General features: G+C 27.8%; 47 protein-coding genes and 1 pseudogene (1 of these 48 running past the window's edge). 15 read left to right on the top strand and 33 right to left on the bottom strand.

Going from position 1 to position 57671, the window contains the following annotated elements:
• Both QZ288_RS01020 and QZ288_RS01015 read left to right on the top strand, forming a co-directional pair.
• Nucleotides 1-1146: the 3' end of a helicase C-terminal domain-containing protein gene (locus tag QZ288_RS01020; protein ID WP_295154022.1), read on the top strand. Its footprint begins 1395 nt before the window's first position; the window shows 1146 of its 2541 coding nt (coding positions 1396-2541); its start codon lies off the left edge, out of view; the stop codon is at nt 1144-1146.
• 249 nt (nt 1147-1395) lie between these two features.
• Nucleotides 1396-1758, top strand: a complete 363-nt coding sequence (locus tag QZ288_RS01015) for a methionine-R-sulfoxide reductase (RefSeq protein WP_295154020.1) — start codon at nt 1396-1398, stop codon at nt 1756-1758.
• A 410-nt stretch (nt 1759-2168) separates the two neighbouring features.
• On the opposite strand, the gene QZ288_RS01010 is transcribed toward QZ288_RS01015, so the two are convergent.
• On the bottom strand, nt 2169-3569 hold the full coding sequence (locus tag QZ288_RS01010) for a sodium:alanine symporter family protein (RefSeq protein ID WP_295154018.1): 1401 nt from the start codon (nt 3567-3569) through the stop codon (nt 2169-2171).
• Between the two features lie 482 nt (nt 3570-4051).
• Here QZ288_RS01010 and clpB point away from each other — a divergent pair, with 482 nt between their 5' ends.
• Nucleotides 4052-6631 carry an ATP-dependent chaperone ClpB gene (gene clpB, locus QZ288_RS01005; RefSeq protein WP_295154016.1) on the top strand — a complete coding sequence of 860 codons (2580 nt, stop codon included), beginning with the start codon at nt 4052-4054 and terminating at the stop codon, nt 6629-6631.
• A 91-nt stretch (nt 6632-6722) separates the two neighbouring features.
• Here clpB and QZ288_RS01000 read toward each other — a convergent pair whose 3' ends face one another.
• From QZ288_RS01000 to QZ288_RS00975, 6 genes are all read right to left on the bottom strand, one after another.
• Nucleotides 6723-7679: an ROK family protein gene (locus QZ288_RS01000; RefSeq protein ID WP_295154014.1), complete on the bottom strand. Its 957-nt coding sequence runs from the start codon at nt 7677-7679 to the stop codon at nt 6723-6725.
• A gap of 99 nt (nt 7680-7778) precedes the next feature.
• On the bottom strand, nt 7779-8801 hold the full coding sequence (locus QZ288_RS00995; protein WP_295154012.1) for a sugar kinase: 1023 nt from the start codon (nt 8799-8801) through the stop codon (nt 7779-7781).
• A gap of 245 nt (nt 8802-9046) precedes the next feature.
• Nucleotides 9047-9775 (bottom strand): serine O-acetyltransferase EpsC, encoded by a 729-nt coding sequence (gene epsC, locus QZ288_RS00990; protein WP_295154010.1) that lies wholly within the window; start codon nt 9773-9775, stop codon nt 9047-9049.
• Nucleotides 9776-9899: 124 nt separating this feature from the next.
• Nucleotides 9900-10538, bottom strand: coding sequence for a hypothetical protein (locus tag QZ288_RS00985; RefSeq protein WP_295154008.1), 639 nt, complete (start codon nt 10536-10538; stop codon nt 9900-9902).
• Nucleotides 10539-10587: 49 nt separating this feature from the next.
• Nucleotides 10588-11502: a cysteine synthase family protein gene (locus QZ288_RS00980; RefSeq protein WP_295154006.1), complete on the bottom strand. Its 915-nt coding sequence runs from the start codon at nt 11500-11502 to the stop codon at nt 10588-10590.
• Between the two features lie 142 nt (nt 11503-11644).
• The gene (locus QZ288_RS00975) at nt 11645-13084 is read right to left on the bottom strand and encodes an aminoacyl-histidine dipeptidase (protein ID WP_295154004.1); all 1440 of its coding nucleotides are present in this window, start codon (nt 13082-13084) and stop codon (nt 11645-11647) included.
• A gap of 229 nt (nt 13085-13313) precedes the next feature.
• On the opposite strand from QZ288_RS00975, the gene QZ288_RS00970 reads away from it, so the two are divergent.
• The 3 genes from QZ288_RS00970 to QZ288_RS00960 are packed head-to-tail and all read left to right on the top strand — an operon-like array spanning nt 13314 to nt 17175.
• Nucleotides 13314-14387: a ribonucleotide-diphosphate reductase subunit beta gene (locus QZ288_RS00970; protein ID WP_295154002.1), complete on the top strand. Its 1074-nt coding sequence runs from the start codon at nt 13314-13316 to the stop codon at nt 14385-14387.
• A 19-nt stretch (nt 14388-14406) separates the two neighbouring features.
• A complete protein-coding gene (locus tag QZ288_RS00965; RefSeq protein ID WP_295154000.1) occupies nt 14407-14853 on the top strand; it encodes a hypothetical protein in 447 nt (148 codons plus the stop codon).
• Nucleotides 14854-14856: 3 nt separating this feature from the next.
• Nucleotides 14857-17175, top strand: coding sequence for a ribonucleoside-diphosphate reductase subunit alpha (locus tag QZ288_RS00960; protein WP_295153998.1), 2319 nt, complete (start codon nt 14857-14859; stop codon nt 17173-17175).
• A 100-nt stretch (nt 17176-17275) separates the two neighbouring features.
• Here QZ288_RS00960 and QZ288_RS00955 read toward each other — a convergent pair whose 3' ends face one another.
• From QZ288_RS00955 to QZ288_RS00945, 3 genes are all read right to left on the bottom strand, one after another.
• On the bottom strand, nt 17276-18064 hold the full coding sequence (locus QZ288_RS00955) for an ATP-binding cassette domain-containing protein (protein ID WP_295153996.1): 789 nt from the start codon (nt 18062-18064) through the stop codon (nt 17276-17278).
• Between the two features lie 15 nt (nt 18065-18079).
• On the bottom strand, nt 18080-18988 hold the full coding sequence (locus QZ288_RS00950) for an ABC transporter permease (protein WP_295153994.1): 909 nt from the start codon (nt 18986-18988) through the stop codon (nt 18080-18082).
• Between the two features lie 105 nt (nt 18989-19093).
• Nucleotides 19094-20053 carry an ABC transporter substrate-binding protein gene (locus QZ288_RS00945; protein WP_295153992.1) on the bottom strand — a complete coding sequence of 320 codons (960 nt, stop codon included), beginning with the start codon at nt 20051-20053 and terminating at the stop codon, nt 19094-19096.
• Nucleotides 20054-20462: 409 nt separating this feature from the next.
• On the opposite strand from QZ288_RS00945, the gene QZ288_RS00940 reads away from it, so the two are divergent.
• The 3 genes from QZ288_RS00940 to QZ288_RS00930 are packed head-to-tail and all read left to right on the top strand — an operon-like array spanning nt 20463 to nt 23530.
• Nucleotides 20463-20945, top strand: coding sequence for a hypothetical protein (locus tag QZ288_RS00940; protein ID WP_295153990.1), 483 nt, complete (start codon nt 20463-20465; stop codon nt 20943-20945).
• A gap of 31 nt (nt 20946-20976) precedes the next feature.
• Entirely contained in the window at nt 20977-21534 is a 558-nt protein-coding gene (locus QZ288_RS00935; protein ID WP_295153988.1) for a hypothetical protein, read from the top strand.
• 22 nt (nt 21535-21556) lie between these two features.
• Nucleotides 21557-23530, top strand: coding sequence for a TonB-dependent receptor (locus tag QZ288_RS00930; protein ID WP_295153987.1), 1974 nt, complete (start codon nt 21557-21559; stop codon nt 23528-23530).
• Between the two features lie 180 nt (nt 23531-23710).
• Here QZ288_RS00930 and QZ288_RS00925 read toward each other — a convergent pair whose 3' ends face one another.
• From QZ288_RS00925 to QZ288_RS00895, 7 genes and pseudogenes are all read right to left on the bottom strand, one after another.
• Nucleotides 23711-24469 carry an ABC transporter ATP-binding protein gene (locus QZ288_RS00925; RefSeq protein WP_295153985.1) on the bottom strand — a complete coding sequence of 253 codons (759 nt, stop codon included), beginning with the start codon at nt 24467-24469 and terminating at the stop codon, nt 23711-23713.
• A 23-nt stretch (nt 24470-24492) separates the two neighbouring features.
• Entirely contained in the window at nt 24493-25500 is a 1008-nt protein-coding gene (locus QZ288_RS00920) for an iron ABC transporter permease (RefSeq protein ID WP_295153983.1), read from the bottom strand.
• Between the two features lie 7 nt (nt 25501-25507).
• Nucleotides 25508-26443: an ABC transporter substrate-binding protein gene (locus QZ288_RS00915; protein ID WP_295153981.1), complete on the bottom strand. Its 936-nt coding sequence runs from the start codon at nt 26441-26443 to the stop codon at nt 25508-25510.
• A gap of 72 nt (nt 26444-26515) precedes the next feature.
• Nucleotides 26516-27148, bottom strand: a complete 633-nt coding sequence (locus QZ288_RS00910; protein WP_295153979.1) for a MotA/TolQ/ExbB proton channel family protein — start codon at nt 27146-27148, stop codon at nt 26516-26518.
• Nucleotides 27149-27312: 164 nt separating this feature from the next.
• A complete protein-coding gene (locus QZ288_RS00905; protein WP_295153977.1) occupies nt 27313-28995 on the bottom strand; it encodes an ankyrin repeat domain-containing protein in 1683 nt (560 codons plus the stop codon).
• A gap of 318 nt (nt 28996-29313) precedes the next feature.
• Nucleotides 29314-29801 (bottom strand): annotated as a pseudogene (locus QZ288_RS00900) (TRAP transporter large permease subunit).
• Nucleotides 29802-29808: 7 nt separating this feature from the next.
• A complete protein-coding gene (locus QZ288_RS00895; protein WP_295153975.1) occupies nt 29809-30267 on the bottom strand; it encodes a TRAP transporter small permease in 459 nt (152 codons plus the stop codon).
• A 163-nt stretch (nt 30268-30430) separates the two neighbouring features.
• On the opposite strand from QZ288_RS00895, the gene QZ288_RS00890 reads away from it, so the two are divergent.
• On the top strand, nt 30431-30970 hold the full coding sequence (locus QZ288_RS00890; protein ID WP_363322976.1) for an FGGY-family carbohydrate kinase: 540 nt from the start codon (nt 30431-30433) through the stop codon (nt 30968-30970).
• Between the two features lie 6 nt (nt 30971-30976).
• Here QZ288_RS00890 and QZ288_RS00885 read toward each other — a convergent pair whose 3' ends face one another.
• The 10 genes from QZ288_RS00885 to thrS form a co-directional block, all read right to left on the bottom strand.
• Complete coding sequence (locus QZ288_RS00885; RefSeq protein ID WP_295153973.1) at nt 30977-31420, bottom strand: MarR family transcriptional regulator; 444 nt, start codon at nt 31418-31420, stop codon at nt 30977-30979.
• A gap of 68 nt (nt 31421-31488) precedes the next feature.
• Nucleotides 31489-33093 carry a peptide ABC transporter substrate-binding protein gene (locus QZ288_RS00880; RefSeq protein WP_295153971.1) on the bottom strand — a complete coding sequence of 535 codons (1605 nt, stop codon included), beginning with the start codon at nt 33091-33093 and terminating at the stop codon, nt 31489-31491.
• Between the two features lie 86 nt (nt 33094-33179).
• On the bottom strand, nt 33180-34403 hold the full coding sequence (locus tag QZ288_RS00875) for a M20 family metallopeptidase (RefSeq protein ID WP_295153969.1): 1224 nt from the start codon (nt 34401-34403) through the stop codon (nt 33180-33182).
• Between the two features lie 411 nt (nt 34404-34814).
• Nucleotides 34815-36194: an ankyrin repeat domain-containing protein gene (locus tag QZ288_RS00870; RefSeq protein ID WP_295153967.1), complete on the bottom strand. Its 1380-nt coding sequence runs from the start codon at nt 36192-36194 to the stop codon at nt 34815-34817.
• A 22-nt stretch (nt 36195-36216) separates the two neighbouring features.
• On the bottom strand, nt 36217-39123 hold the full coding sequence (locus QZ288_RS00865) for an LPS-assembly protein LptD (protein WP_295153965.1): 2907 nt from the start codon (nt 39121-39123) through the stop codon (nt 36217-36219).
• A 29-nt stretch (nt 39124-39152) separates the two neighbouring features.
• Nucleotides 39153-40349 (bottom strand): tyrosine--tRNA ligase, encoded by a 1197-nt coding sequence (gene tyrS / locus QZ288_RS00860; protein ID WP_295153963.1) that lies wholly within the window; start codon nt 40347-40349, stop codon nt 39153-39155.
• Between the two features lie 616 nt (nt 40350-40965).
• A complete protein-coding gene (rplT, locus tag QZ288_RS00855; protein WP_295153961.1) occupies nt 40966-41319 on the bottom strand; it encodes a 50S ribosomal protein L20 in 354 nt (117 codons plus the stop codon).
• Between the two features lie 14 nt (nt 41320-41333).
• A complete protein-coding gene (gene rpmI / locus QZ288_RS00850; protein ID WP_295153960.1) occupies nt 41334-41537 on the bottom strand; it encodes a 50S ribosomal protein L35 in 204 nt (67 codons plus the stop codon).
• Nucleotides 41538-41664: 127 nt separating this feature from the next.
• Nucleotides 41665-42243 (bottom strand): translation initiation factor IF-3, encoded by a 579-nt coding sequence (infC, locus tag QZ288_RS00845; protein WP_295153958.1) that lies wholly within the window; start codon nt 42241-42243, stop codon nt 41665-41667.
• 12 nt (nt 42244-42255) lie between these two features.
• Nucleotides 42256-44187 (bottom strand): threonine--tRNA ligase, encoded by a 1932-nt coding sequence (gene thrS / locus QZ288_RS00840; RefSeq protein WP_295153956.1) that lies wholly within the window; start codon nt 44185-44187, stop codon nt 42256-42258.
• A gap of 422 nt (nt 44188-44609) precedes the next feature.
• Here thrS and QZ288_RS00835 point away from each other — a divergent pair, with 422 nt between their 5' ends.
• The 4 genes from QZ288_RS00835 (at nt 44610) to QZ288_RS00820 (ending at nt 49466) form a co-directional block, all read left to right on the top strand.
• Entirely contained in the window at nt 44610-46454 is a 1845-nt protein-coding gene (locus QZ288_RS00835) for a methyl-accepting chemotaxis protein (protein ID WP_295153954.1), read from the top strand.
• Between the two features lie 239 nt (nt 46455-46693).
• Nucleotides 46694-47656 carry a class II fructose-bisphosphate aldolase gene (locus tag QZ288_RS00830; protein ID WP_295153952.1) on the top strand — a complete coding sequence of 321 codons (963 nt, stop codon included), beginning with the start codon at nt 46694-46696 and terminating at the stop codon, nt 47654-47656.
• 188 nt (nt 47657-47844) lie between these two features.
• The gene (locus QZ288_RS00825; protein WP_295153950.1) at nt 47845-48741 is read left to right on the top strand and encodes an S-adenosyl-l-methionine hydroxide adenosyltransferase family protein; all 897 of its coding nucleotides are present in this window, start codon (nt 47845-47847) and stop codon (nt 48739-48741) included.
• Between the two features lie 116 nt (nt 48742-48857).
• Nucleotides 48858-49466, top strand: coding sequence for an HNH endonuclease family protein (locus QZ288_RS00820; protein WP_295153948.1), 609 nt, complete (start codon nt 48858-48860; stop codon nt 49464-49466).
• Nucleotides 49467-49470: 4 nt separating this feature from the next.
• Here the strand turns inward: QZ288_RS00820 and QZ288_RS00815 are convergent, their stop codons facing one another.
• From QZ288_RS00815 to nadD, 6 genes are all read right to left on the bottom strand, one after another.
• Entirely contained in the window at nt 49471-50529 is a 1059-nt protein-coding gene (locus tag QZ288_RS00815; RefSeq protein ID WP_295153946.1) for a class I SAM-dependent methyltransferase, read from the bottom strand.
• Between the two features lie 308 nt (nt 50530-50837).
• Nucleotides 50838-51848 (bottom strand): endolytic transglycosylase MltG, encoded by a 1011-nt coding sequence (mltG, locus tag QZ288_RS00810; protein ID WP_295153944.1) that lies wholly within the window; start codon nt 51846-51848, stop codon nt 50838-50840.
• 46 nt (nt 51849-51894) lie between these two features.
• Nucleotides 51895-53145 carry a histidine--tRNA ligase gene (hisS, locus tag QZ288_RS00805; protein WP_295153942.1) on the bottom strand — a complete coding sequence of 417 codons (1251 nt, stop codon included), beginning with the start codon at nt 53143-53145 and terminating at the stop codon, nt 51895-51897.
• Nucleotides 53146-53172: 27 nt separating this feature from the next.
• Nucleotides 53173-55188, bottom strand: a complete 2016-nt coding sequence (locus tag QZ288_RS00800) for a hypothetical protein (protein WP_295153940.1) — start codon at nt 55186-55188, stop codon at nt 53173-53175.
• A gap of 164 nt (nt 55189-55352) precedes the next feature.
• The gene (locus QZ288_RS00795; protein WP_295153938.1) at nt 55353-56249 is read right to left on the bottom strand and encodes an ABC transporter substrate-binding protein; all 897 of its coding nucleotides are present in this window, start codon (nt 56247-56249) and stop codon (nt 55353-55355) included.
• Between the two features lie 10 nt (nt 56250-56259).
• The gene (nadD, locus tag QZ288_RS00790) at nt 56260-56844 is read right to left on the bottom strand and encodes a nicotinate (nicotinamide) nucleotide adenylyltransferase (protein WP_295153936.1); all 585 of its coding nucleotides are present in this window, start codon (nt 56842-56844) and stop codon (nt 56260-56262) included.
• Nucleotides 56845-57103: 259 nt separating this feature from the next.
• Here nadD and QZ288_RS00785 point away from each other — a divergent pair.
• A partial coding sequence (locus QZ288_RS00785) for an Rpn family recombination-promoting nuclease/putative transposase (protein WP_295153934.1) occupies nt 57104-57671 on the top strand: 568 nt, incomplete at its 3' end.

Below are 57671 nucleotides of genomic sequence, written 5' to 3'. Positions count from 1 at the left end.
TATAAATTCAGAATAAGTCCTGAACTTGTAATGACTAAGCATTGGCAAAATGAAGGACTGAAGCCTCTTAGAGAGATTGTTATTTCTATTACTTCGCTTGTAAATATATGCGATAAATTATATAAAAAGTTTTTTGATATAGCAATAGAAAAAGATTTTGATTATGAAGAAACAGCACAAATGTCAAATGCCTATTTAGAAAGACTTAAAAGACAATTAGTATCATTAAACTCAGTAATAGATTATAAAAAAGATGAATATATAAGATGGATTGAAGCAAGACTTACAAAAAAAGGAAATCTCATTCTTAATTGGCATTTAACTCCTGTAACAGTTGCAAAAAATTTAAATGATTTTTTATATTCAAGATTCGATACTGTGGCAATGTATTCTGCTACTTTAACAGTTTCAAAGAGCTTTAATTTCTTTTCAAATAGATTGGGTTTTGATTATATAGATAAAAATAAAAAAATAGAAATATATTTAGAATCTCCATTCAATTATGAAGATAATGCAAGGCTTTATATTGCTTCTGATATGCCTGATGCTTCTGCAGATACATTTAATGATTTCACATCAAAAGTATTATTAGATGTATGCGGTATAACAGGAGGAAGGGCTTTTATACTTTTCACTTCTTTTTCATCTCTTATGAGTGTGTATGAGAAGACATCAGAAAAATTGAAAAGTAAAAATATTAATGCTTTGGCTCAGACTGCTTCGATACATAGACATACTTTACTTGATATGTTCAAAGCATCTTCAAATAATGTGCTTTACGGAGTTGATTCATTTTGGGAAGGCGTTGATGTTGCCGGGAAAAATTTAGAAGTTGTTATAATACCTAAACTGCCTTTTGCCGTACCGACTGATCCTATAAGCGAGGGAAGATACAGATATATTGAAGAAAACGGAGGCAATGCATTTTTGGATTATGCTCTGCCTTTTGCTGTTATAAAATTCAAGCAGGGTTTCGGACGCCTTATAAGAAGCAAAGATGACAGAGGCGTTGTATTTGTACTTGATAAAAGATTATTTACTAAAAATTACGGCAGTCAATTTATTCACTCACTTCCTAAAGCAAAAGTATTAAGAGGAAGTATGAGAGAAATTTTAAATGATATGAATAACTTTTTTGATTATTAAAAATATATTTTGTTTTATAGCTTTTATGATTTATTAATTATTTTTTTCACATAAAAACTAAAACTATTAATAAAAAATAAAGTATGATTTCATAATCAATATAATGCGTTTATCTTTTTTATAAATATTGATTGACTTATAATTTAATCTATAATATCATTTTTATATAATAGCATATATGCTATGCTTTTTATTAATATAAAAAAATATATATAAAGAGATATATAAAATATAAAGAGGTGTATAAAAATGGAAAAAAAAGAATTAACTGAAGAAGAGAGAAATATAATAATATTTAAAGGAACAGAATACCCTTTTACAGGAAAATATAATGACTTTTTTGAGGAAGGAGTATACTGCTGTAAACAATGCGGTGCTGAACTATACCGCTCTGAAGATAAATTCAAATCACATTGCGGCTGGCCAAGTTTTGATGATGAAATAAAAGGAGCGGTAAGAAGAACATTAGATGAAGACGGCTACAGAATAGAAATAACATGCAATAATTGCGGAGGACATTTAGGACATGTATTTGAAGGAGAACATCTTACAGAAAAAAATACAAGACACTGCGTTAATTCCATTTCTCTCATATTTAAGCCTAAAGAATAATATAGTTTATCACTAGCAAAAAAGTAAAATACTATGCGTTTTAATTAAAATTTACTGCATATTTTTTGATTTACTTTTTATATTTGATTATATTAAATACCGTACATACAAATATTTTTATTTACTTAAATATTTTTTTGATATACTAATATAATATATAATAGAAATATTATGCTTTGTAATTATTGAATTAAATAAATTTTTTTAAAGCTATAAACAAGCAGCTTACAACTGACGAAGGAAGTTATAAGTTAATTTAAAACGAGTTTATAGCTAGTAATAATAAAGAAATAAAAAACTTGTGAGTGCCTGACATTCGTAGAAAGGAGACTTTTTAGTTGTCTGCTACAGCCTCAATAAAAAAGGACTTATATTTTTTATAAGCCCTTTCATTTTTATAATCATTAATATTATTTTTTGTTTAAAGTATTATACTCTTTAAATAATACTGAAACCACACTTCCCAAAGCCAAAAGCCCCAAAAGGTTAGGAATAACCATAAGAGCGTTAAAAGTATCTGCCAATGCCCATACCAAATCAACCTTTAATGCCGAACCCAAAAGTATAAACCCTACAACAAATACGGCATAAATTTTAGCTGCTTTAACTCCGAATAAATATTTAATATTCTGCTCTCCAAAAAAATACCAGCCTATTATAGTAGTGAAAGCAAAGAAAAATAAGCATACAGCAACAAATATAACGCCTAAATAACCAAAACCTAATCTGAATGCTTCCTGAGGCAAACCTACGCCTTTTAAAATCTCTGGTATATTAACTGATGAATTAAGAGTATATATTTGAGTTTGAAGAATATCTGAAGTCAGTATAACTAAAGCAGTTAAAGTTACAACTATAAAAGTATCAAAGAATACTCCTATCATAGCAACTACACCCTGTTCGCAAGGATGCTTAACTTTAGCCAAAGCATGAGCATGAGGAGTAGAACCCATACCCGCCTCATTTGAAAATAAACCTCTAGCCACACCAAAGCGTACAGCCCTCTGAACGCTTATTCCTAAACCTCCGCCTATAACTGCCTGAGGATTAAAAGCGGATTTAAATATTAATAGTATAGAATTAGGTAATTTTTCAATATTCATTAAAATTATTATCAATGAGCCTATTATATAAAATAAAGCCATTATAGGAACTACTTTTTCAGCAAATGAAACTATTCTTTTAAGCCCTCCTATAAATATGAATGCCGATATTAAAGCACATATTATTCCAATATATATAGGCTTGATATTAGGAAATGCATTCACAAAAGCACTGCTTATAGAGTTAGACTGAACCATATTTCCCATAAAGCCTAAAGCTAATATAATAAATACTGAAAATAAAACTGATAATATTTTTCCAAACAATCCCCTATAAGCTGCTTGAATATAATAAGCAGGTCCTCCTATAATATGCCCGTCTTCTGTTGTAGTTTTATATTTCTGCCCTAAAGAGGCTTCTGCAAATATAGTAGCCATTCCCAAAAAAGCAGATACCCACATCCAAAATATAGCACCAGGTCCTCCTGATATTAAAGCTGCAGCTGTACCAGCTAAATTACCTGTTCCAACCTGAGCAGCAATAGCAGTTGCTAAAGACTGAAAAGAACTTATACCCTCTTTATCTGCTGATTTTCCAGACAGAGAAAGACTGCCGAATGTTCTGTTCCAGCCGTCTTTAAACTTGAAAATCTGGACAAATTTAAACCTTATAGTAAAATAGATTCCGCTTCCGCATAATAAAATTATTAATAAATAATCCCATAAAAAACCGTTCACCTTTGCCACTATAGCCGATACAGTATCCATATAATAAACTCCTATCATTTTTGTATTTAATAAATATCTGTACAAAATATTATTTTCTTTAATTAATAAAAAATTCTTAAATTACTAAAAAATTATAATTAATAGTATAAAATTTTAGTATAAAATTTTTTTAATATAGATAAATAATTTAAATAATTTTGGAAAATATTATATCATAAATAGTATTTTTTACATATATCTATAACATATTAATTTAATAAATTAATAATAATTTATATAATAGCTATATCTATAAGTATTATTTTTATACAATAATAAAATTTTTATATATAAAATTTATACAATCATTAATAATAATATTATAAAAAAAATACACTATTAAAAAAAAATATATAAAAAACAATACATTTATATATATTTTTCTGGCATATTTCTTGCATATATATAATCAGTTATTTAATTAAATTTAAATAATTAATAAAAAAGGAGTTAGGCGGTTTTAAGCCGTCAATTAATTATAAATGGATTATAACAAATATACAATAAAAGCACAAGATGCAGTAAATGAAGCTGCTAATATAGCTAATGGCGAAGACCATAATGAAATAAAAAGCGAGCATTTACTTTTAGCATTATTAAAACAGGAAGACGGACTTATTCAGCCTTTAGTTGAAAGAATAGGCGTTCCTATAAATACATTGATAGACAAAACTCAAAAATTAGTAGATGAAAATGTAAAAGTAACAGGAGAAAATGTTCAGCTGCATTTATCATCTAATGCAGGTAAAGTTTTGGCAAAAGCCGAAAAAGAAGCAAATGCTTTAAAAGATCAATATGTTTCTACAGAGCATATATTTTTATCACTTTCAGAAGCGGATAATAAAGCAGGCGATATGCTTAGAAAAAACGGCATAAGCAAAAAAGAAATTTTAACAGCATTAAAGGTATTAAGAAACGGGCAGAAAGTAAATAGTCAAAATCCCGAAGCTAAAATGCAGTCTCTTGATAAATACTGCAGAGATTTAACAAAATTAGCAGAAGATGAAAAGATAGATCCTGTTATAGGAAGAGATGAAGAGATAAGAAGAGTTATGCAGGTATTATCAAGAAGAACAAAAAATAATCCTGTACTTATAGGAGAGCCCGGAGTAGGTAAAACTGCCATTGTTGAAGGACTTGCCAGAAGAATAGTCTCTCAAGATGTACCTGAAGGACTTAAAGATAAAAGACTATTAGCTTTGGATTTAGGAGCATTAGTTGCAGGTGCTAAATTCAGAGGAGAGTTTGAAGAGAGATTAAAAGCCGTAATTACAGAGATAGAAAAATCAGAGGGCAGTATAATATTATTTATAGATGAGCTTCATACTCTTGTAGGAGCTGGTGCTACTGAAGGTGCAATGGACGCCTCTAATTTATTAAAGCCTGCATTAGCAAGAGGAGAATTAAGGGCAATAGGTGCTACTACTTTAGATGAATACAGAAAATATATTGAAAAAGATAAAGCACTTGAAAGAAGATTTCAGCAGGTTTATTGTAAAGAGCCTACAGTTGAAGATACTATATCAATACTAAGAGGATTAAAAGATAAATATGAAGTTCATCATGGCGTTAGAATAAAAGATGATGCATTAGTTGCTGCTGCAGTTTTATCCAACAGATATATAACAAATAGATTCTTGCCTGACAAAGCTATTGACTTGGTAGATGAAGCTGCAAGCCAATTAAAAATCGAAATAGACAGTCAGCCTGCAGAACTTGATAAAATAGAAAGAAAAATTTTACAGCTTAATATAGAAAAGCAGGCACTTTCAAAAGAAAATGACGCTGCTTCTAAAGAGAGATTAGAAAAGCTTGAAAAAGAATTATCTGAACTTTCTGAAGAACGAAACACTATGAAGCTTCAATGGGATAATGAAAAAGGAAGGATTGAAGATACAAGAAAATTAAAAGAAGAACTTGAGGCTTTAAATATAAAAGAAACTCAATATACAAGAGAAGGTAATTTAGCAAAAGCTGCTGAAATAAAATACGGTAAAATTCCTGAACTTCAGAAAAAACTTGAAGAATCTTTAAAGTCAATGGAAGAAGCAAAAACTTCAGATAAAAAAAGACTTTTGAGAGAAGAAATTTCTGAAGATGATATAGCTAGAGTAATATCTGTATGGACTGGAATACCTGTAAGCAAAATGCTTGCAAGTGAAAAGCAGAAATACTTACAGCTTGAAGAGGTTTTGCATAAAAGAGTTGTAGGACAAGATGAGGCTATAACTTCAGTTGCAGATGCTATAAGAAGAAACCGTGCAGGTCTTTCTGATGAGAATAAACCTTTAGGCAGTTTCTTATTTATAGGACCTACAGGAGTGGGAAAAACCGAACTTGCTAAAACTCTTGCTGATTTTTTATTCAGCGATGAGCATGCATTAACAAGAATAGATATGAGTGAGTATATGGAGAAATTCTCTGTTACAAGACTTATAGGAGCTCCTCCAGGATATGTCGGCTATGATGAGGGCGGACAATTAACTGAGGCTGTAAGAAGAAAACCTTATTCTGTTATACTTTTTGATGAAATAGAAAAAGCTCATCCTGATGTATTTAATGTTCTGCTTCAGGTATTAGATGACGGAAGACTTACTGACGGACAGGGAAGAATAGTTGATTTCAAAAATGCTATTATAATAATGACTAGCAATTTAGGTTCTGATTTGATTCTTGAAGCTGATAATACTAATGATATAAAAGAAAAAATTCAGGAGCTTTTGAAAATGTCATTTAGACCGGAGTTTTTAAATAGAATAGATGAAATAATAACATTTACAAGACTCGATAAAAAATATATTACTGAGATAGTGAGAAATCAAATAGTAAGAGTAGCAAACAGACTTAAAGACAGAAGAATAACTTTAGATGTAAGCGATGAGGCTTTAGAATATATTTCTGATATAGGCTATGATCCTCAGTTTGGGGCAAGACCATTAAAAAGAGCTATACAGACATATATAGAAAATCCTTTAGCTAAGGAAATGCTTGCAGGAAAATATTTAGAAGGAGATACTATAAAAATTATTAAATCAGGAGATAGTTTAGTTTTTGAAAAATAATATTTTTATATTAGATAATTAATCTTATAAAAAACAAAAGGCTTACTGATATATTTTATTAGTAAGCCTTAATTTATTTTAAATAAAATATTTAATTATTTCTAAAAAATAAAGCAGCACAGCCTAAAACTCCTGCATCATTACCCAAAGAAGCAGGTTTTATTTCAACATTATTAACCATCATTCCAAGCCCGTAATTTCTCACACCTCTTTTAATATGTTCTATCATCATATCAAAATCTTTACAAAGCCCGCCTCCTATAAGCACCAAATCCAAATCAAGCATATTCAAAGCCTGTGCTATAGACATACCCAAATAATATGAACATTCTGCAATAGTTTCTTTAGCAAGCAAATCTCCTTTTTTAGCAGCATCAAATAGAGCCTTAGCCTTGCCTTTATCTAATTCTTCATAAGTCAAAGATGTAGGAATAACATTTTTATGAATTTTCTGTTTAGCCATAGCAATAAAGCCTGTAGCTGATGCATATCTTTCTATACAGCCACTTGAACCGCAATTACATTTATCCCCATCAGGCATTACAAACACATGTCCTATTTCTCCTGCTCCGCCTAAAGAACCAGTAAATAATTGTCCGTTAAGTACGAATCCGCCTCCGACACCTGTTCCAAGAGTTACAAGCATTACAGACCGATAATCTTTTTCCTTACCGCTTCCGTATTTTGCTTCTCCTAATGCTGCAGCACTAGCATCATTGGCAGTTTTTGTAGGTAAATTAAACATATCCCCTATATCAGAAAATTTTAATCCTTTAATTCCTGGAATATTCTCAGCTCCCCCAATATGAAGTGTTTCTCTATTCATAACACCCGGACAATCTATACCCAAACCTACAGCCTTATAATCATTAGGAATATTACTCTTTAATTTTTCTATAAACTCAGCAATAACTTTTTTATGTTCTTCTGTTGTATGTTTAGGGTTTACATCAAAATTATCTTTGTATAGTATATTTCCATTTTCTTCTACAATAGCCCCTTTCATAGATGTACCGCCTATGTCTATAGATATAATTACATCTTTCATTTTTAATACTCCCAATATATTTATTATACTATTTTATTAGAATAATATAAATTGTCAAGAATAAATTATAAAATGAATATTTAATTAAAATTATATAAGCTATCTCTGTATACGCCCAGAAGCATCTCCATTATAAACAGTCATAACCTCATCAACAGAGACTATATTAAAATCACCTTCTATAGAATGCTTCAAACAGCTTGCAGCAGCAGCAAACTCTAATGCCTCTCTGTCATCTTTTCCATTTAAAAATGAGTATATAAGCCCTGCAGAAAAACTGTCTCCTCCCCCTACCCTATCAACTATTTTTATTAAATACTCTTTTGAGAAAAAATATTCGCTTCCATTATAAAGCATACAAGACCATAGATTTTCACTTGCAGAAATTGAACCTCTTAAAGCAATTCCAACCTTTTTAACTTTAAATCTATCTGCTATTTCCTTAGCTACATATTTATAACCTTCATTAGATAATTTACCTTCTATGATATTACTGTCTTTTGCTTTAATACCGAATACTTTTTCAGCATCTTCCTCATTGGCTATACATATATCAATATAAGGCATTAATTTACTCATAGTCTTATTTGCCTCTTCTGAAGTCCATAATTTTTTTCTATAATTTAAATCCAAGCTAATAGTAATATTTTTTTCTTTAGCCTTTTTGCAGGCTTCTATACAAATATCAGCAACATTCTTTCCAAGTGCGGGAGTAATGCCTGTAAGATGAAACCATTTTGCATTATCAAATATTTTATCCCAATTAAAATCTTCTTTACTGCTTTGAGATATAGAAGAATTGGCTCTGTCATATATTACTTTTGAGCCTCTTTGACTTGCACCTTTCTCTAAAAAATATATTCCTATTCTGTCTCCGCCAAAAACTATATTTGAAACATCAACTCCGTATCTTCTTAATTCATTAATACAAGCATAGCCTATATCATTTTTTGGAAGTTTTGTAACAAATGAAGTATCTATACCGAAATTTGATAAAGCAAAAGAAACATTAGCTTCTCCTCCTCCGAATCTTGCATCGAAAGAATTCGTCTGCACAAATCTTAAATTGGAAGGAGGCGAAAGTCTCAGCATTATCTCGCCAAAAGCAACAACTGAAGCCATAGAAAATCCTTTGAATTTACTATAAATAATATTATTAACATAATTTAATTAACATAATATTATATTATATCAGTAATTATTTCAATGAAGTTTTATAGTTTTATAAGATTAGTATTTTATTTATATATTTTAATAATACTAGAAAGCTGATTATAAAAATTATAAGCTAGTTTACTATTAATAAAAACAATTTTTATAAGTAATAAAAAATCAAAAGCCTGAATTTATATAAAATAAAGCCTTATTTATACAGACATATTTTCATTAAATAATACTTTTTCATTCTCTCCCACAGACTCTAAAACTATACAGTTAGCCCCTATTACAGTATTTTCGCCTATTACCGTATTTCCTCCGAATATAGAAGCATTAGCATATATTGTAACATAATTACAAACTGTAGGATGTCTTTTTTGCCCTTCTAAACTTCTTCCATCGGTTAGAGATAATGCCCCTAAAGTAACTCCCTGATATATTTTTACATTATGCCCTATTATAGTAGTTTCTCCTATAACTATGCCTGTACCATGATCTATAAAAAATGAATCTCCTATAACGGCTCCAGGATGAATATCTATACCAGTTTTTGAATGGGCAAATTCAGATATAGTTCTTGCTATTAAATATTCTTTCTGTTTATAGAATATATGTGCTATTCTATAATGAAAAATAGCTCTAAATCCTGGATAAGTTAATACTATTTCATCATAAGATTTTGAAGCAGGATCAGACTCGAAAAAAAATTCCAAATCTTTTTCTAAACTTAAAGTTATATCATCAATCTGCTCCATAAAGTCTAACAAAAAAAAATCATTAGCAACTATTTTTATATAAAGCTTTTCTATTCTTTTTTTCAAAATATCAATATTTAAGCTTTCTCTGAAAAAATTAGGAAAAATATAATCTCTTATAAGCTTAACCATATCCTTAATATCTTTTTGACTAGGAAGCTCATTAAAAGCTTTTAATTTCATAAAATATCCTTTCAATTCCAAGTATATATTTCATTTGTATCAGAAAAAATACATAGAATTTTTATCTAAATCATTTAATTCTTCTAAAAAATAAAATTCGGCGTTTAATTAATCATTATAAAGTTTAACGCTTTCCAAAATGAAAACCTATAGCAGCCATAGCACCTATTGAATGATGCTTATTTATATTATAGCCTCCTCCGAATAAGTTATTTATATCTCTTTTATCAAATATCATATATTCATAAAAAATATTAATTCCGAATACGATAGCCATTGTTTTATTAATATTATAGATTCTATTTTCTAAAGATAAATTAATGTACGGAGATATTGGAACTTTATTCGGTTTTATATTTAAATCATCTATTATAGGTATAAATTTAACGCCTGAAGATATGCCGAAAGCTAAATCTATTCTTGAATTTAAAACGGGAGTAAATATAAACTTTAATGCCAAGCCTGTTGTTATTGCACCTGCATTTACTTGATTTATTTTATAATCAGCATTTTTTAAAGATATCATTCTTGCATCTATTCCTGTATCAAATAATAAACTCATACTCCTAAAAGAAGATTTATTTATAGGGAAGTTATAACCTAATTGTAAATTTAAATCTAATCTCGGCTCAAAAACTTCGCCTGTTAAATCAGTAAAGCTGTCAGATAATCCAAATTTTGCCGTAATGCCTAATTCAAAAGCAGGAAAAAGCATGCTTGAAAAAATAAATATAAAAGAAATTATAAATATTTTCAATTTCATTTATTTGTCTCCTTAAAATAAGGTATAATTTTTTAGAAGAATTTACTTCTTAATTCCAAGTATATCTTTCGCCTGTATCAGGCAGTATGCAAAGCATTTTAATTTTTTTATCTAAATCATTTAATTCTTTTGAGAAGTCAATAGCTCCGTAAACGCAGGCTCCTGATGATATCCCTACCAATAATCCTTCGCTGAAACATATTTCTCTTGCAGTATTTATAGCATTATCATTAGATATATCTATTATTTTTGATACTACATTCAAATCCAAAATTTCAGGTATAAAATTAGCACCTATGCCTTGTATTTTATGAGGAGAAGCTTTTCCCTTTGTGAGAAGAGGACTAGCCTCAGGTTCTATTCCTATAAGCTTAGTATCTTTATTATTATCTTTCACATAATTTCCTATTCCTGTTATTGTACCGCCTGTACCGATACCTGCAAATATATAATTAACATCAGGAATATCTTTAAATATTTCCGGTGCTGTTGTAAGATAATGTGCTTCAACATTTGACTTATTAGTAAACTGCCCAGGTATTATAGAATCAGGAGTATTTTTATTTAATTCTTCTGCTTTTTTTACAGCAGCATCCATTCCGCCATCAACTAATTCAAGTTTTGCTCCATAATCTCTTATAAGCTTTCTTCTCTCCTCCGACATAGATGAAGGCATAACTATTATAACATTAAGCTTCAAATATTTTCCAACAGCAGCCATAGCAATGCCTGTATTTCCTGAAGTAGGTTCTATTATCGTAGAGCCTTCTTTAAGCCTGCCTTCCTTAAATAAATTAAGAATTATCTGCTTAACCGCCCTATCTTTTACTGATCCAGCAGGATTATTTTTTTCTACCTTGCCGTACAATTCTATATTTTTATTTAAACCAAATTTCTCTTCTATATTTTTCAATCTTAATATAGGAGTATTTCCTATTAATTCAAGCATATTATTGTATATCATATATAACTCCGAATAATATATTTCAGTACATATTAATATATATCATATATAAAAACAATACTAAAAATAAATTTTATCGATTTTTTTTATTATAAGCATATTCAAATATATTTATGCTAAAACTATTATACAATTTAAATAATCATTCTATATTTATAATGAGTTCTTTTAAAACTTTCCACATAGTATCAACTGAAGATATGCTTAAATGCTCCTTAGGGGTATGAACATCCCAAATATTAGGTCCCATACTTATCATATCAACATTAGGCAGAGTTTTTTTTAATATTCCGCATTCCAAACCTGCATGTATAGCCTTTATTTCAGCATCTTTTCCTGTTACTTTTTTATATATACGAAGTGCTGTATCTTTTACTTTAGAAAAAGCATCATATTCCCAAGCAGGATATTCGCCTGCTCTTTTGAAATCAGCATTTGTTCTTAAAGCGGCAGATTCAGCTCTTGAAACTATTTCATTTAATGAACTTGAAACAGAACTTCTTATAGATATTGTAAATGTCAGTTTATTATTTTCTTCTTTAAGAATACCATTATTGGCACTAGTTTGAACCAATCCTTCAATGTCCTTACTCATATAAAGTACGCCGTCTGGAGCAAGCATCATAAAATCTATAATATTATTACTCAATTCTTTAGTATAGCATTCTTCAGCATTTTCATATTTTGAAAAAGTTATTTTTAAATTAGGATCTTCAATTTTGTATTCAGATTTTATATTATCAGCAGTTTCTTTTATAATAGATATTACTTTATCCATATCATAAGCAGATATAACAGCATAAGCATATTTTGCAATAACATTATGTTTAGCCCCTCCTTCTATGCATACGATATTAATATCATTTTTTACTGCATATAAAAGTCTTCCCAAAACTTTAATAGCATTTGCCCTTTGATTATTTATTTCTATTCCTGAATGTCCGCCTTTAAGCCCTGAAATATCAATTTTTAATGCTTCATTATTATTAGCTTCTTTTTTTATATTAAAATCAGCTAAAGCATTAAGTCCGCCTGCACAGCTTACCAAAAATACACCCTCTTCTTCAGCATCTATATTTATAAGAGTTTTTCCGCATAAATACTCTCCTGTAATTTCAAATGCTCCGTCCATTCCTGTTTCTTCCGCTGTTGTAATTAATAATTCTAATGCAGGATGTTCTATACATTCAGAATCAAGTAAAGCAAGTCCCATAGCAACAGCAATTCCGTCATCTCCGCCCAAAGTAGTATTATTAGCCCTTAATATATCATTCTCTATTATCAATTCAATACCATCTTTTCTAAAATTATGATTGGAATCTTTAGTCTTTTCGCAAACCATATCCATATGACCTTGAATAATTACTGCATTTCTATTTTCATACATTTTTGAAGATTTCTTTTTAATTATGACATTATTTTCTTTGTCCTGATAAACTTCTAAATTTCTATCTCTTGCAAATTTCACTAAAAAATCGCTGATTTCTTTCTCATATCCTGATTCTCTTGGAATACTGCTTATCTCATAAAACCATCTGAAAACTTCTTTGGAATCAAGATGCTCAAAACTGCTTAAAAACATATAAAACTCCTTAAAATCATATAAAGCACTGTATTTTATAAGTAATTAAAAGATTATACAGCAAAAATTTAAATATTGTAATAAAAATCCAATAATTTTATTTGTATTATATGTATAATAAAGTATAAAAAATAAATAAAAATATATCCTTGACAAATATAAAAAAAAAATTAGAATAACTAATTAAATTCGTAGTTTAATTTTTAACATATATTATTACGGAGAAAAGATGAAAGTAGTAGATATAGATAAAAAACCTCAAAATGAAAGAATTTTTTTCGGAGATTTTGGGCATTATATAAGGGTTGATTCTGTAAGTCATGAAATAGCAAAAAAACTTAAAGAAGCAAGCGAAGGTAATACTTGGTTCTCAAAAGAAGTAGATTATAAGTCAGACAAGACAAAATTTTCTTCATTGCCTGAAAATGCTCAAAGGGCTTTCAAACTTAATATAGCATATCAGACATTAATGGACAGCGGAGTTACTTCAGGGTTTTCATCTGTATTAAATAGAATAGTAACAAGTTCAATATGGTCTATACTTTATGCAAGAATAGCCATAGAGGAAAACATACATGCTGAAAGCTATTCATACGGGCTTTCTGAAGTTTTCGGTCATGAGGCTACAGAAACATTAGATTTAGTTTATAATGATGAATTTGTAAAGCATAGAATGGAAAAAGAAGTGGAATTATTTGGAAATGTTAATGAATTATGCAATTTAGAAAATTCTAATGCCTCTTTAGATGAAAAAAAACAGGCAGTGCTGCAATTATTAACAGGTATTTATCTTCTTGAAAGCATAAAATTTCCTTTTTCTTTTCTTGTAACATTTACAATAAATAATAGTTATGATAATGCAATAGCAGGCTTTACAAAAACTATAAAATTAATAGCACATGATGAGCTTAATGTTCATGTGCCTACAGGAAAAAATTTAATATCAATATTAAGAAAAGATTCAAATCAGGGCTTTACTCATTTATTTAATAATGGCTGGTATAATAAAATAGCAGCTGAAATGACAGATTATACGGTAAAAGAAGAAATAAAATGGGCAAAATATCTTTTTGACGGAAAGGAAGTATCAGGAATAAACTCATCTATAAGTGAGAATTTCATAAAATATTGGGCGGGCGTAAGACTTAAGGATTTAGGAGTTGAAACAGAATATTTATCCGAAAAAAAGTCAGATATTATAGATTGGTTTAACAGCTATAGGGATATAAATAAGCAAAATGCCGCTTTGCAGGAAACAACTAATACATCTTATCAAAAAGGTGCTTTGAAAAACGATTTATAAAAAAAGGAGAATATTTTTTATGACATTAGAAATTTTTGAAAGTTTAACAGATGCAGAAAAAACCGCTCATATTAATCATTTATTAGCACTTCATCCAAGTTCTTTATCAAAAGATGATAAAGATATATTAAATTTACATTTTTATACCAAATCATTAGAGTACCATAAACTTGAGCTTGCAAAAGAAACTTGCCCTTATTGCGGTGAAAAGGGTTTTGATTCTGATAAGAGCCGTCATAATTTTATAGGCTTTATGCTGCATGATAAATGTTTAGATGATTTGGAGGATTATTTTAAATTTCATTTTTCAAAAGATGATGAAACTATGTGTAAAATTGATCATGTTGATATAAATGCAGTTTTCCAAATGATTGCTGATGCTAGAAAAGATTTTAATAATTTATTAGATGTTTTAAAAAATAAAAATATTATCTCTAATGAAGACATATCAAACATTAAAGGATAATTCATGCTTAATTTGGTTGAAGGTAAAAAACATATTATAATAAAAAGAGACGGAAGAGAAGAACCTTTTAATGAAGAAAAATTAAGAAAAGTTATAGATTGGGCTACTGAAGGAAAAGAAGTTTTCAGCAATAAATTATTGGAAGGACTTAATATAAAAATTAATGATAAAATGAAAATAGAAGTATTATATGATGAACTTATAAATACAGCTGTGAATATGATAAGTACTTTATATCCTGTATATGATACTATAGCAGAAAAACTTTATTTAATGAAAATATATAAAGAAACATGCGGGCTAAAAAAAATAGGCTCATATCCTCATATAAAAAATTTCCTAAAAAAAGGCATAAAATATAAAATATATGATAAAAATATAATAAAGCTTTTCACAGATAAGGAATTGGATAAAATAAATTCTATGATAGATCCTAATAGAGATTTATTATTTACATACAAGGGATTAGCCATTTTCTATAAAAAATACTGCAAAAATATAGGAAATAAAAAATTAGAACTGCCTCAAATAACATATATGACGGCAGCTATGTTTTCATTTTATGATGATTATTATAAAGGCGAGAATAAAGATAAATTAGAAATAAGCAAATCTGAAAGACTTAAATATATAAAAAGAACTTATGATATGCTTTCAAAACATGAAGTTACCTTTGCAACACCTAGAATAGCAAATAGTATGACTATAAAAGCACAGTTAGCAAGCTGCATACTAAATACTCCAGATGATGATACTTGGAGTCTTAATCAGACTGACGGCAATATGGCATTATACTCAAAATTTTCAGGCGGCATTGCTTATGATGCTTCATATATAAGGGCATCGGGGTCAACTATACAAACTAATAGAGGGCGTTCAGACGGTCCTATACCTTTTATAAAAAGAGTTGAGCAGACTATATCATCATTCAATCAGGGGGGCGTTCGTAAAGGTGCATGCGTTATTACTTTTCCTTGGTGGCATTTGGATGTGCTTGATTTGATAATGCTTAAAGATGCAGGAGGTACTGAAGATACAAGAGCCAGAAAATTGGTTTATTCTATTAGAATAAGCAATATTTTTAGAGAGAGAGTTAATAAAGATGAGTATATAACTCTTTTTGATCCTAAAGAAACTCCGCTTCTAAATGAAGAATACGGAGAGAAATTTAATGTTGCTTATATGTATTATGAAAGTAAGTCTTCTATAAGAAAGAAAAAAATAAAGGCTAAAGATTTATTATTTCAAATATTAAAAGTAAGACAGGAAACAGGAAATTTATATTTAACTTTTGTAGATAATATAAATGAACAGAATATGGTTAATAGATTTGTAGGGGCTTCTAATCTTTGTCAGGAAATAGTTATACCTTCCTACCCTTCAAAACTCATAAAAGAAAAATATATCATAAATGAAGAGGGAGAATACGAAATTATACAAAGAAAAAAAAGCGGAGAAATCGGAATATGTAATTTAGTATCAGTAAATTTAATGGCTTGGATAAATTTCACTCCTGAAAAGAAAAAATCATTCTGCTATACACTTCTAAGAGGATGCGATAATATTATAGACACTCAATTTTATCCTGTAAAAGAGGGAGAAATAGCAAATAAGAAAAACAGACCTATAGGCATAGGGGTTATTAATTATGCTAATCTTCTTGCTTCAAATAAATTAAAGTATACTGATAAAGATGCTTTAGAGTTTACAAATAAAGTTTTTGATGATTTATACTATCATATATATGAAGCATCTAATATATTGGCAAAAGAAAGAGGGGCTTATAAAACATTTAATGAATCTAAATGGAAAGAAGGATTAACTCCTTTTCATATATCATTATTAAATAATGAAAAAAATATTCTCAATGTAAGCACATATAAAGAAAAATGGGATAAGCTTGCAGAAAAAATAAAAATAAACGGAGTAAGATTTTCATTTCACGGTGCAATAGCTCCTACAGCAACATCTGGAAAAAGCATATCTGCCACAGAAAGCATAGAGCCTGTAGTAGATTTATTCTTTGTAGAAGAAGGTATACAGACGCTTCCTAGTTTGGTTCCTAATATAAAAAAGAATAGAGATTATTATCAAAGATGCTGGACTATTCCTGCTAAAACTATAATAGAACTTGCTGCTGTAAGACAAAGGTATATAGATCAGTCTCAGTCTTTAAATTTATATTATGTGAAGCCTGATTCGGCTAAAGAGCTTTGGAATGATATTCAGTATGCTATGGATTTAGGATTAAAAACACTTTATTATATGAAAACGCCTAAATCTAATTTTGAACTTGAAGAAGTATGCGAATCCTGCACATAAAAATATATTAACATAATATTGTTAACATATTTAATAAGAACTATATATTTATAATTTTTAATATTTATTATTAATCAAAAAATACAATAATATAAATTTATTAAGAGAGCAGCAGCTTATCGCTTAAAGAACCATCAGCAGTTTCAAATTTTTTGAGCAAGTCGGATATTTCTAAAGACTTTTTTTCCTCGCCTGAAACATCATACACAATATTGCCGTCATTCATCATTATAAGTCTGTTGCCATAATGAATAGCATCTTTAATATTATGAGTAACCATAAATGCAGTAAGTTTATCTTCTCTGATTATTTCTTCTGTAAGGTCTAATACCCTTTTAGCAGTTTTCGGGTCAAGAGCTGCGGTATGTTCATCTAATAATAAAAGTCTTGGTTTTTTCAGTGTAGCCATAAGAAGCGTTAAAGCCTGCCTCTGTCCTCCTGATAGAAGTCCTACTTTAGAATGAAGTCTATTCTCAAGCCCCAAATCAAGTCTTTTTAATTTTTCAACATACTCACCTCTTTCGGCTTTAGTTATGCCCCATCTTAAAGTTCTTCTTTTACCTTTTCTTTTGGCAAGTGCAAGATTTTCTTCTATGCCCATATCCGAAGCTGTACCAATCATAGGATCTTGAAATACTCTTCCAAAAAGTACGGCTCTTGCATATTCTTTTTTATCAGTGATGTCAATTCCATCAACAAATATACTGCCGTAATCTACCTCATAAACTCCTGCAATCAAATTTAAAAGAGTAGATTTTCCTGCTCCGTTTCCTCCTATAACAGTTACAAAATCACCGTCATTTAATTTAAGATTAACTCCTTTAATAGCCTTCTTCTCTGTGATAGTTCCTCTATTAAATGTTTTATAAACTTCTTTTAATTCCAACATAAAGCCCCCAAATAATTATTTTCTTTTACCGCCTACAACTCTAGTAACCTTTTTATTTAATACAGGTACTGAAAGAGCAATAGCAACTATTACAGCAGTAAGAAGTTTCAAATCGCTTGACTTTAATCCCAATTGAAGAACTATAGCTATTATTATCCTATATATAATAGAACCCATTACAACAGAAGCGAGCTTATACCAAAAAGAAAATCTGTTTCCGAATACTACTTCGCCTATTATAACAGAGGCAAGCCCTATAACTATAGTACCTGTTCCCATACCCACATCAGCATATCCCTGACTTTGAGTAACTAAAGCACCTGATAAAGCCACTAATGCATTAGATATCATAAGTCCTATTATCTTCATCACATTAGTATCAACTCCTAATGCTCTAATCATTCTTTCATTGTTTCCTGCAGCCCTTATAGCACAGCCCATCTCTGTACCAAAAAACCAATACATTATTATTATAATCACTGCAGAAAATATAAATCCTACAAGCAAATCAGATAATATTTTATTTAAAGACAATAAATTCTGAATTATAGTTAAAGAAGTACTCATTCCTAAAAGAGGTATATTAGGTCTGTTTCCCATAACTCTAATATTTATAGAGTATAAAGCTATCATAGTAAGAATTCCTGCTAATATACCTGGTATTTGAAGTTTAGTATTCAAAAAGCCTGTTATAAACCCTGCAAGAGAACCAGCCGCAAAAGCAAAAAATAATGTAGCAAAAGGATTCATTCCATTTTGAATGAGCATAGCACTCACAGCACCGCCCAAAGCAAAACTTCCATCAACTGTTAAATCAGGGAAATCCAAAACCTTAAATGTAATATAGACACCAAGAGTCATTATTCCCCAAATAATACCCTGAGATGCTGCACCTTCTATAGCTAGAAAAATTCCTTGAAGCATTTAAACCCTCTTTTATTATTTATTATTATTGCGGATATATTATTTATTATTTATATAAAAATTGAGTATTAATAATATATGCTATTAATACTCAAAAATTATATTTTATTTATATAAAGATTCTGGTATTGTTATTCCTATGCTATTAACCATATTAGTATTAACTACCAAATCAAAAGTTTTTAAAGTTTCTATAGGCATAGATGCAGGTTTTTTTTCTCCTTTTAATATGGCAGATGCCTGAGAAGCTGTTAACTTTCCAAGTTCATAATAACTTATTGCATAAGTAGCAGTGCCTCCCAGCATAGTCATACCGCCCTCTCCGCAAACTACAGGAAGTTTAGCAGGTTCAGCAGCTAAAGCAACTGTAGCCATACCAGCAGCAATCATATTGTCTGTAGGCGTATAAATAGCTTCAACTTTTCCAATCAAACTTTGAACTACCTGCTGTATTTCATTAGCTGATGTTACTGATGCATCTATATATTTTATTCCCATAGAGTCTAATTTTTTCTTTGCTATATCTATTTGAAATACTGAGTTCTGCTCGCTTGAACAGTATAAAAGCCCCACTGTTTTTAAGTTAGGAGTAATTTCATTTAATAATTCAATTTGTGCTTCTACAGGAGTTAAATCAGAAGTTCCTGAAACATTTCCGCCCGGAGCATTATTATCAGCAACTAATTTTGCTGCTGCAGGATCTGTGACTGCTGTAACTAATATAGGTATATCTTTTGTCATATTCGCTACAGCCTGTGCTGCAGGTGTTGCTATTGCCAATATTAAATCACTTTTATCATTAACGAACTTCTGTCCTATAGTTACGCAATTAGCCTGCTCTCCTTGAGCATTCTGATAATCTATAATAATATTTTTACCGTCTTCATATCCTGCTTCTTTAAGTCCATCAACAAAACCTTTATAAGAAGCATCTAAAGCATCATGCTCTATTAATTGAAGAATTCCAATTTTGAATACTTTATCTTCTGCATTAGATGAAGAAGATGAATTGCAGGAAATAAACATCATTGACATTATGATAAAAAGAAAGCAGAGATATTTCATAATAAAACTCCTAATTATAATAAAAAATTATTAAAACTACATATAGTAATTATACTATATATAATAATAATGTCAATTAATAATTATAAATTGATAAAATGTTTTATTGTACTTTATATATTATTTTTATACATATAAATTTATTTTTTTGTCAGCTTTTAAGTAAATTAATAAATATAAAAATTAATTGACATAAAAAATATATTTGTTATAATTTAACACTAAAAAAATATGGGAATGAGGGTGAAAATCCTTCGCTGGCACGCAACCGTAAAGTTTAATTTTATAATTTTTATAAATTAATAAAGTTAACGAAGTCGGATACCATTTAAATAGGCGAGTGCACTAGAACAATCATCAATATGCACTCCTTTATTAAACTATTTTTAATTTAAGAAGGAGTATTTTTATGCAAAAAAAAATTAAAATCTTATCAATACTATTAACAGTATTATTTTTAGCAGTATCATGCAATAGTCCGCATAATCCAAAACAGCCGCTTTTTCAAAAATGGCAGGATAAATCTTATAGTGATTCTCAATATGTTATTACAGGTTTATCATTTGATAGTTTATATCAAGGAAACAAAAGCTACTCTTTTGATATAAAGTATATTGATTGGAACAAGAGTTATACTGAGGGTATAATATATGGGCAATATACAGCTAATGATGATACTTCAGTAATTGGAAAATGGTATGCTGTTTCATTTAAAGATTTAACTGAAACAACTATAAAAATTTGCGGAGCAAGTAAGCAAATAGAAACTGATCCTGATACAGGATTTGGAATTTTTGATTTTTCTGCTGAAAGTTTAGAAGAAGCTAAAACAAAATTTACAGAAGCTAATGGTTATTTTAGTTATTATTCAGACTGTATAGCTGTAAAATAATTTAAAGTTTTTTGAGTTTAAAAGATTTGTTATGAAAATAAAAAAATCATATTTACTAATTATAATATTTTCTATAATATTTTCATTAACTATATCATGTTCTAATCAGCTAACTAATCCTAATAATATAAATACATCATCTGTTAAAGCTGTAACTTCAGGAATACATATTATACAATACGGCAGTAAAACTTCTGAAGTTAATGCAGCTTATAAAGATGAGTTAAAAAAATTATGGCTTGGTTTAGTAGCTGGGAAAACTGTTTATAAAGCAAATAATTATACTGCTGTAAGCGGAAAATTTGATGATAAAGGCAATTATTATGACATTACTGACCAATCAAATATCAGAACAGAATTTATAGAATCTGCAGTATATGAATACAATAATAAAAAATATCTTGCCGGCATATATTGGGATAATAAAATAGGGATAGGAATGCTGGAACGCTACAGACTTATTATAACAGATGAAAACGGAGAAGAACAGGCTTGGTACGGCGGCGGAAATGATAAAGATGTTAAACCAAATGAAAATACTCATTGGACTAAATATAATTTTGTTTTCGGATATTTAAAAAATTATTAATTAAAAAATAATATAAATAAAAATGAAAAAATTAAATATTTACGCCATAGCATTATTTATTATAATATATATATTTTTTAAATCCCATAATATAAATGCTCAGACTTATCTTATAAAAGAATTTAAAGGAGGCATTTGGGTTACTTCTGAAGTTCAGATTACTAATGCATCTCAGACAAATCAATCAAAAAAATATTCTCCTCCAAAAATGCCCATAAAAGCAAACAGCAGTATTATAACTTCTGAAGATATAGAAAGAATGGGATATAATAATGCTCAGGAAATATTAGCCAATCAGCCCGGCTTTGTGAATAAAGGTAATTATATGGGAAATGAAGCTGTTGACTCAGCAGGTGCTAACGGCGACAATATAAAAATATATATTAATGGTGTTCTTATGAATACAGCCAAAGGAAATGCTGATGCAGGTGTTGATTTAAGAAGGATACCTGCAAATCTAATAGAATCCATTGAAATAATAGGAAATAGTATTTATATTATCACTAAAGCTCCTTTAGAGGATATACTTTTAATATCATTAGGATATGGTGCTTATAATACTGTAATTCCTTCAATACTTTTTTCAAAAAATATAGATAAAAATCAAATATTTACTTTTACAGCAGATTCATATTACAGCGATGCAAACTATCATTATGATTTTATAAATTTATCAGGAAAAAGAGTGAAGGGAAATATAAAAGATAACAGGCAGTTTATACTAAGCTCATCAGCAAATTATAAATATATTTTACCTAATAAAGATTATATAAATGCATTTGCTAATATATCATATTCAAGTTCATCTGCTCAATATCAAATACCTCCTATAAGCAAAACTGATTCTTGGTTTAATTTTACTACTTTGGCATCATCTTTATCATATAACGGATTTTCAGATGCATTAAATTATAAAATAACATTATCTTATTTATTTGATTCTTTTATAGACAGACCTAATTTTCAAGACGGTAAATTTATATCCGACTATAAATCTCACGGAGCAGCTTTAAATGTATCGCTTGACAGAATGGACGAATTTATACCTAACACTATTACAATGTATAATAAACTTACTACTGAATATAGATTTGATATACTTACAGAAGATACAAATGCAATAGAAACTAATTTTTATTATTATCCTCAAAGACATTCTATTTCATTGCAATATGATATGCAGCTTTCTTTCGGATATTGGGATAATGCTGCCCCAATATTTATATTGCTTCCAAGCATAAAATACGAATATCAAAATGAGCATTTCAAATATAATAAGAACAATAATTATTTAGCATATAGTGCGGGATTTTCTTTAAACTTTTATAAAGGATACAATTTATTTTTTTCCTATTCAAGTGATTATACCTCCCCTACTTTTAATGATTTATATTATGGGCAATTTAGCAACCCTAACTTACTTCCAGAAAGCTATAATCAGCTGTTTTTTAAACTAACTATAGAGCCTATTACAAATTTAAAAATAGAAGCCTCTTATACTTATACAGTATATACAAATAAAATAATTTGGGAATATTCAATCCCTCAAAATACTGATTCAGCAGTTTCGCATATATTTACATCAAGTATAGGATATGATATAGAATTTGCTAAATACCATAAAATAAAAACAAAAGCAGGCTACTCTTATCAGCTTGCCTATATGGGTAAAGACAGATTTCCTAAAATAGGGCTTCCAGAACATACGGCAAATGCATTATTAGGCTATGATTTTATACCGCAAAGTAAAGTATTAACTTCATTATCTTTAAATATTTACTATATCTACTCTGCAAAAAGACCTATAACAGAGAATATACCTATCTTTTACTCTGAGGCATTTCATAATTTTAATATATCATTTTATTCTATATGGTTTGAACATTTAATAATATCTGCAAATTTTAAAAATATTTTCAATAAAACTCCAATACTGTCAGCCTACTCTATTGCTAAGCCTTTCACTTGGGAATTTGAAATTGGATACAATTTTTAATATTTGATGCAGTTATAATAAAAACTACAATGTTTTTTCTAATGATTTACGAATATACTCAATAATATTTATATCATATATGCTATTTCTTTCAATATGCATTTATATAATAACAAATCAAGTTTTTTATTAAGATAAATTATACTTATCTAAAACATAAACAAAAAGTATAATACAAAATCACCATCTTTTTAAAGAATTTTTCATATATTTAATTATATCTATATCATAAATATCATTTAATAATCTCATATCAAAATCATTAATATCCCCAAAATATTTAGAGCTTCCATTTTTCAAAACTAATAATTTATCAGCAAAATTTAATACAGAGTTTATATCATGCAAAACTGCAATTATGCATCTCATACCATTTTTTACCCAATCTTTTAAATTATAAATTAATTCTATTTGACTATTTAAATCCAAATGATTAGTAGGCTCGTCCATAAGTATTATATTAGGATTTTGCACCAAAGTTCTAGCTAAAAAAACTCTTTGCAATTCGCCTCCTGAAAGTTCTGTTATTAATTTATCTTTTAAATGAATTATTTTTAATTTTTCCATATAATAAATTACAAACTCTTTATCCTCTTTACTTGGCATTGATAATAATTTGTCTTTATAATTTGAATATCTTCCCATCATTATAGTATCATAAGCAGTATATCCAAAATATACAGCAGATATTTGACTCATCATAGCTATAGTTTTATAAGTATCTATTTTTTTTATATTTTCATTATTAATAAGTATTTCTCCTTCATCAAAATCTATTATATTACATAAAGATTTAAGCAAAGTAGTTTTACCGCATCCGTTCGGACCTATAATACATAAACTTTCATTAGTATTAACATTAAAAGATATATTTTTAAGCACTTTTTTTTTATTAGTATAACTTAAAGATAAATTTTTAACTTCAATCATCTTATTCATAAATAAATTACATTCCTTATAATTTACATTCTTTTTATACCGCTTCCTGATATAAATATATATAAAAAGAAAGGTGCTCCTATAACTGCAGTAACAATGCCTATTGGTATATTAGAACCAGAAACTATAATCCTAGAAAATATATCTGAAACATTCAAAAGCAATGCCCCTATTAATGCCGACATAGGAACAACAATTATATGCTTGGCGCCGAATATTTTTCTTGCTATATGAGGAGATACCAAATCAACAAATCCTATTATTCCTATAAATGCTGTTAAAACTGCAGTTATAAATGATGATATTAATATAAAGAATATTCTCATATTTTTTACATTAATTCCAAGAGATAAACTAGTTTCATCTCCGAATGTCATTATATCTAATACGCTTGAATATCTCATCAATAATAACAATGATATTAAAGTCATAAATATAATTATAAAAATATCTAATTTATTTCTTACAAATAAATTTCCAAGCTGCCAAAGTATTATTTGATTTGAATATTTTGGAAACATATATGATAAAAAACTCATCACAGAACTTAGAAATAATGATATAACTATGCCTGCAAGTATTATAGAATTATTACTCATATACTTATCTATTTTATTTGAAATAAATAATATAAAGAGTATTGTAATAAAAGCAAAAAGCATTGATACGCCTATAAATAAATACTGATTAAAAGATATTTGAATAATTATAAGCAAAGCAGCTCCAAGTCCTGCACCTGATGATATTCCTAAATTGTATGCAGAAGCTAATGGATTTCTTAGTATCGACTGTATAACAACGCCTGTTATAGATAATGAAGCACCGACAAATAATGATAATATAGAATGCTTAAATCTAATGCCTATAATATCAGCATTTATTTTATCTATATTTATAATTTCAATATTAAAAAATTTATATAATAAAATTGCAAATACTTCTTTTGGGTGTATAAATACGCTTCCTATACATATTGACAATACAGCTGAAACAATAACTAACAATAAAATTATTATAATCTTTTTTATCATTATATAATCAATTCCTAATTATTTCAGCATTCTTATATTCATTAGGATAAATATATTTAGCCATATCAAATAATGCATATATAATATTATGTGTAGGAAGAGAAGCCGAAGTTATATAATATACACCTTTATTTTTTACGGCATTTATATTTTTCCAAGATTCTCGGCTTAATATTTCTTCTGCGGGATTATTAATATAATCAACGCTTGTGAATATTATATCAGGATTTGCAAATAACACATTTTCTTCGGCAGTAGTTATCCAAGAGTTTCTATTTGAAAATATATTTACAGCTCCTATAATATTTATCATATCATCTAAATAAACATTAGTTCCGAAAGAATATAAATTCGGCAAAGCTGCTATTTCAAAATAAACTTTCTTTTTATTTTGTATGCTTTCTCCTATAGTTCTAATATTTTCTATATTTTTCTTCATAATATTTATAATATTAAAAGCTTCATCTCTTTTATTCAAAACATATCCTATAAAAGATATATCATCTTCTATAGATTTGATAGTATCACTGTTTGGTATAACAGCAATGCATATTCCAGAACCTTTAATAGAATCCAAAGAATGCTTACTAGAAAATACACTAAAATTATTAACAAAAACAATGTCAGGTTTCATAGCTATCATTTTTTCAGAGTCTGGATTAAGCATATCAAAAACTTCAGTATTAGATACATCTATATTATTAGTCTGTAAAATTTCTTTAGAAGTGGAATCAAAAGCAATTATTTTATCTGCAAGCCCTAAAGCCAATATAATATCCGTAACCGAAGGAGATAAGCATACTATATTCTCTATTTTTTCAGGCAGAACAATACTATTTCCTGCCCTATCTTTTATAGATAAATTTTTATTATTTGTATCTGCATTAGTGCATGAAAATAAAAATATGCTAAAAAAAACAAAAAATATTATGACAGCTTTCATAAAAAACTTCTTTAAATAAGAAAAATATTTTAACTGTAAAATTATAAACTAAAGAATTGTTATTGTCAATTATTAATTTTCTGTTTCAGTATTGCTGTCATTTATTATATAATCTGAAACTTCATTTGATAAATTTTCTATAAATAATATTCTTTCATTAAGAGTATTTACAAAATAGTTATAAAACACCACTGTAGGTATAGCAATAATAAGTCCTGCAGCAGTTGTAAGCAAGGCATTAGCAATACCTGAAGCCAAAGCATTAGGGTTTCCGCTCCCTACTACAGACATAACAGCAAAAGACTGTATCATACCAAGTATAGTACCTAAAAGTCCTAATAATGGTGCTATAGTTGATATTGTAGATAAAGCTGAAATAAATCTCTCTAGTCTTGGAAGTTCCTTATTGGAAGCACTTTGCATAGATTCTTTTATCATATCTTTATTATTTAATCCTGCAGCAATTATATTTGCCAAAGGAGATTTAGAAGTTTCGCATAATGCAATAGCTGCTTTTAATTCATTATCTTTAATTAATGAAATAAGTTTAGGAGCTAATGAATTATCCTGAGATTTTATTCTAGTAAAGTAAATAAATCTGTCAATTATTATTGTTAGTCCCAATATTGAAGATATAAGCAAACCTATCCAGCAAATTATCATAGCCGAATTAAGCAGACTTTCAGAACCGAATATACTATTCATATATATAAATGCCTCATTATTTAAATATCATTATATGTTAAAACATTATAATCATAAGAATATAAAAAATCAATAGAAATATTTAGCGTAAAATGTTAATAGACATATATACCTGCAAACTTTTTATTAAAAAATACTAAAATAAATAAATTAAATATTAATGCTTAATTATCAAATAAACTATTATTTAAATTTGTATTTACTTTATCATAATAAAAATTATTATTTGTATTAATATTCGTTATAAAATCATTTGTAATACTTCCAATGATATTTTCTATATTATTGCCATACATTAAGTCTGAAGCAGTTTTTCCATCATAATTTTTTATAGTATAATCAGCACCCTTTAATAATAAAAATCTATAAGTATTAGAATTATTATTTTTTACAGCTATATGCAAAGGCGTATCGCCGTCAGCATTTTGTATATTAATATTAATAGGGGTTCTATTCATAAGGGCTGTCAAAGTATTAGTATTGCCAAGCAGCGATGCATTATGCAATGGAGTATTTCCGTATATATCAACAACTCTATAAGAATTACTGCTGTAATTTAAAATGCTGTCAATAATTTCTGCATTTCCATAACCTGCAGCATACATTAAAGCATTATATCCCAAACTATCTTTTTTATTTATATCTGCCCCATATCTCAAAAGCGTATTTATAATATTAGTATTTCCCTTGAATATAGCATACTGCAAAGGACTTGCATCATTCAAATATACATTGCCTGTAAACTCTATTTCTTTTCTGTTTTCATCAAAATAAATATAGTTTGAAGATATAAAAGAAGTTTCTATATTAATAATATTTGTATTATTCATTTTATATCTAAGAAGCTCATTAACCATATCATTTTTATCAATAGATATTGCATAAGTAAGAGGCGTATCATATCCTATAATTGCAGTATTCATATTAAAATTTGAGTACATAATTATATTTCTTAAAGCATTAGCATCGCTATTATAAATAACTCTTTGAATCAGCATATTTTCATTATAAGTATTTGCAGATGAATTATAATTTTCTTCACTATTGTAAGAATTACCGCCTAAATCAAAAGCTGAATTTCCTCCTGATATAACATATTCAGGCTTAACTCCGTAATTATTCTCTATATCTTTATCAGCACCAAGTTTAATAAGCAGATTATATGCTCCCTGCTTTTTATAATAAGCAGCATAATATAAAGCAGTGCATCCGTTTAAATCTCTGTCATTAATATTCATATCAACATTTTTAATTAAGAAATTAATAGTTTCTAAATTATTAAAAGCAGCAGCATAATGAAGTCCGTTGAAATTAGCATTAGAAGTTTTATCGCTAACTAAAGTTCTGTCTTTTACAAGGAGCATTCTTATAATATTACCGTTTCCAAAACCGCATGCATATAAAAATACAGAAACACCCTCATTATCCTTAGCTTTAATATCAGCATTTTTATCAATTAGCTGTTTAACTATTCTTGCATTTCCTTTAAATATAGCAAACATTAAAGGTGTAGCTCCTCCTATATTAATGCTGCCGCCTTCATACTTATTTAGAAGATAATCTTCAAAATCATCAGGAAGTTTATGTTCTATATTAACATCGCTGTACTCAAGCAATACTCTTACAGCTCTTTCATTGCCGCATTCAATAGCATATAAAAGCGGTGTTAATCCTCTTTCATTTTCAGCATTCAAATCCATTTTATACCTTAAAAGATTTTTTAATTGTGCCTCATATTTATTTTCTTTTACGGCGTCAAAAAATTCCTGCTCCTTTGAATTAAGAGCAAATATATTAAAACTAATAGAAAAAATAAATATAATAAATAAAAATATATTTCTAATCATAGCTGAAATTTCCTAAATATATCATTGATATATTATTATAGTAAACATAATTTCAAAATTATATAATAATAATTAATTAATAACAATAGAGTAAAATTGTTTTATTATTGTTAAAATATTTTTTATTTAACATAAAAACAAATTATATATAATTGTATTATTTATAGAATTTAAATATTCAATAATTTTAATAAATCATTTTTTAAATCTTTTAAACTTTCTATTTCTAAGTTCTATAAACTATTTAAAGGATGATTCAAAACTCTAGTATAATCTTCTATATTAATATTTTCTATATGCTTCATATAATATTTGGCATTAGTAGGATAATATAGAAGTTTCTGATTGAGCTCCGTATATTATCATAGGTAATGAAGGCGGTATTATAGGACCTATAGTCGATGAAGCAGCCGTAACAGCACAAGAAAAATCATCATCATATCCTGCTTTTCTCATAGATTCTATTTCTATAGTGCCAAGTCCTCCTGCATCGGCATTCCTGCAAATATCATACTTGCAACTATATTTGCATGCCCTAATCCGCCTCTAAGCCAGCCTACTAAAATATCAGCAAATTTAAATATTCTATTTGTTACGCCTGAAAAATTCATTATATTTCCCATTAATATAAAAAACGGAGCAGCTAAAAGAGGAAATGAATTTGCAGCCATAGAAATTTTCTGAGGTATTATAACTAAATTGACATCAGCTAAAATAACATACAGCAAAGAAATAGAACCTAAAGATAAATATAAAGGAACTCCTATAAGTATTAATATTAACCATAAAATTAATAATATAAACATTATCATATTATTCCTCCTTATGTTTTATAAAATTAAATAATTTAACTAAAGCATATACAGCTAATATTAAACTTACAATTGGCATAATAGCATATACAGCAGCAAAATTTATTGGTAATGCCGATGCCTTAAAAAGAGCCCCCTGCTTCATAAGTAAAATAGATAAATATCCTAGAAATAATGAAAAAGTCAAACTAAGTAATTGTATAAAAATAAATACAAAAAATTTTATTTTTTTAGGAAACATATCATAAAATATATTAACCTTTATATGAGAATCATACCTAGTACCATAAGTCCACCCTATCATAGAAACCCATACAAATAAATATCTGGCAAACTCCTCTGTCCATTTTAAAGGCATATTTAAACAATATCTAAAAAATACCTGAAATAAAATAACAGCAAAAAGAATAAACATCATTATTATAGAAGAAATATCTATTATCTTTTCTAATACTTTCATAAAACTTTCTCATAATTTTTTTATTTTTGTGCTTCTCTTATTCTATCAAATAAACCAGCCCCCCATTTGCTTTCTAATTTTGCTGGAACAGTATTTAATACGGCATTTTTAAATTCATCTATGTTTGGAGTTATTACTGTAATACCTTGTTTTTCAAAATCAGATATTAAAGGTTTTTCTAATTCTCTTATTTCACTATTATGTATTTGTATATTTTTCTTATTATGGAAATAGGTCTCCTATATCGGATCCTAAAGAAAGAGGTATGGAAATAGGATTGGATATGTCGGAAGATATTATATCAATGGCAAAATTATATTGGGCTGCTATAGACAGTTTATGTTTCGGAACAAAAAATATTATAGAAGTTTCAAAACAAAATGGATATATTATAGATACCATAATAGTATGCGGAGGGACTGCTAAAAATCCATTATTTATTAGAGAATTAGCAGATATATGTCAATGTACCATTTATAGTGCAGGACATGAAGAATCCGTTGTATTCGGAAGTGCAGTTTTGGCAGCAATAGCTTCAGGCGAATATAAAAATTATGAAGAAGCATTATTAAATATGTCAAAAAAAGGAGAATGCATAGAACCTGATAAAAGTATGAAAAAATATTTTGATAAAAAATATGAAATATATTTAAAAATGTATCAAGATAAAATCAAATATGAAAAAATTATGTCTTCATTTTAATATTTTTTAATTAAAAAGATTATCTTTATTTTGTATATTATAAAGAAGTTTTTTAATTATGTATACTAAAGTTTCTTTTTCTTCACTAGACATATTATAAAACATAGCTTCATTATTCTTTCTAATATCCTCAAATACAATTTCCTTTAATTTTTTACTTTTAGCAGTAAGATATATTTCTTTATACCTTTTATCATCTAAACTCACTTTTCTTTTAATAAAACCTTTCTTTTCCAGCCTATATAAAGTTCCTGTTATAGTAGGATTACTTAAGCCTAAAAAATTTTCTATATCCCTTTGATTAATAACTTTTTCTTCATTATGATATAAAAACATCAATATATCCATCTGTGATGATGTTAATTTATGCTTATCCAAAAATCTATTAAATCTATTATCTAAAGCTGTATGAAGTTCTTTAATTAATTTGCCTATAAAAAGATCTTCCATTTACTACAATTCCTTAATATAAATTTTCATAAAAATAAGAACTGCATTATACTATATTTAAAATTATTTTATTTCTCTAAATATGAATATGAGAATTTATACTGGGCAAACGGTATATAAAATACATCTTTTAAATTCGGACTTTTTAATACGGCAGGCTCAAAATATGCTATAGGTATTATAACAGCCTCATCTTCTATTAATATTTTTTCAGCCTTATGCAATTCTCTCATTCTTATATTTTGATTTATAGTTTTAGATGCTATGCTTAAAGCCTCATCAAACTGAGCATTTGTAAATAGCGAATGGTTTTTATAAGAATAGCTTACAAACATACTTAAAAAAGTAGTAGGATCATTATAGCTTCCTGTCCAGCTCGCTGCAGCCATAGTATAGCTTCTCTCTGTTCTAAATGCATGTATAAATGGTGCAAATTCCATTTGAGTAAGCTTAACATCTATACCCAAGTTAACTTTCCACATATTCTGCACAGCTTCAAACATAGGTATATCATTGCTAAAAGTAACAAAAAATTCTAATACAGGAAATCCCTCTCCATTAGGATAACCAGCCTCAGCCATTAACCTTTTAGCTTCTTCTACATTTTTCTGATAATCTGCTTTATTAGTGCTGATATATTCCCCTGCATTATCTCTGAAATATCCCTGAACATCAGTAACACCCCAAGGAACTAATGCTCCTGCAGGCTTTCCTGATTTAATTACATTTTCTACTATATAATTTCTGTCTATAGCTAGAGATAAAGCTTTTCTTACTCTTTTATCTTTTAAAGTTTCATTAGTAGTATTTAAAGCATAGTACTGAGTTCCTATTCTTGTTGCAATATCAATATATCCCTCTTCTTTCAAAATATCTATATCCTGATAAGGAAACTGATCAGAAAAATGAAGAGAACCTTCTTTTACTCCTGCAACCGCTGAATTAGGATTATCCATAAGAACAAACTTAATTCTCTCTGCAACTATAGTATCGGCTCCCCAATAATTAGTATTTTTCACAACAGTAATGCTTTGATCAGGCTTTCTTTCTTTTAAAACAAAAGCTCCGTTTCCTACGCAGGTTTTAGGATTTCTAGTCCAATTATCAGGATCTTTCTCTATCATATCCTTTCTTACAGGAGAGAAAACAGGCAAATTTACAAGTTCTAAAAAATATGCAGTAGGATATTCTAATTTCACCTCTAAAGTAAAATCATCTAAAGCCTTTATACCGAACTCGTCGACAGGCATATATCCGCCATTAACATTAGAAAAATTAAGTATAGGCTCAAATAAATAACTAGGCTCGCTTGCAGTATCAGGATCAACTACTCTTTTCCAAGAATATTCAAAATCCTCTGCTTTTAACGGCTTTCCGTCAGACCATTTTCCATTTGTTCTTAAATGAAATATATATGTAAGCCCGTCTTCTGATATTTCCCAGCTTTCCGCAGCTCCGGGCTGAATTTCTATATCTTTATATTTTGTAGTTAAGCATTCAAATAAATGTGTTACATAAGTAGAGCCTTGCAATGTTATATTCAAAGCAGGATCTATAGTTTTCGGTTCTGCTCCTAAGTTAACATATATTGTACCGCTTTCTATATCATCTTTATTTGAGCAGGAAATAAAAACAGCAAAAATAATTATCATTATTAAATAGAATTTTTTCATAATACATAACCCTATTATAGATTTAATTTACGCTATTGTATTTCATAATATAATAATGTCAATTATTTTTTTATACAAAATATATTTTAATCATATCTCTCTTTTCCAATAGGAAATAAATCTTTTTTTAAATAACTGCTGTAAAGATTCATAATTTGAATATTAAGTCCTATTTCTATGCAGTCTTCATCAACATCAAATAAACCATTATGAGCCTGATGTACTATACCTATTTTCTTATTTCTTGAACCTATATAAAAAAATGCACCTGGTTTATTTTCTACAAAAAAAGAAAAATCCTCAGCCCCCAAAGAAGGTTTTAATTCCAATACCTTATTTTTACCAAGCAAAGAAAAAGCATTTTCCCTTACTATATTAGAAGCATCTTTCCAATTGATAAGACTTCTAAAATAAACTAATTCTATAAACTCAGCATCTCCGTTAAAAGATTCTGATATGCATTTTATTACTTTTTTTATTCTATTTTTTATTTTCATCATTGTACTTTCTCTTAAAGCTCTTATAGTACCTGTCATTTCAATATAATCGCATATAATATTAGAAGCAGTTCCTCCGTTTATAGTACCTATACTAATCACAGCATTATCTTCAGCCCTAATATTTCTGCTTATTATAAGCTGCAAATCATTTATTATTTTTGAAGCAATAATTACAGCATCAATTCCATTTGCAGGGTCTGCTCCATGTGCACTTTTTCCGTAAATTTTTATTTTGAAATCTAAACAGCTGGCATTAACTATATTATCATTTATTTGAATATACCCTATTTCTGTATTAGAAGAAACATGAAGAGCATATATAACATTAACATTTTCTAATGCATTTTCTTTAATCATCTGCAAAGCTCCTCCTGTAGTTTCCTCAGCAGGCTGAAATATAAGCCTTATATTGCAAGGAGGCATTATCTTATCATCATCATTATTTGAAAATATATTTGCTATTCCTATATTAATGGCAGTATGCACATCATGACCGCATGCATGACATACTCCTTGATTTTTAGAAGCATAACTGCAATGCTTTAAATCTTCAATAGGCAAAGCATCTATATCGGCTCTGAATGCAGCCGTAAAACTTTTATCTATTCCCTCTATATCAGCTATTATACCTGTACCTGCTATTTTAGTTCTGTGCTTTATATTATAGCTATTTAAATATTCTGATATTAAAGCCATAGTTCTGAATTCTTTATTTGATAATTCAGGATAAGAATGTATATCTCTTCGTATATTTATTAATTCTTCTTTTATCTTTTTTATTTTAATCTTGATTAAATCCAGCTTATGCATAAATTAATTTCTTTATAATATTCTTACTTTGTATTATATATTCACTTCAATATTATTGCTAATAAAAATTGTTTTTATTATTGATAGTGATAAACTTTTTTATTACTGCTAATAAAAATTATGAGCTTTGATACTCTACCGTTCTGTGAATGTCAGGCACTCACAATTTTTATAATATCAATTGTCAGCTATTATTAAGTGAGTTTATCGCTAGCAACAGTAAAGAGATAAACGAGCAGCTAATAACCGACAATTAAGGAGGTTATTAGCTATTCTAAAGCGAGTTTATCGCTAGCAATAAAATAAAAAAATTGTTCGCCGCTCTGTGTGCTTTCAGCAAAAAGCTCTGTTCGCCTTTATCGAATTTATTTTCTGTGGGGCTCTTTTTATTATTATTTTTAATAAACTATTTCATTCTAAAATATCAGAAGGCTTTAAGCCGTCTTTATTTCTAATATTTTCATCGGCTCCTAAACTTAAAAGCAGATTATACGCCTCTATTTTATTATTTGCAGCAGCATAATAAAGAGCAGTCCAGCCGTCATCGTCCTTTTCATCAATATCAACTTTCAATCGGCTTACTAAATATTTTATATTTTCTAAATTATCATAAACAACAGCCATATGAAGAGGGGTAGCATTATTTTTAGTCTTTGAATTAATAAGCTCTCTATTTCCGTGTAAAATATTTCTTAATGTAGAACTGTCCCCAAAAGCAGCAGCATACAAAAATGAAGTCCAGCCCTCTTCGTCATAAGCATTAATATCAGCACCTTTCTTTATAAGCATATCTACTATTTTAGAATCTCCATTACTTTTGAATATAGCATAAATAAGAGGAGTTGCCTTGCCTATATAAACTGCATCTTCAGAATTATCATTCAAATGCGTAAAATATCCTTCTGGAAGAGCTGATTCTAAATCTATATCATCATTTTGAAGAAGAATATTAATAGAATCTATACTGCCGTTTTTTATAGCAATATGCAAAGCACTTAAACCATAACCGTCTTTAGCATTTATATTAGCACCGCTATTTATAAGAGATTTAATATATCTATAATCATTAATTTCTACAGCTCTTAATAATTCTATATCTATATCTCTTAATTCATTAATATCATTTTCAATCTGCCTAGTCAGAACAGTATAAGGCAGTATATTATTATTATCAGAAATATTAGTATCTGCTCCAAATGTTATAAGAAGATTATAAGCCTCTATACTTTTAGAATATGCTGCATGATAAAGAGCAGTCCAGCCGTCAATATCTCTGGCATTTATATCTATATTTGAATTAGTACATAAATACATTATAACTTCTATATTATTATTATGGCATGCTATATGCAAAGGCGTAACATTAAACTCTGTTTTGCTGTCAAGCAATGTAATGTCTTTTTCGGCAAGTAATGATATAATATAAAAATCAGAAAAAGCAGCAGCATACATTATACTATTCCAAGTTTTAAAATCCTCTATTTTTAAATCAGCACCGTTTTCTATTAAAATTTCAGTTATTCCTTTATTATTTTTATATATAGAATAAAGCAAAGGTGTAGCACCGCCTAAATTATTAGTGTAGTCATCAGGAAGTTTAGAATCTATATTAATATTATCATTACTAATTATTAATTTAATATATTCTAAATCATTATTATCTATAGCTTCATATAAATCATAATAATTAGTTTCTTCTGTATTTTCTTCTAATAATATGGAATTAGTATAATCATATTGCGTATATAAAAGCAAAGAAAAGCAAAATATCAAAATAAAAATTTTATACATAAAAATAACTCTAATAAATTAATTATTGTGTAGCAGCACGGCTGTCTTGTAAGTCAGTAACAGTACTATTAAGATTATATTCTCTTTTAGGCAAACCTGCACTAGGAAAGTCAGTAAGAGTAAATTCAATCCAAAATTCCTTATCCCAATAAACTCCTTTAACAGAACCTGAAGTAATATCAGAAGGAAGCGAAGAAGGTCTCACTGCAAATACAGCCTGAATCTGCCAGCCGTCTAACTCATGCCAAATACTGGTTTCAATAGATTTTAATTTAAATAAACTTTCAATTCTTTTTTGAGGATTAGAAAAATTAAATGAATTTATAATATCCCAAAAAGGATTAACCCAATGCTGATTTTCTTTTTCTGAATAAGATTTAATATATCTGTAAGCATTTTCATTAGCACTTATAGTTGCTATTCTAAATTTCCATTGATTAATAACCTGAAGCTCTATGCCGAATGTAAATGAAACTGTATTATATCTATAATTAATAAAATCATGAGTGAAAGCTAATCCAAAATATAAATTAAAATCATTAATTATGCCGTCAAAAAAAGGCTTCTTATTATTTTTTATTAAAATCCAATCTGTAATTTTGCCGAGAGGTATAGGAAGATGAAAATATGAATTTATACGGTTAATTGTTAGATTTGTGCCTAATAAATTCCTTGATACATCATAAGAAATATATGACTGATTATATAAAAGTCTTGCCGAAGCACCTACCTCTGTTGTAAGCATTTTATTTGTAGAAAATTCCACCTGATAAATTTTTGTTTCAGAATTGTATGTAGGTATAAAATCATATCCTGTAGTTATAAAAGATTCTAAATTAAGATTCAAATTAGGAAGATAAAATAAACTGTATCCTGTTCCGCCTATAGAAAATCTAGTAGTAAAATTATGATTATTAAACTCTCCGAACCGATTGCCTGCATTATCTGTATTAATATATTTTTCTTTAAATCTGTATCCTAAAACATAAGATGTATCCCATCTTACTGTAGGCTCAAAATATTTTGTGAAATTATAAGGCAGTATGCTGTAAGGCAGAAACATAGAAAAATTCATTCCTGTTCCTATGCCGAAATATGTATTATCCTTATCATAAATTAAATCTTCTGCTGAAGGATCTATACTGTTTTGATATGAGTATTCCATATTTAAATTAGGCGAAAATCTTATAAACTCATTAGTAAAAGTCCTAGACATATCTCCATATAGATTTAAATTATTTCTTTCAGCAAGCTTATCATTTAATTGACTGTTCAGCATAGGATTATTATAAAAAGCAATACCTTCAGAAGTTTTATAATTAATAGTATGATTATAATTAGCCCTCAAATTATAATTTATATTAAGTCCTGGAAGATAGTATGAAGTCTCATCGCCAAGCACCGAACTGTAAAGAGCTTCCACTGAAGGCAAAATTAATTTATAAGGTTTAGGCATATAATAATCAAAATTAGTATTATTATCTACGGATATATTTCTAACAGCTTCCAAATCCCATTCTGCTCCGACTTTTAAATTCACTCCGTAAATATTATTATTAATATATACAGAATTTTCTATATAAGATTCAGGATAAGAATCCCCAATATCGTTCAAATTACCCGTAATAGAAGTAAAAAAAGTTAATATATCAAATTGTTCTCTTTGATTATAAAAATCAGACCTAAAATATAAATCGCTATTTAAATTTAATTTTCCTGTTATATAACTATTTATATTCTGACTGCTGTAAAGCTGAATCGTATGATCATATTGGAATTTATATCTTGGTACAAATTTTCCGCCTTCCCCTGAAGCAAAATAGTTTACATATCTTGTACCATATCCTAAACTCGAAGTGATATAAGAATCAAGCAGATGATACTGTCTTCCCAAAGCAAACATAGCATCTAATGCAAAATCCTGATAATTACTTGTATATCTTATTTCATCTCCTAAAAGAAAACCAAGCTTCTGATAAGCATCGAATCTTATTTTATGCTGCACTCCGTATAAGTCAAATATTTTATAATTTTGTATATAAACACCTTCTCTTAAAGATTCTCCGAAAGAAGATATGATACCTGTACCCACGCTATTTTTTATAAATAAAGGGAAATAAAATACAGGCTGTCTTCCTACTCTGTAAATACTATTGAATATCATAATATTTTTATTATCCCAAAGATAAACTCTGCTTGTAAGAAAGTCATGAGCTATAGGAGTAAGACGCGAAAAACTAACGCTGCTGTTCTCTGCAAAAAAATCCTCATCATTAAACTTTATTATACGCCCTTGAACAGTAAAAGACATAAATTTAGTTCCGCCGCCGAATAATACTCCTTTTTTATTTTCTCTATTAAGCATAAACCATTCGCCGTTAAGAGTATTTTCGCCTGATTTTACAGTTAAATTACCCGATGCAAAAACTTCGCCTGTTTTCAAACTGTATACAACTCTATCAGCAATCAGAGTATTATTATATAAACGCATAGTAACATTACCATACAATGATATAAGTTCTTCTTCTGCTTCTTTTATTTCATAACGCTCTGCAAAATCTGCCCCTATAAGTTCTACTTGAGCACCGCCTCTATTTATTGTAATTCTTGCTACTTCTTTTATTCCATCTTTATCCCTAATTACTTCCTGTTTTATATTTACCTGTCTTTCTATAATTCTTGCTCTTAATGAACTTTCTGTATCATAAGGATAAATTTCTATATTATTAACTCTGGCATATTCCTGAAGTATATAATACGGAGTAAAATTAACTAAATTAATAAAAGATATAGGATTTCTTTTTGCATCAAATCTGTTTATCTGCATTATTGCATTTTCGCTTATATTATTAGTTAAAGCATTAGTATCCTGTGCATATAAAAATGCATTAAATATTAATGTAAATAAAAGCAAGATAAAGATTCGCATTATACCCTCTAAACTCAATTACTAATTCTTTAATCAAATTTAATTTTAAAGAAATTGCGTTTACCTACTTTTAAAATACCTTCTTTTGCAATTAACATATTTATATCATTTATCTTTTCATTATCCAAAGAAACACTTCCCTGAGAAACAAGTCTTTTCAAGTTAGACTTACTTTCTGAAGGCATACATACAGATAATACATTTAAAATATTATCATCTCTATTAATATTAACTTCATCTATTTTGTCAGGAAGTCCTTTAGAACTGAATATTCTTTTGAACTCTTCCTCAGCATTCAAAGCCTCACTTTCTCCATGATATATTTTAACAATCTCTTTTGCTAATACTGCCTTTATATTTCTAGGGTTCTCTCCATTTTCTATAGCCTTAATATAATTTTTAATATCTTCTATAGGTATATCAGTGAGAAGCTCCATATATTTATATATTAAACTGTCTGGTATGCTCATAGCTTTTCCGTACATATCTTTAGCACTGTCATATATTCCTATATAGTTTCCAAGAGATTTACTCATCTTTTCAACACCGTCCAAGCCTTCTAATAATGGAACTGTAATAACAGCCTGAGGAGATAATCCGTATTCTTTCATTAAAGTTCTTCCTACAAGCAAATTAAATTTCTGATCATTTCCTCCAAGCTCAATATCGCATTGTAAAGCAACAGAATCATAACCCTGAGCAAGAGGATATAAAAACTCCATAATACTAATAGGCTGTCCATTTTTATATCTTTTAGCAAAATCATCTCTCTCTATCATCTGTGCTACAGTGTATCTTGAAGTTAAGCCAAGTACATCAGCAAAACTCATTTTTTCAAGCCATTTAGAATTGAACTCTACTATTGTCTTTTCAGGATCCAAAATTTTAAAAACCTGCTGCTTATAAGTTTCAGCATTTTTCAAAACATCTTCTAATGTAAGTCTTGGTCTTGTTTTAGTTTTTCCTGAAGGATCTCCTATTCTTCCTGTAAAATCTCCTATCAAAAATATAACTTTATGCCCCAATAACTGAAAATGCCTCATCTTTCTTAAAAGTACAGTATGTCCCAAATGTATATCAGGTGCTGTTGGGTCGAATCCTGCCTTTACTATTAACTGCTTTCCGTTTTTTAATTTTTCTTTTATTTCTTCAAGTCCTATAACTTCGCTTATTCCTCTTGTAATTAATTCTATAGATTCTTCAATACTGTATTTTTTTTCTTCCATCTTTTATATCCCTTTAGTAAAAATTTATAAAACAAAAATATAATAATACTAAGATACTAATAATAATGTTAATTTCAATTAAAGTCAAATAAAGATTTTTATTTAATATGTTTAAGTGCCATAGATACTGCAGAATTTTAATTAAAAAAAATTACTGAAAAAATATAATAGATATAAAAAAATAAACCGCTTTTGTGGGATGAACAAAGCGGCTTATTACAAATATAGTTATTGGGGGGTAGTCCAATCAACCAAATAAATTGTCGGATGCATATAAATTAACTTTAAAACTTTTTTATGAAAAATTTTTAATATTGATTTTTCTTATTAATTGCTATTATGATTATATAGTTATAATTTAGAAGAAAATATAAAATTGAAAAATAATGAGTTAGCAGAAATATTGAAATTTATGCAAGATACAATTAAGCAGAAAAATTATAAAAAACTTAAATAATGACAATAAGACTAATAATATAAAAATTAAATAAATACATATTATTAAATATTAAAAAAATATACTATTAATTATAATATATAATAAAAAACCGTCGGCACTCTATTAAAGAATACCAACGGTAATTTTATACATAAGTAAATATCTTTTAAGTATTGTTTAAGCAAGTGCTTTTTTAGCCGTTTCAACTACAGCCTCAAATGCTTTATAATCATCAATAGCTAAATTAGATAAAGCTTTTCTGTCAATAATAATATTAGCTTTTTTAAGTCCGTTAATGAACTTACTGTAAGATATGCCTAAAGGTCTGCAGGCTGCATTTATTCTTAAAGTCCATAATCTTCTCATCATTCTTTTTTTCTGTCTTCTGTCACGATAAGCGTATTTTAAACCTCTTATCACAGCTTCTTTAGCCTGTTTCATCTGCTTACTATGAGAACCATAGTAGCCTTTAGCCATCTTTAATATTTTTTTTACTTTTTTCTTTCTTACTACACCGCTAACTGCTCTCATTTTTATCTCCTTTATTATCTGCCGTAAGGCATTAATCTAGGCATTTCAGCCATATTAGTATCATCAGCTATTTTAGCTTTACGATACTTTCTTTTAGTATCAGGCCTTTTATTTAGAAATTTGTGGCTTCCAAATGCATGAGCAAATTTTACTTTACCTGTCTTAGAAAATCTAAAACGTTTCTTTGCACCGCTTTTTGTTTTTAATTTTTGTTTCATAAACTAATATCCTTTTTAATTATATTTACTGTATGCTCAATCTATGCGTATGATAAGTACGTATAGCTAGTGGGCTTTTAAATATCTGCCTTTTTTAATTAAAGCAATGATTATTTTTCATTAGCTTTTAAGAAGATTCTTTAGATTCTTTTTTAGCTGAAGAGCCTTCAGAATCGCTTTTCTTTGCCTTTATAGGATTAAGAACAGCAGATAAATTCTTACCTTCCAATTTGGCAGGCTTTTCTGCAGCAGCCTCATTCTCTAAATCATTTATAATTTTATTAATAAGGTCATAGCCAAATTCTGTATGAGCCATTTCTCTGCCTCTGAACATTATAGTAATTTTAACCTTATTACCTTCATCTAAGAATTCACGAATATGCTTCATCTTAAAGTTATAATCATGTATGCTTATTTGAGGACGCATCTTAATTTCTTTAAGCTGAACTAACTTCTGCTTTTTCTTAGCTTCTTTATTCTTCTTTTGAATATCAAATTTATACTTACCATAATTGATAATCTTACAAACAGGAGGTTCTGCTGTAGGAACTATCTCTACCAAATCTGAACCTTCCTCTTTGGCTAAAGCAAGAGCATCTTTAATACTCATTATACCAAGACTTCCTCTCTCATCATGCACAACTCTAACTTCAGGTGCAGTAATAAATTGATTAATTCTCTCTCCTTCTTTCTTTACTGTTGCCATTATTTAGCTACCTCATTTAGCAGTAAATATAGAATCATTCATTCTCTCCTTAGATTCTTTTTTGAGTTTTTCTATAAACTCATTTAAATCCATATCTTTAATTTCTTGTGAAGAACGCGTTCTTATAGATAATTTTCCGTTAGAAACTTCTTCTGCCCCTATTATAACTGTATATGGAGTTCTTTGCAAGCGGTATTTTTTAATCTTAGTGCCTAAATTATCATTTCCCTCATCAATTTCTACTCTAAATCCTGCATCTTTCAATATTTTAGCTATTTCATTAACTCTATCAATCTGAGTTTTTTCATTAAGTACATTAACTACAGCTACTTGTAAAGGCGATAGCCATAATGGGAATTTGCCGTTATAGTGCTCAACTAATATGCCTATAAAACGCTCCATTGAACCAAGTATAGCTCTATGAAGCATTACAGGAGTACGTTTTTTACCGTCTTTACCTTCATAGCTAATTTCAAATCTCATAGGAAGAGAAAAGTCTACCTGTAAAGTACCGCATTGCCAATTTCTGTCAAGAACATCTTTAATATTAAAGTCTATTTTAGGACCATAAAAAGCTCCGTCTCCTTCATTAACTTTATATGCTATGCCTAATTTATCCAAAGCATTAATTAATGATTTAGTGGCAAGCTCCCAAATCTCATCGCTTCCGATTGATTTAGCAGGTCTGGTAGAAACAAATATTTCAAAGTTCTCAAAACCAAAATCTTTATATACAGATAAATAATATTCAATAGTATTAATAATTTCATCGCCAAGCTGCTCTTCTGTACAGAATATATGAGCATCATCTTGAGTGAAAGCCCTTACTCTGAAAAGCCCATGCAAAGCTCCTGAAAGCTCATGCCTATGAACAAAACCTAATTCAGCAACTCTTAAAGGCAAATCTCTATAGCTATGTATATTAGAATTATATACTATTAATCCGCCTGGGCAATTCATAGGTTTTACAGCATATTTAGTTTCATCTATATCTGTAAAATACATATTTTCTTTATAATTATCCCAATGCCCGCTTCTATGCCATAATTCTTCATTGAGTATAGCAGGTGTTTTTATTTCAACATATCCGCGTTTATCATTTTCATTTCTTATATATGATTCAACTGCCTTATAAATGATCATTCCCCTAGGATGCCAAAAAGGAAATCCCGGACCTTCTTCGTGAAAACTAAACAAATTTAATTCTTTACCTAGTTTTCTATGATCTCTCTCTTTAGCTTCTTTGAGTTTTTTAAGATATTTATCTAATGATTCCTTACTTTCAAAAGCAGTGCCGTATATACGCGAAAGCATTTTATTATTAGAATCTCCTCTCCAATAGCTTCCTGCAACAGACATTAATTTATATGATTTTAAATATCCTGTTGAAGGAATATGAGGACCTCTGCAGAGATCTATAAAATCACCCTGCTCATAAAAAGATACTGTGTCGGCATTTATGCCTTCTATAATTTCAACTTTATAAGGTTCATTAGCTTTCTTAAAATATTCTAAAGCCTCATTTTTATTCATTACTTTTCTTATTACAGGTATATTCTCTTTGATGATTTTTTTCATTTCATCTTCAATTTTTGGCAAATCCTCTTCTGTAAACGGCTTTTCAGCATCAAAATCATAATAAAAACCGTCTTTAATAGCAGGACCTATAGTAACCTGAGTATTAGGATAAAGCCTTCTAACAGCCTGAGCCATTAAATGACTCGCAGAATGCCTTAATATTTCAATTCCCTCATCTGAGGTGTTAAGTATCAATTCTAAACTGCCGTCTGTTTCAGGCGTATATGTAAGGTCAACTTGTATTCCGTTAAATTTAGCAGCTACTGCATCTTTAGAATCTTTTTTAGCATTTTGTTTAAGGAAGTCTAATAAAGACTCTCCTTCAGACAAGTCATAAGACTGTCCTAAATAATTAATTTTTGACATTATAACACCTCTTGAATTGATACTAATTATTATTATTAATAAAAATAATTCTAATATATTAACATATTTATACATTATAGTCAATTATATATAAATTATTTTTTAGTTATTATAAGTTTTTAATTAGAATAAGTATTGCAAGCTGTATGTTATTTAAATATAATTTAAATCATAATTAATATAGATATTCAATAAATATAATGCAGAAAATAATATAAAAAAACTTAATAAAAAATATTAACTAAATAAAATTCAATATCCATATACATTAGTTTTTATATTTTTTGCTTTACTTTTTTTATTTATAAATATATACTGCTTAAAGTGTACAATCGTATTTGTTTTAATATTTGCTTAATCTTAAGCAAGCAATAATCTATTTAAATTAATAATTATATTGTACTATATCTAGGAGTATCATTATGTTTAAAAAAACAAGTAATCTAACTTTTAAAATGCCTTTTAATATTATCATTATAACAACAGTTATTATTGTAGCTATAATGTTTATATCTGTAGAAATTTCAAACAGTATCATAACAAATAAAACGATATCAGATTTTGAATCGACTTTGACAGCATATACTTTTGCAATAGATAATTGGGTAGAAAATCAAATAACAATAGCAAAATTTTATGCTTCCATACCAAATATAATTAATTATTCAAAATCTGCTGATTGGGATAATTATAATGAAGTATTACATCTTTTAAAAAGTATTATGAGACAAAATGAATATGTTATAGATATAGGCATTACAGATTTAAATGGAGTAATCAAATTTGATACTTCAGGAGATAAAAGCGTATACGGACTTGTATTAAAAGACTTACAGCCTTCTACTTGGAAAAGATTTATAGAACAAAATTATGATTCTGCTATGGCATACGATATTTCATATTCAGTTACCACTCAAAAAAACAGTATAATTGTAATGGCAGGCATAAAATCTGATAATCAATCTATAGGAATATTATATGCTATGCTGGACTGGGATAAAATTATGAAGCAGATAATGTCTAATATAAACTTAGATAAAGGTGCAGATTTTTCCATAATAAGCGATACATTAGAAATTATAGGAAATAAAGATGATAAATTAATAAAGACAAAAGCTGATAACAGTTATAATTTTATTAATAAAAATAGATTAGGTTATGAAACTATTAAAATAAATAATGAGAAAACTAAAGTATTTTATAGTAAATTAAATACTCAGTCTTGGTATACTACCATATCTATATCTGATAAGCAGGTATATTTAGAAAGCAATAAAATGCTTTTAATAAATATTATAATAGGCGTTTTAGGTATAATTTCATTATTTATTTTTATATATTTATTTGCAAAATCTATAACCAATCCGTTAAAATATATATTAGAAGAATCTAAAATGATAAGTCAGGGAAATTTAAGAGGTAACTTACCTGAAAATATAAAAAATAGAAAAGATGAATTAGGAGAAATGTCAAAATATTTTTCTCAAATGCAAATACAATTATCTGATATAATATCAAGTATTAATGAGACATCAGATTTGATACTGCAGGATTCTAGTCAAATGTTTAATGGAAATGAAAATTTATCAAGAAGAGTTGAGGAATCAGCTGCAAGCTTAGAAGAAACAGCTTCATCTATGGAAGAGTTTTCATCTGGAATAAAAAATTCTACAGAAAACTCAAAAGAATTTTCAGAGATTATGAAAGAAGCTAATAAATCTATACAGCAGGCAAGCTCTATAATATCAATGACAACTAAAAATATAGAAGAGGTAAATGAGTCAAGTACAAAGATAAAAGATATTACAAAGATGATAGAAGATATTGCATTTCAAACAAATATACTTGCTCTTAATGCTGCAGTTGAGGCGGCAAGAGCTGGGGAACAGGGTAAAGGATTTGCTGTTGTGGCTTCTGAGGTGAGGAATTTAGCACAGAATTCGCAGTCATCAGTTAAAGAAATTACAGGGCTGATAGATGATTCTGTAGAAAAAATTAATAAAGCTACTGATTCAGTTATAGAATCAAGAGAAATATTTTCTCAATTAGAAGAAAAAATTAAAAATGCTTCAAATTTATTAGCTATCATTAATAGTACAATGGAAGAACAGGCAATAGGAGTGCAGGAAGTTAATATTGCTATATCAAGAATGGATAATGTTACTCAGCAAAATGCAAATTTAGCAAGCGAAGCTACAGAATTAGCAAAAGAGCTTCAAAATAATGCCTATAAACTTAAAGACAAGGTAAGCTATTTTAATAATTAGTAATCACATAAATTTGATGAAATATTAAATTTCACTTTATAGATTAATATTAAAATAACTGCGGTAATAAAATAAAATTGTGCAAATCTAAAGAGTTCAATGAGAAAATTAGCTTTTTTAAATTTTAATTTATATTTATAAAAAGTTTTAGTATTTTTATTGAAAAATTATTACTTTTACTATATTATTATATGTGAGTATTTTTTTAATTTTAATAAAAGAACTAAGGAGAAATAATTATGGTTAAATTCTCAGATTTAGGTCTTGTTAATAGCAGAGACCTTTTTAAAAAAGCTGTAAGCGGCGGGTATGCCATACCTGCATTTAACTTTAATAATATGGAACAACTTCAAGCTATAGTACAAGCCTGTGTTGAAACTAAAAGCCCTGTTATCATTCAAGTTTCTTCAGGAGCTAGAAAATATGCTAATCAAACTTTACTTAGATATATGGCTCAGGGTGCTGTTGAATATGCTAAAGAATTAGGAGTTAATGTGCCTATAGTACTGCATTTAGATCATGGAGACAGTTTAGAACTTTGCAAAAGCTGTATAGAATATGGTTTTTCTTCTGTTATGATAGACGGAAGCCATCATGATTATGAAAAAAATGTAGAATTAACTAAAAGCGTTGTTGAATATGCTCATAAATATGATGTTACTGTTGAAGGGGAATTAGGAGTTCTTGCAGGTGTTGAAGATGATGTTGTAGCTGAACATCATACTTATACTCAGCCTGAAGAGGTAGAAGATTTTGTTAAAAAAACAGGAGTTGATTCTCTTGCCATTTCTATAGGTACTAGTCATGGTGCTTATAAATTTAAGCCAGGGCAGAATCCTCAAATCAGATTGGATATTCTTAAAGAAATTGAGAAAAAAATTCCCGGATTTCCTATTGTGCTTCACGGTTCTTCAAGCGTGCCTCAGGAATATGTCAAAATCATTAATGAAAACGGCGGTAAATTAGATGATGCTATAGGTATTCCTGAAGAGCAGTTAAGAGAGGCTTCTAAAAGTGCTGTTTGCAAAATCAATATTGACAGTGATTCAAGACTTGCTATGACTGCTGCTATTAGAAAAGTATTCAATGATGATCCTAAAGAATTTGATCCTAGAAAATATTTAGGACCTGCACGCGATGAGATGAAAAAACTTTATATGCATAAAATCATTAATGTATTAGGTTCTAATAATCAAATATAAAAATAAAATATTTTAATAAAAGGAGATACTGTGGGAAAACAGCATAGAAAAATAGTTAAGCGTAAAAGAGCTTTAAGAAGAATTAAAAGACAAAAAGAAGCTTTAAATGCTAAAACTAAGTAAATTAAAATATTAAGGGTATAGGATAATTCTTATGCCCTTAATTTTTTATTTAAAAGGACATAAAAATGAAAAAGTATATATTAATATTATTATCGGCTTTATTTATATCATGCATAAAGCAAATAGATAAATCTCCTTTAGCTCTTCAAACAGATTTTGGAAAAAAAGATAATGCTGTTGCTAGTATGTATGGTACAGCATTAACGGTAGATAAAGATTTAAAAATTTATGATCTAACTCATGAAATACCGGTATTCAATATTTGGGAGGCTGCGTTAAGATTGAATCAAACTGCAAGATACTGGCCTGAAAATACTGTATTCGTAAATGTTGTAGACCCAAAAGTAGGAACTGACAGAAAATCTGTTGTGATGAAAACTTCAAATAATTATTATTTTGTAACTCCTGATAACGGGGCATTAACTTTTGTTGCTGAAAGTTTTGGTATAGAAGAGGTAAGAGAAATAGATGAGGCTGTTAATAGACTTACAAACTCTAAAGAATCATACACTTTTTACGGAAGAGATGTTTATGTATATACAGGTGCAAAATTAGCTTCAAAAAAGATGACTTTTGAAGAGGTAGGAAAATCACTAGGAACAAATATAACAAAAATAGAATATGAAAAACCTAGATTTGAAAATAATGAATTTTATGCTAATATACCTATACTCGATATTCAATATGGTAATATTTGGTCATCATTACCTCGCGATTTAATGCTTGATAACGGCGTAGATGTTGGAGATATATTAAATGTATCAATATATGATAATAAAACTTTAATATGGAATGGAGATGTTAAACTGGTTAATACTTTCGGCGATGTTCCTGAAGGAGATAATATGGCTTATTTTAATTCTGAATTAAATTTCTCTATTGCTGTTAATATGGGAAACTTCTCTGAAAAATATAAAGTTTACAGCGGTCCTAATTGGAGCATCAAGATAATAAAAAAATAATGAGTTTAAAATAAAAATTATTAGTTTAATATAAATTAATAAAAATATTAAAAAGATTGCGGGCATATAAATAGATAAAGTCAGCAGACAATTTTTAATAATAATATAAAACAATTATGGCAAGAAGAAAAAAGAAAAAATCATCGCCTATAGTAGTTATACTTTTTATTTTATTAATAACTGCAGTATACTATTACTATAATGAAAATGAAATACATAAAGAAACTAAAAGTGAAGCTTCGTCAATATACAGATATAATAGAGATGATTGGGGAAGTTGGATAGATGAAGATAATGACGGACTTAATACAAGAAATGAAGTATTAGCAAGAGAATCTTTAACAAAACCTTTAATATCAAATAATAGAGTAATATCTGGAAAATGGTATGATAAGTTTACAGGAAAATATTTTACTAATGCAGGAGATTTGGACATAGATCATTTAGTGCCTTTAAAAAATGCCCATATAAGCGGTGCTAGTAATTGGAGTAAAGAAAAGAAAAATGAATATTATAATTATTTAAAAAATAATAATCATTTAATAGCTGTATCAAAAGGAGCAAACCGTTCTAAAGGCGATAAATCTCCTCTTGAATGGCTTCCTTCTAATGAAGAATATCAATGCGAGTATATACGAGAATGGTATAAAATAAAAACTGATTGGGGACTTACAATAGAAGAAGGTTTTGATGAAGTTTCAAATAGAGTTTGTAAAGGAAAATAGTTACTCATAAAACAATATAATTAAATCTATTATTAGTCATATCTATAATTTCATTTTTATAATTATCATTCATTATAAAAATTATACTATCATCATCTAATTTATATTTTATATCATTATATGATTCTATTATTCCATAATTACTTGTATCTGATATTAAAGGCATAAATTTATATAATTTATACGGATTTATATCAACAAAATAGTCAACTTTGGTTTTTACATTATTTAAAAAAATAGAAAATATTACACCCTTAGAAGCACATCCCCATATAACAGTTTTTGATTTAGTATTTTTTATAATATCATTACAATAATAAAATTTAGATAAAAAATTTTTATTTAATATAAAATCTTCAGTTTTTACAGGTAATTTTAAACTGCTAAGTTCTGCTACTAAATATATATACTGCTTATTAAAAAAACTATCTATAACCAATATATTATCAAACATATTAATAAAATCTATTTCTCTGAAATAATTTACATGTTCATAATAAAAATCAAAGAATGTACAATTTTCATTAATATATTCTAAACTTGGAACCTCAATATAAATCAATGAATTATTATTATCTATTTTTTTTAAATTATATAAAAAATTATACGGATCTTGTATATGCTCTAATACATGTCTTAAAATAAATGCATTATATTCTCTTGAATTATTCTCATTGTAATATTCTTTTTTTATTCTTTCATTATTGCCTATATATGTCGGATCCATACCATATATATCAAATCCGTATTTTAAAAGTAATTCTAAAAAATAACCATCTCCGCATCCTATTTCCAAAATTTTTCTATTTATAAAATATTTTTGTATAATATTTTTTACTTCAAAAATATGTTTTTTAAATACATCGCTAAAATGCTGTTCATTGTGATAATTTTCTTGATAATCAATAATATCAGACTTAAATTTATTATTATATATCAATCCTGTATTTTCATCTTGCACTATCTCTATATCAATTACTTTACAATTCATAGCTTCGTATGCTGTATTATATACTACATTCTGAAATATTGGATAATTTTTAGATTTAAATATTGATGCCATAATATTCCCAATAATAAGGATTATGTTAAATTTAATAATAAAAAATACATAATAATATACTATTGAAATACTATTTTTTAATTGATAAAACACATAAAAGTAATTATATTTTATAATATAATTACTTTACTTTTTATATAAAAAAGTATATAATGATAAATGGTATTATTTATGTAAGAATGTTCTAATGATTACATTAATTTAATCATTAGTATTTTATTACAATAAAATTAATTTACTTAATCCTTATTATAGGAATATTTTATGTATAAAACTTATAAAAGTTATAATTAAATAAATATTTTTAATTATTTTTTTAGAATATATTTATCAATATTTTTTACATGCTCTTCATAGGTAACAGAAAAAGCATGTTTTCCCGTACCGTCAGCAACAAAGAAAATATAGTCTGTATCTGCAGGATTCAAAGCAGCTTCTATAGCCTTAGCTCCTGATGAACATATAGGTCCTGGGGGAAGCCCTTTATTTTTATATGTATTATAAGGATGCTCCATACGCAAGTCAGAATATCTGAGATTTGGCTTTTCTATATAATCTCCTTTTGTCAAAGTCATAGCATATATAGTTGTAGGATCTGCTTCTAATCTTTTATCTATTTTTAAACGATTATAGTATACAGATGATATTAATTTAGGATCATCAAGAGGTCCCATTTCCTTTTCTACTATTGATGCCATAGTTAATATTTCATGTATATTATACCCTATTTTCTGAGCCCTGTCTTGCAAATCAGGAAACTTCTTATATAAAGAATCTATCATATATATCACTAATGTTCTAACTGAATTACCTTTAATTATATAATAGGTAGAAGGAAATATATACCCCTCAACACTATCAGCAGGAATATTATACTGCTGTAATATCTCTTTATCATGACAAACTTCCAAGAACTCTTTTTTAGTAGTAAATTCCTGCTCTTCTAAATATGCACCTATTTCATAAATATTTTTACCTTCAGCAATAGTTAATTTCACCATAGCCTGTTTTTTTCCGCTATTTAGATACTTCATAATATCTATCATACTCATACTTCTATCAATTTCATAATATCCGCTTAAAAGTTTTCTATCATATTTAAGATATTTAGCAAAAATAACAAATATTTTAGAGTTTCTTATAAGTCCCTGAAGCTCTAATTTATTAGCTATTGAATAAGCACCCTCTCCCTGCTTTATTTCAAAATATACTTTTTCTTTATCTCCTCCTACAGGACTAATCATATATTGTATAAATGATACAGATAAAGCCGATATTACTGCCGTAAATATTATTAATATGATAAATATTTTTTTCATAACTTTTTCTCTTAAATTATTTTTATAAAACAAATAATCAATATTATTATTTTTCTATATTAGAATGAATATCATTTAAAGATACTTCTTTTTCCTCTGTGCTGTCCATATTTTTTAATCTGCACATTCCTTTTTTTAATTCATCTTCTCCAAGCACTAAAATATATTTTGCATTTCTTTTATTAGCATATTTAAATTGACTTTTAATAGATTTAGCAGAAAAACCATAATCACAGCTTATATTATTCGCCCTTAATTTCTGCATAATTTTTAAAACTTCATTTTCAGTTTCTTTGAATGCCACTATAAAAACATCAAGCCTTTCGCTTATAATATTATTTTGATTTTCTAATATAATTAAAAGCCTTTCAATACCCATAGCACTTCCTACAGCAGGTATATCTTTTCCATTATTAAAAAGCCCAATCAAATTATCATATCTTCCGCCGCCAAGTACAGCACTTTGCGCCCCCAAAGCATCAGTCTGAACTTCAAAAGCAGTTTTTGTATAATAATCTAAGCCCCTAACAAGCGTATTAGAAACTGTAAAACTCTGCCCTATTCTAGTAAGCTCTTCACATAATCTATCAAAATGCTCTTTACATTCATCGCATACATAATCATAAAATTTCGGTATATCTTTTATGATTTCTCTGCATCTGTCATTTTTGCAGTCTAATATTCTAAGTATATTGATATCGTATCTTCTCTGACATGTTTCGCAAAGCTCATCTTTTTTATTTCCTATAGCCTCTTTTAAAGCATTATTATAAGAAGGCTTACATTTAGAACAGCCTACAGTATTTATCAAAAGATTAACATTATCAATACCAAATTCTTTTAATATATTTATATTAAGAAGTATAATTTCAGCATCTATCAAAGGAGAAGAACTCCCTATGCATTCTGCACCGAATTGATTGAATTCTCTGTATCTGCCTTTCTGCGGACGCTCTGCTCTATACATAGTGCCTAAATAGAATAACTTATTTACAGCAAACTCATTTTGCATAGAGTTTTCAATATAAGCTCTGGCTACAGAAGCAGTACCCTCAGGTCTTAAAGTAAGAGAACGCCCTCCTCTATCTTCAAATGTAAACATCTCTTTTCCTACAATATCAGTACCCTCTCCTATTCCTCTAGTAAAAAGTTCAGTATACTCAAATAACGGAGTTCTTATTCTTCCATATCCATAAAGCTTTACTATATTTTTTATTTTATTTTCTATAAACTCAAGATTTTTAGATGAATCATAAAAAAAATCATTTGTACCGCGAGGTTTTTTTATATTTAACATTTGAATATCCCTAATTATATATTTTTTTTAATTTAAAATCTCTTCTGTTTTACTGCTTCCTGCTTTTGATGCAGCTTTCGGAGGCTCATATATAGGTTTGGACTTACCCACAGCTCTAATACCTTTAATTTTTTCCCTATACGAAGGCATATCAGATAAATCTCTGAAAACTGTAGAAGAATAATCTAATATCTGCGTATTGTCTGCTTTTGATGATAATATATTTATAAATTCATTTATCTGAGTATTATCAGCAACGCCTATCTTACTTCTCCAATAAAGTACAGTGGGATAATATCTATGATTTTCCGTAAGAGAAGAGCCTACTTCTGCAAACATCTTATCAGCTTCATATAAATCATTATAAGCAAATAAATTAACAGCACCTAAATAAAGTCTGGTTCTCATTAAAAGATTAGAATTATCCTTTTTATTGTATGCAAATGTTAAATCAGATTTAGCCTGAGCTGCAAATTCTTCAGATCTTCTTCCGTCATTTAAAAACCTTGAATAATAAGCTACACCCCTATAATATGTATATTCCTCTACAGATATTCCCATATACTCATTATAAGGATTAGTATTAAACCATTCAGCTGCTGCTTTAGAAGGTCTTTCTAATACTTTTCTTATTATATATCTGGTATTTTCAGCATTACTGTCATATTTATTAGCAGGAGTATTTTCCTTTCCAACTGTAAGAGAAATATCTTCATTTTTATCCTCTTTCGGTGAAATATTTTCTGCATTTTCAGGAGATATTTGATCCTGTATTATTATAGAAAATAAATTATATTTGTTTTTTTCTACTTTAACGCTGTTAGTATATAATTTATCCCCAAAAGATATATAAACTTCATACATACCTTCAAAAACTTCAATTACAAAATTAGTAGAAATTTCTGTATTGAATGAATAATCTTCTATATCAATAGCTATAGGTCCGTTATTAGGATTTTTATCTATTAAGATAGTCAGAGGATATAAAACATTATTTTCTGTTTGCTCATTTGAAGGTGCAGCAATTTCTTTAGGCTCTTTTGTTCCTCTTAATATATTAGTTTTATACTCTATTGTTTCAGGGTCTTCTATAACTATATCATCAGCAGCCTTACTTTCTCCTGCATGTATTATTCTATTAGAAGCATTTTCAGGAGTTTTTTCTCTTTTAGCTATATTCTGCAGATTATCTAATTCTTCTTTTTCTTCAGGAGCTATATCTGTTTTTATTAAATCTTCTTCAATATCCTTTTTTTCTTCTATTTCTTTTTCTATATCATCAATTTCCTTAGAAGGAGAATATCTTTCAAAAGTATAAAATTTCTGCGATGTATATACAGAAAGTCCATCTTCTTCTGGGAGTATAGGAATAGAATTTTTTATTAATGTGTATATATCCATATTTGAAGTAGTCCATTCATAAACCTTCTGAGTCATATTTTCAGGGGATTTTAATTTTTTCATCATCTCATTAATAGTTCTATTTTCCCCTAAAAAATAATCATATATAACATTATCAGGATTTCTAGCTAGTATATTCAAAGTTTCATAATAAGATTCATAAACTGTAGGAGTAATATAGCTTAAATACATAGTCCAATATATTGCTGTAGCATAATTAGGGTTTGAAGTTTTGCAATTATCAGCATAATATTTAAATATTCTTGCAGGCAGTTCCTTATCGCCGGGTAAAATTGTAAGTATGCCTCCTATATATAAAAATGCTCTGTCATTATAGGAATATACAGGATCATTAGGAAGTTCTAAGGCTTGTCTGAAATCGCTTGCCGCTCTATTAACTTCTGTTCTGGCTCCTCTAAACTTAACAAATGATAAATATCTGCTTACTCCTCTATAAAAATCAAAAACATATCTATTAACTCCGTATTCATCTGAATAGGAATTTTTTTTGAACCATTCTATAGATCTTTTTGGAGATTTTTCCTGCAAATCTTCTATATATTCTGGAAATGTTATATTATTTTGTGAAAATAAAGGCAATGATAATAGCAGTATAAACGAAATAAAAATAATCTTTTTCATTGTTGTTATCTCCAAGCATCTTTAACTATTCTTTAAAATATCGACATTTGTTAAAAAACTTAATATATTTTAATATAAAAAAATATAATATCAAGTATATAGTATCTGCATTATCTGCATATTTCAATAATATAATATTTATTAAAAAATCATAAACTTAAATATTAATTTATATAATAAAAATCATCTGAAGGTATTTTATCTCCTATAAGTTTTTTATCAAAATTATAAATAAAATTATAATAGTTATTTAAAGCAAATTTCATTTCTTCACCGCTGTAAAAAGTAATACCCATTCTGTCCAAGCCATAAACAGCCGCCTTAGGATTAATTATAATAGAAGTTTTTTTAATAAGATTTTCTATTTCATCTCTATTATTTAAAATATAAAAAGCGGATTTTCTATACTCCTCTAAAATCTCTTTTAAAAGATATTTATTTTGATTTATAAAACTATTTTTAACAATAAGCACAGATACAGGATAATCTTCTATATATTCAGACATCTCAACTACTATATGCATATCTTTATTTTCAAGCATAGCCGATGATAAAAAAGGTTCAGGAAGTATTGCTATATCAGCATTTTTTGACGCTGCCGCTTTTGCTAAATAAGGATTGCTGAAAGAATAATTTATATTAACATTTTCAATTCTTTCTTTTGATATCAAATATTGAAGCATTAAATCAGGTACCGCTAATTTAGAACCGCAGTAAATTGTTTTATTTTTTAAATCATTTATAGTTTGTATTTTTTTATTTGCTGATACTATAAAAAGTTTAGTTTCTGATACTACAGCTAAAGCTTTATATTGAAGTTTTCTATTAAATATTATAGCAGCCATATTTGAAGGAATTGCTGCAATATCCGCTTCTCCTTTTATTATAGATGAAAGCATATTTTCAGGAGAGTTTATAATTTTTATATCTATATTTTTATAATCATTAATCATTTTCAGTCCGCCTATTGCTGTAGGACCGTTTAGTAAATGCATTTGATAAGAATATGAAATATTTATAAAAATAAATATTATTAATACTATATATATTATATTTCTCATTTCAAAGCCTTTATAAATATAATTTTTTTTCTACTATATAATCATAAACTTTCTTTTTAACAAAATATCTAAAACCATTTTTTTCTTTTATTCTTTTTCTTATAATGCTGGATGATATATCTATACGGGGAGAGATTATCACTTTTATATTATATTTTTCTATATTATCTTTATATAAATTATCATTATCCTCTCTATTTACAGCTATGATATTAGAAATTTCAGATATTTTTTCAGCTTCTCTCCATTTATGAAAATCCCTTATTAAGTCAGCACCTATTATAAGCCCGATTTTCCCTTCTATATTTTTATAATTCTCATATAAATAATTCAAAGTATTAATTGTATATGAAACTTCATTATTATTTAATTCATATTCATCTAATAAAAATCTCTCATCATACTCTATAGAAAGCTTAAGCATATTTAGTCTATCCTGATTCGATGCTTCATTGCTTATCTTTTTATGAGGCGGAATTTTAGCAGGTATAAACACAGCATTATCATAATCACAATTAGTAATTACAGTATCTGCCAATATTAAATGTCCTAAATGCGGCGGATCAAAAGTACCGCCAAGTATAGCTATTTTCATTTACATACCATAAATTATAAATTATATATATTCTAATATTTTTGATATAATTTTCAAGATATTGTTTACATAAAATAAAAATTAATATATGATAACAATAAATAATTTAAGATATAAAATATATCCTAATAAAAATAAAAAATTATTATTTATAAAAAGGTTTTCTGAATAAAGAACATAAATGTTTTACATTTGCAGAAATAAATAATATAAAAAAAAATTGTCTTTACTTTTTATGCTTTTATTATAAAATATACTTATGATTAAGAAATATTTTAATGTTTTAAACGACTATTTTATTAGATATCTTTTTGCTAAAGAGGGACATGAGGATATACTAAAAGATCTTATTAATTCGGTAAGAATAGATTCTAATCAAGAGCCTTTTGAATATATTGAGGTTCTTAATAGCTTTAACTTAAAAGAGAATGTTTTAGACAAAGAGTCCATAGTGGATGTTAAAGCGAAAACAAAATCAGGCGAAACTATAATTATAGAAATACAAAGAATAGGAAATCAGTCATTCATATACAGAAGTTTGTACTATTGGGCTAAAAGCTATTATACAAATCTGAAATCTAAAGATATATATTCGGATTTAACTCCTGTTATAAGCATTAATATTTTAGATTTTAATTTAATAAAAGATTCAGATAAACCTCATAGCTGTTATTTTATAAAAGAGCTGGAAACCAATCATATACTAACTAATCATTTGGAAATTCATTTTTTGGAATTGAAAAAATTTAGTAATGACAATAATAATTTGTACGAGGGTTTATCAGATTGGTTTAAGTTTTTAAATTCAAAAGATAAGTTGGAGGATA

The sequence above is a fragment of the uncultured Brachyspira sp. genome (assembly GCF_910578695.1).
Lineage (GTDB): Bacteria > Spirochaetota > Brachyspiria > Brachyspirales > Brachyspiraceae > Brachyspira.
This window is presented reverse-complemented; position numbering and strand designations above follow the sequence as displayed.

Excerpts from the sequence above, each read along its gene's own strand:
- QZ288_RS01015 (WP_295154020.1), top strand. The coding sequence starts at position 1,396 with ATGGAAAAAAAAGAATTAACTGAAGAAGAGAGAAATATAATAATATTT.
- QZ288_RS01010 (WP_295154018.1), bottom strand. The coding sequence starts at position 3,569 with ATGGATACTGTATCGGCTATAGTGGCAAAGGTGAACGGTTTTTTATGG.
- clpB (WP_295154016.1), top strand. The coding sequence starts at position 4,052 with ATGGATTATAACAAATATACAATAAAAGCACAAGATGCAGTAAATGAA.
- QZ288_RS01000 (WP_295154014.1), bottom strand. The coding sequence starts at position 7,679 with ATGAAAGATGTAATTATATCTATAGACATAGGCGGTACATCTATGAAA.
- QZ288_RS00995 (WP_295154012.1), bottom strand. The coding sequence starts at position 8,801 with ATGGCTTCAGTTGTTGCTTTTGGCGAGATAATGCTGAGACTTTCGCCT.
- epsC (WP_295154010.1), bottom strand. The coding sequence starts at position 9,775 with ATGAAATTAAAAGCTTTTAATGAGCTTCCTAGTCAAAAAGATATTAAG.
- QZ288_RS00985 (WP_295154008.1), bottom strand. The coding sequence starts at position 10,538 with ATGAAATTGAAAATATTTATAATTTCTTTTATATTTATTTTTTCAAGC.
- QZ288_RS00980 (WP_295154006.1), bottom strand. The coding sequence starts at position 11,502 with ATGATATACAATAATATGCTTGAATTAATAGGAAATACTCCTATATTA.
- QZ288_RS00975 (WP_295154004.1), bottom strand. The coding sequence starts at position 13,084 with ATGTTTTTAAGCAGTTTTGAGCATCTTGATTCCAAAGAAGTTTTCAGA.
- QZ288_RS00970 (WP_295154002.1), top strand. The coding sequence starts at position 13,314 with ATGAAAGTAGTAGATATAGATAAAAAACCTCAAAATGAAAGAATTTTT.
- QZ288_RS00965 (WP_295154000.1), top strand. The coding sequence starts at position 14,407 with ATGACATTAGAAATTTTTGAAAGTTTAACAGATGCAGAAAAAACCGCT.
- QZ288_RS00960 (WP_295153998.1), top strand. The coding sequence starts at position 14,857 with ATGCTTAATTTGGTTGAAGGTAAAAAACATATTATAATAAAAAGAGAC.
- QZ288_RS00955 (WP_295153996.1), bottom strand. The coding sequence starts at position 18,064 with ATGTTGGAATTAAAAGAAGTTTATAAAACATTTAATAGAGGAACTATC.
- QZ288_RS00950 (WP_295153994.1), bottom strand. The coding sequence starts at position 18,988 with ATGCTTCAAGGAATTTTTCTAGCTATAGAAGGTGCAGCATCTCAGGGT.
- QZ288_RS00945 (WP_295153992.1), bottom strand. The coding sequence starts at position 20,053 with ATGAAATATCTCTGCTTTCTTTTTATCATAATGTCAATGATGTTTATT.
- QZ288_RS00940 (WP_295153990.1), top strand. The coding sequence starts at position 20,463 with ATGCAAAAAAAAATTAAAATCTTATCAATACTATTAACAGTATTATTT.
- QZ288_RS00935 (WP_295153988.1), top strand. The coding sequence starts at position 20,977 with ATGAAAATAAAAAAATCATATTTACTAATTATAATATTTTCTATAATA.
- QZ288_RS00930 (WP_295153987.1), top strand. The coding sequence starts at position 21,557 with ATGAAAAAATTAAATATTTACGCCATAGCATTATTTATTATAATATAT.
- QZ288_RS00925 (WP_295153985.1), bottom strand. The coding sequence starts at position 24,469 with ATGAATAAGATGATTGAAGTTAAAAATTTATCTTTAAGTTATACTAAT.
- QZ288_RS00920 (WP_295153983.1), bottom strand. The coding sequence starts at position 25,500 with ATGATAAAAAAGATTATAATAATTTTATTGTTAGTTATTGTTTCAGCT.
- QZ288_RS00915 (WP_295153981.1), bottom strand. The coding sequence starts at position 26,443 with ATGAAAGCTGTCATAATATTTTTTGTTTTTTTTAGCATATTTTTATTT.
- QZ288_RS00910 (WP_295153979.1), bottom strand. The coding sequence starts at position 27,148 with ATGAATAGTATATTCGGTTCTGAAAGTCTGCTTAATTCGGCTATGATA.
- QZ288_RS00905 (WP_295153977.1), bottom strand. The coding sequence starts at position 28,995 with ATGATTAGAAATATATTTTTATTTATTATATTTATTTTTTCTATTAGT.
- QZ288_RS00895 (WP_295153975.1), bottom strand. The coding sequence starts at position 30,267 with ATGAAAGTATTAGAAAAGATAATAGATATTTCTTCTATAATAATGATG.
- QZ288_RS00885 (WP_295153973.1), bottom strand. The coding sequence starts at position 31,420 with ATGGAAGATCTTTTTATAGGCAAATTAATTAAAGAACTTCATACAGCT.
- QZ288_RS00880 (WP_295153971.1), bottom strand. The coding sequence starts at position 33,093 with ATGAAAAAATTCTATTTAATAATGATAATTATTTTTGCTGTTTTTATT.
- QZ288_RS00875 (WP_295153969.1), bottom strand. The coding sequence starts at position 34,403 with ATGCATAAGCTGGATTTAATCAAGATTAAAATAAAAAAGATAAAAGAA.
- QZ288_RS00870 (WP_295153967.1), bottom strand. The coding sequence starts at position 36,194 with ATGTATAAAATTTTTATTTTGATATTTTGCTTTTCTTTGCTTTTATAT.
- QZ288_RS00865 (WP_295153965.1), bottom strand. The coding sequence starts at position 39,123 with ATGCGAATCTTTATCTTGCTTTTATTTACATTAATATTTAATGCATTT.
- tyrS (WP_295153963.1), bottom strand. The coding sequence starts at position 40,349 with ATGGAAGAAAAAAAATACAGTATTGAAGAATCTATAGAATTAATTACA.
- rplT (WP_295153961.1), bottom strand. The coding sequence starts at position 41,319 with ATGAGAGCAGTTAGCGGTGTAGTAAGAAAGAAAAAAGTAAAAAAAATA.
- rpmI (WP_295153960.1), bottom strand. The coding sequence starts at position 41,537 with ATGAAACAAAAATTAAAAACAAAAAGCGGTGCAAAGAAACGTTTTAGA.
- infC (WP_295153958.1), bottom strand. The coding sequence starts at position 42,243 with ATGGCAACAGTAAAGAAAGAAGGAGAGAGAATTAATCAATTTATTACT.
- thrS (WP_295153956.1), bottom strand. The coding sequence starts at position 44,187 with ATGTCAAAAATTAATTATTTAGGACAGTCTTATGACTTGTCTGAAGGA.
- QZ288_RS00835 (WP_295153954.1), top strand. The coding sequence starts at position 44,610 with ATGTTTAAAAAAACAAGTAATCTAACTTTTAAAATGCCTTTTAATATT.
- QZ288_RS00830 (WP_295153952.1), top strand. The coding sequence starts at position 46,694 with ATGGTTAAATTCTCAGATTTAGGTCTTGTTAATAGCAGAGACCTTTTT.
- QZ288_RS00825 (WP_295153950.1), top strand. The coding sequence starts at position 47,845 with ATGAAAAAGTATATATTAATATTATTATCGGCTTTATTTATATCATGC.
- QZ288_RS00820 (WP_295153948.1), top strand. The coding sequence starts at position 48,858 with ATGGCAAGAAGAAAAAAGAAAAAATCATCGCCTATAGTAGTTATACTT.
- QZ288_RS00815 (WP_295153946.1), bottom strand. The coding sequence starts at position 50,529 with ATGGCATCAATATTTAAATCTAAAAATTATCCAATATTTCAGAATGTA.
- mltG (WP_295153944.1), bottom strand. The coding sequence starts at position 51,848 with ATGAAAAAAATATTTATCATATTAATAATATTTACGGCAGTAATATCG.
- hisS (WP_295153942.1), bottom strand. The coding sequence starts at position 53,145 with ATGTTAAATATAAAAAAACCTCGCGGTACAAATGATTTTTTTTATGAT.
- QZ288_RS00800 (WP_295153940.1), bottom strand. The coding sequence starts at position 55,188 with ATGAAAAAGATTATTTTTATTTCGTTTATACTGCTATTATCATTGCCT.
- QZ288_RS00795 (WP_295153938.1), bottom strand. The coding sequence starts at position 56,249 with ATGAGAAATATAATATATATAGTATTAATAATATTTATTTTTATAAAT.
- nadD (WP_295153936.1), bottom strand. The coding sequence starts at position 56,844 with ATGAAAATAGCTATACTTGGCGGTACTTTTGATCCGCCGCATTTAGGA.